At 42.5% G+C, this 57,671-nt stretch carries 40 protein-coding genes (1 of these 40 only partly in view); 26 read left to right on the top strand and 14 right to left on the bottom strand.

Annotated features, from left to right (window positions below; translation table 11 throughout):
* The 5 genes from F824_RS0109815 to F824_RS0109790 form a co-directional block, all read left to right on the top strand.
* Positions 1 to 1,143: the 3' portion of an efflux RND transporter periplasmic adaptor subunit gene (locus F824_RS0109815; protein WP_026333619.1), read on the top strand. 108 nt of this gene lie to the left of the window's left edge; 1,143 of the gene's 1,251 nt are visible here — the last part of the coding sequence; its start codon lies off the left edge, out of view; its stop codon occupies positions 1,141 to 1,143.
* A 253-nt stretch (positions 1,144 to 1,396) separates the two neighbouring features.
* Positions 1,397 to 1,750, top strand: coding sequence for a four helix bundle protein (locus tag F824_RS0109805; RefSeq protein WP_019597708.1), 354 nt, complete (start codon positions 1,397 to 1,399; stop codon positions 1,748 to 1,750).
* A gap of 150 nt (positions 1,751 to 1,900) precedes the next feature.
* Positions 1,901 to 2,599, top strand: a complete 699-nt coding sequence (locus F824_RS0109800) for an ABC transporter ATP-binding protein (RefSeq protein WP_019597707.1) — start codon at positions 1,901 to 1,903, stop codon at positions 2,597 to 2,599.
* A 169-nt stretch (positions 2,600 to 2,768) separates the two neighbouring features.
* Positions 2,769 to 5,066: an ABC transporter permease gene (locus tag F824_RS0109795; protein ID WP_236613165.1), complete on the top strand. Its 2,298-nt coding sequence runs from the start codon at positions 2,769 to 2,771 to the stop codon at positions 5,064 to 5,066.
* Between the two features lie 59 nt (positions 5,067 to 5,125).
* Positions 5,126 to 7,495, top strand: coding sequence for an ABC transporter permease (locus F824_RS0109790; protein WP_019597705.1), 2,370 nt, complete (start codon positions 5,126 to 5,128; stop codon positions 7,493 to 7,495).
* Positions 7,496 to 8,002: 507 nt separating this feature from the next.
* Here the strand turns inward: F824_RS0109790 and F824_RS25735 are convergent.
* Positions 8,003 to 8,254, bottom strand: a complete 252-nt coding sequence (locus F824_RS25735; protein WP_139189772.1) for a hypothetical protein — start codon at positions 8,252 to 8,254, stop codon at positions 8,003 to 8,005.
* A gap of 462 nt (positions 8,255 to 8,716) precedes the next feature.
* On the opposite strand from F824_RS25735, the gene F824_RS0109770 reads away from it, so the two are divergent.
* From F824_RS0109770 to F824_RS0109725, 7 genes are all read left to right on the top strand, one after another.
* Complete coding sequence (locus tag F824_RS0109770) at positions 8,717 to 9,259, top strand: hypothetical protein (protein ID WP_019597701.1); 543 nt, start codon at positions 8,717 to 8,719, stop codon at positions 9,257 to 9,259.
* A 66-nt stretch (positions 9,260 to 9,325) separates the two neighbouring features.
* Positions 9,326 to 10,456, top strand: coding sequence for an alpha/beta hydrolase family protein (locus tag F824_RS0109765; RefSeq protein ID WP_031327001.1), 1,131 nt, complete (start codon positions 9,326 to 9,328; stop codon positions 10,454 to 10,456).
* Between the two features lie 420 nt (positions 10,457 to 10,876).
* On the top strand, positions 10,877 to 12,541 hold the full coding sequence (locus tag F824_RS0109755; RefSeq protein ID WP_019597699.1) for a carboxylesterase/lipase family protein: 1,665 nt from the start codon (positions 10,877 to 10,879) through the stop codon (positions 12,539 to 12,541).
* 919 nt (positions 12,542 to 13,460) lie between these two features.
* Positions 13,461 to 15,860 (top strand): ABC transporter permease, encoded by a 2,400-nt coding sequence (locus F824_RS0109740; RefSeq protein ID WP_019597696.1) that lies wholly within the window; start codon positions 13,461 to 13,463, stop codon positions 15,858 to 15,860.
* A 310-nt stretch (positions 15,861 to 16,170) separates the two neighbouring features.
* On the top strand, positions 16,171 to 18,588 hold the full coding sequence (locus F824_RS0109735) for an ABC transporter permease (RefSeq protein ID WP_019597695.1): 2,418 nt from the start codon (positions 16,171 to 16,173) through the stop codon (positions 18,586 to 18,588).
* A gap of 61 nt (positions 18,589 to 18,649) precedes the next feature.
* Entirely contained in the window at positions 18,650 to 18,814 is a 165-nt protein-coding gene (locus F824_RS27480) for a hypothetical protein (RefSeq protein WP_019597694.1), read from the top strand.
* Positions 18,815 to 19,163: 349 nt separating this feature from the next.
* Positions 19,164 to 21,572, top strand: coding sequence for an ABC transporter permease (locus tag F824_RS0109725; RefSeq protein WP_019597693.1), 2,409 nt, complete (start codon positions 19,164 to 19,166; stop codon positions 21,570 to 21,572).
* Between the two features lie 45 nt (positions 21,573 to 21,617).
* Here F824_RS0109725 and F824_RS0109720 read toward each other — a convergent pair whose 3' ends face one another.
* Positions 21,618 to 22,613, bottom strand: coding sequence for a bestrophin family protein (locus F824_RS0109720; RefSeq protein WP_019597692.1), 996 nt, complete (start codon positions 22,611 to 22,613; stop codon positions 21,618 to 21,620).
* Between the two features lie 255 nt (positions 22,614 to 22,868).
* Complete coding sequence (locus F824_RS0109715) at positions 22,869 to 23,426, bottom strand: porin family protein (protein ID WP_019597691.1); 558 nt, start codon at positions 23,424 to 23,426, stop codon at positions 22,869 to 22,871.
* 411 nt (positions 23,427 to 23,837) lie between these two features.
* Here F824_RS0109715 and F824_RS27475 point away from each other — a divergent pair, with 411 nt between their 5' ends.
* The 7 genes from F824_RS27475 (at position 23,838) to F824_RS0109680 (ending at position 31,645) form a co-directional block, all read left to right on the top strand.
* Positions 23,838 to 23,993, top strand: coding sequence for a hypothetical protein (locus F824_RS27475; protein ID WP_019597690.1), 156 nt, complete (start codon positions 23,838 to 23,840; stop codon positions 23,991 to 23,993).
* A gap of 32 nt (positions 23,994 to 24,025) precedes the next feature.
* Positions 24,026 to 24,925 carry a VOC family protein gene (locus tag F824_RS0109705; RefSeq protein WP_019597689.1) on the top strand — a complete coding sequence of 300 codons (900 nt, stop codon included), beginning with the start codon at positions 24,026 to 24,028 and terminating at the stop codon, positions 24,923 to 24,925.
* Positions 24,926 to 25,024: 99 nt separating this feature from the next.
* Positions 25,025 to 25,804 (top strand): DNA-formamidopyrimidine glycosylase family protein, encoded by a 780-nt coding sequence (locus tag F824_RS0109700; protein ID WP_019597688.1) that lies wholly within the window; start codon positions 25,025 to 25,027, stop codon positions 25,802 to 25,804.
* A gap of 238 nt (positions 25,805 to 26,042) precedes the next feature.
* Positions 26,043 to 28,529 carry an ABC transporter permease gene (locus F824_RS0109695; RefSeq protein ID WP_236613166.1) on the top strand — a complete coding sequence of 829 codons (2,487 nt, stop codon included), beginning with the start codon at positions 26,043 to 26,045 and terminating at the stop codon, positions 28,527 to 28,529.
* A 207-nt stretch (positions 28,530 to 28,736) separates the two neighbouring features.
* Positions 28,737 to 29,450 (top strand): SDR family oxidoreductase, encoded by a 714-nt coding sequence (locus F824_RS0109690; protein ID WP_019597686.1) that lies wholly within the window; start codon positions 28,737 to 28,739, stop codon positions 29,448 to 29,450.
* A 187-nt stretch (positions 29,451 to 29,637) separates the two neighbouring features.
* Entirely contained in the window at positions 29,638 to 30,312 is a 675-nt protein-coding gene (locus F824_RS0109685; RefSeq protein ID WP_019597685.1) for an ABC transporter ATP-binding protein, read from the top strand.
* Position 30,313: 1 nt separating this feature from the next.
* The gene (locus F824_RS0109680; protein WP_033405285.1) at positions 30,314 to 31,645 is read left to right on the top strand and encodes a TolC family protein; all 1,332 of its coding nucleotides are present in this window, start codon (positions 30,314 to 30,316) and stop codon (positions 31,643 to 31,645) included.
* A 50-nt stretch (positions 31,646 to 31,695) separates the two neighbouring features.
* Here the strand turns inward: F824_RS0109680 and F824_RS0109675 are convergent, their stop codons facing one another.
* The 5 genes from F824_RS0109675 to F824_RS0109650 all read right to left on the bottom strand — a co-directional run bounded on the left by F824_RS0109675 (position 31,696) and on the right by F824_RS0109650 (position 39,047).
* Positions 31,696 to 32,466, bottom strand: coding sequence for a glycosyltransferase family A protein (locus F824_RS0109675; RefSeq protein WP_026333616.1), 771 nt, complete (start codon positions 32,464 to 32,466; stop codon positions 31,696 to 31,698).
* A gap of 674 nt (positions 32,467 to 33,140) precedes the next feature.
* On the bottom strand, positions 33,141 to 34,628 hold the full coding sequence (locus F824_RS0109665) for an oligosaccharide flippase family protein (protein ID WP_019597681.1): 1,488 nt from the start codon (positions 34,626 to 34,628) through the stop codon (positions 33,141 to 33,143).
* Positions 34,629 to 34,695: 67 nt separating this feature from the next.
* Positions 34,696 to 35,538 (bottom strand): FkbM family methyltransferase, encoded by an 843-nt coding sequence (locus F824_RS0109660; RefSeq protein ID WP_019597680.1) that lies wholly within the window; start codon positions 35,536 to 35,538, stop codon positions 34,696 to 34,698.
* A 20-nt stretch (positions 35,539 to 35,558) separates the two neighbouring features.
* Positions 35,559 to 36,605: a glycosyltransferase family 4 protein gene (locus tag F824_RS0109655; RefSeq protein ID WP_019597679.1), complete on the bottom strand. Its 1,047-nt coding sequence runs from the start codon at positions 36,603 to 36,605 to the stop codon at positions 35,559 to 35,561.
* A gap of 12 nt (positions 36,606 to 36,617) precedes the next feature.
* Positions 36,618 to 39,047, bottom strand: a complete 2,430-nt coding sequence (locus tag F824_RS0109650; protein WP_019597678.1) for a glycosyltransferase family protein — start codon at positions 39,045 to 39,047, stop codon at positions 36,618 to 36,620.
* Between the two features lie 276 nt (positions 39,048 to 39,323).
* On the opposite strand from F824_RS0109650, the gene ffh reads away from it, so the two are divergent.
* The gene (gene ffh, locus F824_RS0109640) at positions 39,324 to 40,661 is read left to right on the top strand and encodes a signal recognition particle protein (RefSeq protein ID WP_019597676.1); all 1,338 of its coding nucleotides are present in this window, start codon (positions 39,324 to 39,326) and stop codon (positions 40,659 to 40,661) included.
* A 41-nt stretch (positions 40,662 to 40,702) separates the two neighbouring features.
* Here ffh and dprA read toward each other — a convergent pair whose 3' ends face one another.
* The 3 genes from dprA to F824_RS0109625 all read right to left on the bottom strand — a co-directional run bounded on the left by dprA (position 40,703) and on the right by F824_RS0109625 (position 42,764).
* Complete coding sequence (gene dprA / locus F824_RS0109635) at positions 40,703 to 41,824, bottom strand: DNA-processing protein DprA (protein ID WP_019597675.1); 1,122 nt, start codon at positions 41,822 to 41,824, stop codon at positions 40,703 to 40,705.
* Positions 41,805 to 42,158 carry a MerR family transcriptional regulator gene (locus tag F824_RS0109630; RefSeq protein WP_026333615.1) on the bottom strand — a complete coding sequence of 118 codons (354 nt, stop codon included), beginning with the start codon at positions 42,156 to 42,158 and terminating at the stop codon, positions 41,805 to 41,807. Before F824_RS0109630 ends, dprA begins: the two co-directional genes overlap by 20 nt.
* Positions 42,159 to 42,419: 261 nt before the next feature.
* Positions 42,420 to 42,764, bottom strand: coding sequence for an L-rhamnose mutarotase (locus F824_RS0109625; protein ID WP_019597673.1), 345 nt, complete (start codon positions 42,762 to 42,764; stop codon positions 42,420 to 42,422).
* Positions 42,765 to 43,180: 416 nt separating this feature from the next.
* Between F824_RS0109625 and F824_RS0109620 the strand changes: the two genes are divergently transcribed.
* From F824_RS0109620 to F824_RS0109605, 4 genes are all read left to right on the top strand, one after another.
* The gene (locus F824_RS0109620; protein ID WP_019597672.1) at positions 43,181 to 46,303 is read left to right on the top strand and encodes a PKD domain-containing protein; all 3,123 of its coding nucleotides are present in this window, start codon (positions 43,181 to 43,183) and stop codon (positions 46,301 to 46,303) included.
* A 136-nt stretch (positions 46,304 to 46,439) separates the two neighbouring features.
* Positions 46,440 to 49,580 (top strand): PKD domain-containing protein, encoded by a 3,141-nt coding sequence (locus tag F824_RS0109615; RefSeq protein WP_031327002.1) that lies wholly within the window; start codon positions 46,440 to 46,442, stop codon positions 49,578 to 49,580.
* A gap of 101 nt (positions 49,581 to 49,681) precedes the next feature.
* Positions 49,682 to 50,710, top strand: coding sequence for a UDP-glucose 4-epimerase GalE (gene galE, locus F824_RS0109610; protein ID WP_033405281.1), 1,029 nt, complete (start codon positions 49,682 to 49,684; stop codon positions 50,708 to 50,710).
* Between the two features lie 337 nt (positions 50,711 to 51,047).
* Complete coding sequence (locus F824_RS0109605; RefSeq protein WP_019597669.1) at positions 51,048 to 52,097, top strand: NAD(P)-dependent alcohol dehydrogenase; 1,050 nt, start codon at positions 51,048 to 51,050, stop codon at positions 52,095 to 52,097.
* Positions 52,098 to 52,203: 106 nt separating this feature from the next.
* On the opposite strand, the gene F824_RS0109600 is transcribed toward F824_RS0109605, so the two are convergent.
* The 3 genes from F824_RS0109600 to F824_RS25730 all read right to left on the bottom strand — a co-directional run bounded on the left by F824_RS0109600 (position 52,204) and on the right by F824_RS25730 (position 56,536).
* The gene (locus F824_RS0109600; protein ID WP_019597668.1) at positions 52,204 to 53,622 is read right to left on the bottom strand and encodes a Gfo/Idh/MocA family protein; all 1,419 of its coding nucleotides are present in this window, start codon (positions 53,620 to 53,622) and stop codon (positions 52,204 to 52,206) included.
* A gap of 484 nt (positions 53,623 to 54,106) precedes the next feature.
* Positions 54,107 to 54,766 (bottom strand): hypothetical protein, encoded by a 660-nt coding sequence (locus tag F824_RS0109590; RefSeq protein ID WP_019597666.1) that lies wholly within the window; start codon positions 54,764 to 54,766, stop codon positions 54,107 to 54,109.
* 297 nt (positions 54,767 to 55,063) lie between these two features.
* Positions 55,064 to 56,536 carry a CHRD domain-containing protein gene (locus F824_RS25730; RefSeq protein WP_019597665.1) on the bottom strand — a complete coding sequence of 491 codons (1,473 nt, stop codon included), beginning with the start codon at positions 56,534 to 56,536 and terminating at the stop codon, positions 55,064 to 55,066.
* A 22-nt stretch (positions 56,537 to 56,558) separates the two neighbouring features.
* Between F824_RS25730 and F824_RS0109580 the strand changes: the two genes are divergently transcribed.
* Both F824_RS0109580 and F824_RS0109575 read left to right on the top strand, forming a co-directional pair.
* Entirely contained in the window at positions 56,559 to 56,864 is a 306-nt protein-coding gene (locus F824_RS0109580; RefSeq protein WP_019597664.1) for a hypothetical protein, read from the top strand.
* Positions 56,865 to 56,877: 13 nt separating this feature from the next.
* Positions 56,878 to 57,345 carry a hypothetical protein gene (locus tag F824_RS0109575; RefSeq protein WP_139189770.1) on the top strand — a complete coding sequence of 156 codons (468 nt, stop codon included), beginning with the start codon at positions 56,878 to 56,880 and terminating at the stop codon, positions 57,343 to 57,345.
* The last annotated feature ends 326 nt before the right edge of the window (positions 57,346 to 57,671 follow it).

Here is a 57,671-nt window from a genome sequence, read left to right as displayed (position 1 = left end):
GGCCGGTCATCCATGAACGTAAGCATGGAGAGGATCACGATTGCGACAGTAATTGAATCTGAGTTCACGGATTATATTCCGGTGAGCGGGAACATAGAACCTGGTGAGGTTTTTTTCCTGGATGCACTGGAAGGTGGGAATATCCAGAAAGTGGTAAGAGAGTCTGGAGCCATGGTCAACATTGGAGATACCATTTTGATCATGAACAATTCCAATCTTCAACTGGACGTGATGCAGCGCGAAACCGACCTTTATTTTCAGATCAACAACCTTAGGCAAACCAGATTGCTTTTGGACCAAAACAATCTCCAACAACAAGGGCAATTGGCGGAAATCGATTACCAAATCAACCTGCTGAAACCCCAATATGAACGTTTTAAAACCCTTCATTCGAAAAAATTGATTTCAGATCGGGAATTGGAAGAGGTAAAGGAGCAATATGAATACAATGTGAAAAGGCAAAAACTTACCTATGAATCCTTCAGAAATGATTCCATGGCTCGGTCCATCCAGAAGCGACAACTGCGGGATTCGGAGGCAAGAATGGAACAATCCCTTTCCGGAGTGGGGCATATTTTGGATAATTTGGTGGTCAGGGCGCCGATTAATGGACAACTTTCAACCGAGCAGATCGAAGTAGGACAATCCATCAGTGCAGGACAGCGGTATGGACAAATTGATATTTTGGATCGGTTTAAAGTCCGCGTTCCAATCGACGAGCTGTACTTGCCTCGGATCAATTTGGGTCTGAGGGGCACTTTCACCTTTTCCGGAAACAATTATGAACTTGAAATCAACAAAATCTATCCAACCGTAAGTGCCGGGAGATTCGAAGTCGACATGATATTTACAGGAGATGTCCCGACAGGGATCAGAAGGGGACAGACCGTTAGGATCCGCTTGGAACTTGGTGAAAGTGAGCAGGCATTGCTCTTGCCGACAGGAGGATTTTACAAAGACACAGGGGGGAATTGGGTTTTCGTAGTCAATCCCCAAACCGGAAAAGCGGAAAGAAGAAACATCAGACTCGGCCGCAAAAACCCCGAACACTATGAAGTCCTAGAAGGACTCAGCGCAGGAGAAAAAGTGATCGTCTCAGGCTATGAGAATTTCGGGAAGAATGAGGTGTTGAATTTGAAGTAGGGGGGGGAGACGGGAGTTGGAAGACGGAAGACTGGAGACGGAAGACTGGAAACGGGAGATAGGTGATGAATTTGGGATGACCGAGTTACTGAATAAGGGATTGTACATGGAAAAAGTGGTGTTTTCATTTTAGAATTCTGATTACAGTTTATATATAAATAAACGTTTAAGTTAATTGCTTCAGCATAAAGAGTTTGTAGTAAATGGTAGATTGATTATCTAAAACCATTTTCAAAACAACAAGCTGATACTTATGAAATTTAAATTTGAAAAATTAATCATTTGGCAGAAGGCCATGGATTTCGGGGAGCATATCCATCAATTGGTGCTGAAATTTCCGAATTATGAAATGTTCGGATTATCATCTCAATCACGGCGTGCCGCAGATTCCATTGCTTTGAATCTTGCGGAAGGTTCCATTGATCAGTCTAATCCCGAACAAAAAAGATTTGTGGCATATTCCATTAGGTCATTGGCTGAAGTAATCACATGTTTACACAAGTCCAAAAGGCGAAATTATATTACTGAGGATGAATTTGAATGCATTTATGAGGAAGCCTTTAATCTCATGAATATGATGGTAAGTTTTAAAAGAAGTATCAAATAAATAATCAATTCCTTGGAAGAATAAATGTTATCAAAACGCCAATTTAAACTGGAACGAGACAAAAAGTGTCAACTAAAATCAGGCAATGTTATTCCGTCTTCCGTCTCCTGTCTTCCGTCCTAAACAATTAAAATCCTAAATCAGCATTCCATGCAAAACATCATCAAAACCGTCAATCTCCGTAAGCTCTACACCACTGAGGAAGTAGAAACCACAGCTTTGGATGATATCCAAATCGAAATCAAAAAAGGGGAATTTGTGGCCATTATGGGACCCTCGGGTTGTGGCAAATCAACTTTGCTCAACATCATTGGTTTACTCGACAACCCGGATTCGGGGGAGTATTATTTCCTTGAAAAGGAAGTGGCCCGGTTTTCAGAAAGACAACGGTCTCAACTCCGAAAAGGCAATATCGGATTTGTGTTCCAGAGCTTTAACCTGATCGATGAACTGACCTGCTTCGAAAATGTGGAACTTCCGCTTCTCTACCTGAAAGTTCCGGCTGACGAAAGGAAGCAAAAGGTGGAAGCAGTCCTCACCCGCATGAACATCATGCATCGAAAGGACCATTTTCCCCAGCAACTATCCGGCGGACAGCAGCAAAGAGTTGCCATTGCCCGTGCCATTGTGGCCAAACCTTCCGTAATCCTGGCCGATGAACCTACGGGTAACCTGGATTCTGCAAACGGCGAAGAAGTGATGAGGCTTTTGGAGGAACTGAACAACGAAGGGACCACAATCGTGATGGTGACCCATTCTCCCCACGACGCCAACTATGCCCACCGCATCATCAACCTGTTTGATGGGAAAGTGGTGACGGAAAATATCAGGGAGCAATTTCATATTTGATTGAGATAGACAAATGGCAAATGAGGGGGAATAGGTTTTTTCCAAATTCCCCATCGGTCATCTGTCTTTTAATTTACATCTTTCATTTCTTCACCGTTTCCATACCACTATGCTGACCAACTATCTAAAAATCGCATTAAGGGGCTTTAAGAGGCAAAAGCATATCTTTTTGATCAATTTATTTGGTTTGGCTTTTGGAATGGCTTCTTTGATTCTTATTCTCCTTTGGGTAGCGGATGAATGGCAGGTCAACCGGGGTTTTCCAAATGGATCGGAAATCGTGCAGATCATGACCAACCACGACAATTCCGGTGGTATGGTAACTTGGGATTCAGGTCCTGGTTTGCTTCCCGAATCGTTGGAAAAGAATTTTTCGCAAGTGAAAATGGCGGCTGCTGCATCATCCTTTATACCGGACGTTTCATTCAAATTAGATGAAAAGGAAATAATCCAAAGCGGGAAATTTGTTGATCCCAGTTATTTTGAAATCTTCAGTTTGGAGGTTTTGGAAGGCAATGGACATCCTCTTACTGACATCAATTCCATTGCTCTTTCGGAATCAATGGCAGTCCAATTATTTGGGTCTGTTTCGGCAGCGTTGGGGAAATCACTAGATTGGAAAGTGTTTGACTTCACCAATTATGTGCAGGTGGATGCAGTTTACAAAGACTTTACAAATCAATCGATCCATAAACCTGGGTTTTTGCTTCCTTTTGACTACTTCAGAAAAATGCTTGGTCAGGGGATCCATTGGGACAACCACAATACAGAAACCTATCTATTGCTGACCGAAAACACGGATTTAACCGATTTCAATGGGCAGATTGGAGGCCATATCCAATCCAATCTGGCTACTTCCAATGTGACGATTTTTGCCCAACCCTATCAGGATAGATACTTGTTTGCAAAATACGAAGATGGAAAGATCGCCGGTGGCAGGATTGATTACATCAGGCTTTTTCTTGCGATTGCATTGTTCATTTTGATCATTGCCTGTATTAATTTTGTGAACCTGGCCACTGCCCGTGCGATGACCCGTCAAAAGGAAATCGGAGTCAAAAAAACATTGGGAGTGGGGAAATTTGCCCTTTGGTCACAGTTTATGACTGAGTCCCTTTTACTTTCATTTTTCGGATTGGCTTTGGCAATAGTTCTGGTTTTTTTGGCACAACCTTTCTTCAACAGTATCACGGCCAAAGAGATAAATTTGGTTTTCAATGGGTATTCAATCTCCTTTTTGGTAGGAGTATGGTTGATTACAGGTTTTTTGGCAGGAATTTATCCCTCTTTTTATCTTAGCAAGTTCAAGCCCATTGCCGTGCTGAAAGCTCAGGAAAAGGGAAGTATCAAAGAATTGATTGCGAGAAAGGGGCTAGTTGTGTTTCAGTTTACGCTTTCCCTGCTCTTGATTATCGGGGTTTTGGTTCTAGACAGGCAAATGGATTTTATCCAAAACCAAAGTTTGGGCTACCGACAAGACCATTTGTTGGAGATCAAACCGGGAGGCTTGGGCACGGATCAGTTACAATCTTTTTTGACGGAAACAAAAAGAATACCTGACATCGTGAATGCATCCAGTATTTCCCATCCTTTGGTTGGGCTTAGGAGTGCCACGATTGGGTTGTCATGGGAAGGGAAAAATCCCAATGAGGAAGTTAAGTTTGAGAACATCACCGTGGATATCGGATTGATCGAGACCATGGGTTTTGAAATGGCTGAAGGAAGACCCTTTTCGATTGATTTTGGGGAGGAAAAAAGCAAAATAATTTTGAATGAGGCTGCCGTCAAGGTTATTGGAATGCTAGATCCAGTAGGCAAAACAATAAACCTTTGGGGCAAGGACATGGAAGTGATCGGTATTGTAAAAGACTTTCATTTTGAGTCTTTGAAAGAAACTGTGAAACCGGCATTCCTAAAGTATGACAACAGCTTTGTGGAAAAAATCATGGTCCGCCTCAATGCCGAAAATCAGAACGAAACGATCAAAAAAATAGAAGAACTTTACCGTGGATTCAGCTCGTCTGCCATGGATTATGTATTCATGGATGAGGATTACCAATCCTTGTATCAAGCGGAACAAAGGACCGCCTTGCTTGTCAAATATTTTGGCAGTATTGCCATTTTCTTGTCATGCCTCGGACTTTTTGGATTGGTGACTTTTACCGCAGAGCGAAGGAAAAAAGAGATTGGAGTAAGGAAGGTCATGGGCGCCTCAGTCCTTAGTATTTTGGGATTGATTACAATGGATTTTATTCAGTTGGTGATGTGGGCTGTTTGTTTGGGAGTCCCGATTGGGTGGTATTTCTCTTCAAAATGGCTACAAACTTATGCCTTCCAGGCTCCCCTGAGTGGATGGCTATTTGCAGGATCTGCGGCAATTTTATTGGTTATGGCACTGATTACCGTCAGTTTCCAGGCTTTCAAAGCAGCTTCCACCAATCCGGTTAATTCCCTGAGTTCCGAGTGATCATCTTATGCCTGTTTTCAGCCTGCAGATGAACCAAATCTATATAAACGATACCCATTATGTTTAAAAACTATCTCAAAATCGCATTAAGAGGTTTTTTCAAGCAAAAATTGACCTTCTTTATCAACCTCTTCGGCTTGGCGCTGGGTCTTTGGGCTGCGATCCTGATTGGTCTTTGGGTCAAAAGTGAATTGAACATGAGCCGTCATTTTACCGAAATCGATCAGGTTTACCGGATTATGGAACATCAAAGATACGGGTCTGATATTTTCACCACCACGTCTACGCCGGGGATTTTGGCCAAGGAACTTAAGAATGTGTATCCTGAAGTAGAAAGGGCAGCTACTTTTTCATGGAATGAAGAGAATCTTTTCGTGAATGGCGAAACCAAAATCAAATTGGACGGACTATATGCGGGCGAAGATTACTTCCATATCCTCCAGTATGATCTGCTTCACGGGGAACGGGAAACGGCACTTTCTGAGAAAACCCATATTGTTTTGACCAAAGAAGCGGCTATCAAATTATTTGGAAAGACAGACATAGTTGGGGAATCGGTTTTGATGAAAGAGTCGGATGGGGAATCTTCATTTATAGTTCAGGGGGTTTTGGAATCTTTACCCACAACCAGCAACGACAATTTTGAATTTTTACTTCCCTTTGAATTTTTGTCAGACAAAGGCTATAATTCCTGGATGAAAGATTGGGGAAACAATGGTCCAAGCACCATTGTGAAATTGAATAAGGAATCTGATTGGAAAGCTTTTTCGGCTAAACTCGAAAATTTTATACTAGAGCGAAACGAGGGCAGCAATGTCAAGCTTTTTGCCTATCCACAAAAAGAATTGTACCTCCATGGCAAATTCAAAGATGGGATCCAGCAAGGTGGAAGAATTGAGTATGTGAAGTTATTCTCCTTAATCGGATTGTTTGTGTTGCTGATCGCCTGTATCAATTTCATGAATCTTTCTACAGCTAAATCCCAAAAAAGGGCGAAGGAAGTTGGGGTTAGAAAAGTGGTAGGTGCCGAAAAAGGTGCCTTGGTCAAACAGTTTTTGAGTGAGTCGCTCCTGATAACTTTATTTTCTTCCATCTTGGCGTTGTTGCTCGTGGAGCTGACTTTACCGGTATTCAATGAGCTGACCGGAAAAACCATGCAGATCCCTTATGCGGATGTGTATTTCTGGATGCAATATCTTGGTGTTATTCTGGTTACCGGGCTGGTTGCGGGGAGCTATCCTGCTTTTTACCTCTCTGCAACCAAGGTGGTTTCTGTTTTCAGAAGCCATAGCAAGTCAAGCAAAGGCGTTGTTATTGCGCGTAAAGGTTTGGTTTTGTTCCAGTTTATTTTGGCCACCATTCTGATAGTTTCCACAGTGGTGGTTTATCAACAGATCAGTTTCGCCCTGAACCAGAATTTGGGATATGACAAAGAACAGCTTTTGGTGGTGCCGCTGGAAGGGAGGCTGATGGATAATTATGAAGTATTTAAAAATCGGATTGATCAAAACCCTGGGGTTCAGTCGATCAGCAGGTCCACGCATTCTATGCTGGGTAGGAATTCCAATACGGGGGGCGTCAACTGGGAAGGAAAAGACCCTGACTTCTCAGCCCTTTTTGAAATTATGCGGGTAGATTATGGTTTTTTGGGTACGATGGGATTCCAGTTGATCAAAGGAGAGGATTTCTCCAAAGATAAAGGAGCAGATTCCATCCAAGGTGCGATTATCAATAAAAGAGCCTATGAATTGATTACTGAAAACAATCCCGAAGCGGTGTCATTCACTCTTTGGGGTTCGGACAGAACGATAACGGGCGTAGTTGAGGACTTTCACTTTCAAAGTTTTCATCAAGTGATGGAGCCCGCTATCCTTTTGCTGGATCCTACTTTTGCGAGTCGTGCGTTTATTAAAGTTGGGACGGCAGATATTCAAAACACGATTGCTTCTATCAGAGGTATCGCGGAGGAAATCAACCCGGATTTCCCTTTTCAATATACTTTTATGGATGAAAATTATGCGCGAATGTACCATGAGGATGTGAGAGTCAGGGATTTGGCAAAGTACTTCAGTATCCTGACGATTTTGATTTCCTGCCTGGGATTGTTCGGTTTATCCGCGCACATTGCCGAGCAAAAAACAAAAGAAATCGGAATCCGAAAAGTATTGGGAGCATCCACTTTATCTATCCTAAATGTCATCAATAGGGAATTTATCACCATTGTTGCTGTTTCTATTGTCATCGGCTCCGGGGTGGGATATTGGTTGATGCAGGATTGGTTGTCAGGATATGCTTACAAGATCGATTTTGAATGGTGGTTTATCCCATTGGCTGCAGGCGTGATTTTATCCATCGCCTACCTGACGGTCACCATGCAGGCACTCAAAGCAGCACAAATCAATCCGGTGGATTCACTGAAAGGGGAATGATAGAGGAAAAAGAATTTTACCCCTGTGATGCAGTGTCATTTCTGCTGAAGGCTGAAATCACTTAATAATCAGTCGGTTGTTCACTGGTTTTGTCTTCACGATAGCGATTTGCCGACTTATTCTCCCAATTGTCTGATTTTCTTGTCGTTTCAACACCATTTGGAAACAAAAGGTATATTTCGGGATTAATTGATGGGAAAGGTGTATTGGTTGTTTTCGCTTCAAAAAGGTGCATCTGTTTTCAAACTCTTCGCCATTTAGGGATTGAAAGCAAATGCCCTTTGGTTTTTATTGTACGATAATAAAAACAACCGATTCCATATTTGGTATACTTTATCAGGTAACCTGAAATCTTGTATGTTAAAAGTATCGACCTGGAGAAATAAAGAACAGCAAAAAAGACCGATGATTAAGGACTTTCAGCCTGTAACAGGATTGCCTAACAAGGATTTAATTCATGGGACAGTATAGGGTTATTGCAATAGGTGAATCAGGTAATTCTCTATATCATTCATTTTTCTTTTCCCTTTCTTTTTTCTCAATTCTTTTTTTTATTTCCTTCCTCCAAATCAGATAGAGTATAAAAATGATCAACGGAATGACAATGAATATCACCACATTACTGGTCTCTGAAAAATCCACCGGACCTCTGGGTTTTGGGATTTCACGCTGTGTTTGGGCGATGGATTGAAATACCGTGAGGATTGAAAAGAAGAACATCAGCAGTGCTATGGGGTAAATTTTTTCGAGTGCTTTCATTTTTATTTGATATGGGTATTCCTTGATAGGATCATCCGCTATTGTATCCGTAAAATATATTGTCTGCTCCTGAAAATAATTTGGGGACGAAACTGCCAATTAAGGTTCCTAGCAAGGATCTTCTGGGTTTTGGTAGCCACTATTGGCAATATTGCGCAAATACATCTTGCCTAATATACCGAAAAAATCATTTTCTATGAAATCGAATTGTCATTCCTTTAACCCGAAATATGCTTTAGGTTTCCAAATGAGATCGAAACTGAAAGAAAACCAGCCTATTGGGAGACTAATTTTTGAGATCAATAGGGTGAAGTCAAAAACAATCAGCAAATAATTGAACATCAGTTCATAATAATATTGAATTGAGTTCTTAATGCATAAAACGGGTTTAACAAACTAAAACACTGCAACCGCAACCGGTTTGAATTAAATCCGTAATTTGAACTTAAAACCTTCAAAGCTATGAAATCCATTCTGCCTTTAGTTTTCTTTTTGTTCGCGGTCGTCTTCAACACCAATGCCCAGATAAATGCTGTATGGTCAATTCCAAAGCAGGAACTTATTTTTGGAGACAAACAGGCAGAAATGGCTAAAATGTGGATAGATCCGGGATTTAGATTTGCGGACATCGAATTTCAAGATAAATCTTTTCGGGTTTTTTTTCACAGGAATAAACCAATATTAAAAAAGGCAAGAATAGTGGATAATGAAACCCAGATGGAGGTGGCAAGAGGTAGGGGTGATTTTTTTTGGGGATCGGCCCGTTTCATTTTTGAGACTGGTGAAAATATCAAGGTATTGCGAAAGAGAAATCCAAATGGGTATGAAATCATAGGGCCATACGGGACACTTTTTAAAGTTGAAAATCATGGAATCAGTCCGGTCAAGATTTTTAATGAAAAGGATTTTCTTGCACAGGCCTTTTTCATATTTGATAGGATCAAGGATACTCAGACCCCACCTGCTGAAGTTATTATGCAAATGAATCCAATACCGGCGTATTAGATAGGTGGATTTTTACCAATAAGGGGGATAAATAAATAAGCCAGTTAGCCAACAACTAAGCCCATTATGAAAACAAAAAGAATAGCAGTCAGCATGGGGATTTCTTTCGGAGTATTGGCAATTGGACTAATTGTATTTTTTTCCTTCAAAACTTCCATAAATAGACCGCAGGAACCATCAAAGCCATATCCATACTACACAGAAGAAGTTACTTTTGAAAACATCCAAGCCCAGGTCACCTTAGCTGGAACACTAACATTACCCTCGGCAGCAGGAAACTATCCGGCCGTTATTTTGATTTCCGGAAGCGGTGCCCAAAACAGAGATGAAGAAATTTCCGGGCATAAACCTTTCCTGATCATTGCAGACCATTTAACAAAACATGGAATAGCCGTTTTAAGGTATGACGACAGGGGTGTTGCAAAATCCACGGGTAACTTCAAAGAAGCAACAACTGCCGATTTTGCATCTGACGTTGCCAGTGCTGTAGATTTTCTAAAAACAAGGGTTGAGGTAGATAGAGACAAAATTGGGCTTATTGGACATAGTGAAGGAGGTTTAATTGCGCCTATGGTCGCATCTAATTCTAAAGATGTAAGTTTCATTGTTCTGCTTGCTGGTCCTGGAATTGAAATTAATAAAGTCCTTCTGACGCAGCAAGAATTAATTTCAAGGGCAGATGGTATTTCGGAATCTGACATAAAAGAATTTATACTACCAGTACACAAGAAGGCATTTAAAATGATATCAATGTCTACAGATGGTCGTACATTGAAAACTGACTTAGCTAGACTTATCGAAGAAACCTATGATATCACTCCTACTAACCTAATTTCGTTAAATATGACCAGGGAGCAGGTTGTATCAACTCAATCAGATAAGTGGTCATCGGAATGGTTTAGAAATTTCCTGAAGTACGATCCTGCAACAATACTAGAAAAGGTCACTTGTCCCATTCTAGCCTTAAATGGAGAAAAGGATTTGGTGGTGACACCTAAAGAGAATCTATCAGGAATTAGTAACGCACTAAAGAAGGGAGGAAATACAAACGTGACGGTCAGGGAGTTGCCAAATCTTAATCATCTTTTCCAGAACTGTGAAACGGGATCCCCTGCTGAGTATGCTAAGATTGAAGAAACATTTTCACCCATAGCATTAAAGGAAATGGCAGATTGGATTTTAAAGCAAGTAGAATAGTGCGTTGGCTAACATCACCTTGGATCCAGCGGGCGGATTGGTGTAAATATGAAAAGCAGTATATTTAAGAAGTTAGGAGTAATATTGAATCGAACGTTTCCGAATGCCTACCGTATCCAAGCTGAATCACGTTGGTATTGATTTCTGTCGCCTGCCTCGGGTTCCTCAAATTGGAAGAGCGATTTGAAATTCATTCCTCTTGACAAATTGAAGGGCATACCTTTTTGTTTTCTTTGTGCAGCATTTTTTTGGTTGTTTTTCCAAATAATTCCGGGGAAAGATATCCTAATGAACAGTGGACTTGTGACCTATAATGGCACAATATGTTATGCTTTTTTCTAAAATGTGATGATTGGTTAGGAATTGAATTTCTATTTACACAAATTGAGACAATAGATTCAACCCATAACCTTAAACCTAATGAAAAATAATCGTCGACAATTTTTGCAGAAAATCGGACTGGGTACTGCCGGTATCGCTGCGGTACCTTTTGTGACACAAGCCTCCGTCACTCATTCTAAAAACATTGCCCCAGATGAAGATCAATTCCTCCAAATCGGGGATGAAATAGCGATTGCGGAAACGGCATTTGGAAAGATACGGGGATACAAACTCAATGGTGTCTTTACTTTTTTGGGTGTGCCTTATGGAGACAATACTGCAGGGAAAAACCGTTTTATGGCGCCCCAAAAACCAGAGAAATGGGAAGGTGTCAAGGACACGATTTGGTGGGGAAATACTGCCCCACAGATCATGGAAAATAGGTACGCCAATGTCCATTATTCCTTTGCCGATCACTGGAATTACGATGATGTCAGTGAAGATTGCCTGAAACTCAATGTTTGGACAAATGCCCTTGCGGACGGGAAAAAGCGTCCGGTCCTGGTCTGGCTTCACGGTGGAGGATTTACGAATGGCAATGGGATCGAACAGGATGGATACCACGGGGAAAATTTTGCCAAAAACGGTGACATGGTTTTTGTTTCCATCAACCACCGTCTAGGACCGATCGGATTCACGGATTTATCCGGGGTGGGAGGAAGTAAATACGCCAATTCCGGAAATGTGAGCATGTTGGATATCATTGCTTCCCTGCAATGGGTGAGGGAAAATATCGCCAACTTCGGCGGTGATCCGGGAAATGTCACCATCATGGGGCAGTCCGGTGGAGGGGCCAAGGTTACCGCAACGATGTCCATGCCAGCTGCAAAAGGATTGGTTCACAAAGGGGTTGCACTGAGTGGCAGCATGCTGATTGCCAATGACCAGGAATACAGCCGGAAATTGGGGCAATTTGTGATGGAAGAGGCGGGACTGTCACCTGCTAATTTGGATAAACTGCAGGAAATTCCTTGGAGGGAATACCTCGATGTCGCCAACAAAGCGATGGAAAGGATGCGGAAAGAGTTCCCACAAGTTGGCTTTAGGGGTGGTTTTGCTCCTGTGGCCGATGGGGTCAATATTCCAAAAGGTGAATTTTTCTCCAATTCAAACGGGCCAGAAGCCGAAATGCCTTTGATGATCTGCACCACTTTTCATGAGTGGAGTGCAACCAGGGCCAATCCGCAATTGGAAGCCATAGATCTGAATGGTGCCATTGAGCAACTTAAACCAAGGTTTGGGGACAAAACCTCCGAAATCGTCCATGCTTATCAAGCCAATTTCCCCTCAAAGAAACCTGCCGAAATCATGGCTTTGGTCGCTTCCAACCGCCAAGGTGCAGTCGCCTGTGGCAATGCCAAAGCCAAACAAAAGGCCCCGGTGTATATGGCTTGGTTTGGATGGGAACCCAATCTGTACAATGGCCGAATGCGTGCTTTCCATTGTATTGACATCTGTTTTTGGTTTGAAAATACAGACAGGATGTATACCCATACCGGTGGTGGAAAACGTCCCAAACAGTTGGCTGATAGGATGTCTTCTTCTCTCTTGGCCTTTATGAAAACAGGGAATCCCAATGCAGGGACATTGCCAAATTGGCCAAAATTCACGGCTGAAAAAGGTGAAACCATGGTGCTGAACGACACCTGTGAAGTCAAAAATGACCCAGATAGGACAGCAAGAATGACTTTGCCGCAGGCATAGAAAGTTATGATTTTAGCGTGAAATGGAATTCAAAAGATTGTCAGGAGCATCCCTGACAATCTTTCTTGCTTTTAGATCCTGCACCACGGAGTGTAAAATCTTTTATTTTCACTTTATAAACTTTTCAAGCTTTCGCCTGTCCCCGAAAAAATATGTTCGGCTTATTCCAGCTTATTGTTTTCAAATAGGTTGAAAATTTGAAAATCAATGATTTGCATTGGGTTATCAAGTAGAAGAGGATATACAATTTCTTTCCCACTATTGGATTTTGCATCGTCCTTTTGGGAACACCAATTTTAATAAACTAATTTCTATAATCCATATCGCTATGCCCATTCCAACAGCGCCTGAAAAGCAGGATATCAATATGGAGGCGAACATCCATAACCGAAGGCAATTCCTCCAATACAAGGTGGAATTGTGTTACTTGGAGGATTGTAAAAACCGCAAGGTAACTGGGCGGACTTCATTTCAGAAATGCTTTCCAAAGAGAATCCCAATAGTCTGATTTTCTTTGGTTTCAACCCCAATGGTAAAGCCAATGGTTATTTCGTGTTTAAGGCAAAATGACGTGGGCAGCTCTGAATCAACTTTTGTTTCAAAGAATAAAAATTCACCAACCAACACTTTTTACTTTATCACGAATGAAAAAGTTTCGCCCGAATGCGGACAACTTTGTTCGCTATTTACAGCCTTATCCTTTACAAACCCTGAATCTAACGAATTTGAAGCCTTTTTGATTGGCACAGATCTGGTAAAAAGTCAATTAGGAATATAAAATTGATCTGGAAGATAGTCTGGGTACCAAACCAAAACAAAACTTTGGCAATCCTGGCTGATTTCCTCAAGGGTGATTCATTTGGTTGCCTTCGAAACCCATGCCTATAGCCAAAGTTTGAAAAGATAAAACGAATTGAACATGTGGGAAAATTATTTTAAAGTTTCATTTCGAAACCTGACAAAACGGAAGCTTTATACAGGGATCAATATTTTGGGGCTGACAATTGCCATTGTGAGTTTTTTGACGATTTCTCTGTACATCCAACATGAATTGAGTTATGACAAAATGTACACAGATGCGGACAGGATTTATAAATTCAACCAAGAGTTTGTGGCAGCTGGGGAAAGCCAATTTGCAGGAACAACACCCTCCCAATTGGTTCCCACATTGATGGAGGAAATACCTGAGGTGGAAGTAGCTACTTTGGTTTTTGACCTGAGTATTTTCACCTCAGTGATGATTGACAATGGAGAGGGGAATCAGGAAGAGTCGAAGGTTGCATTCGCAGATGAAAACTTCTTAAAGGTTTTTGATTTTGAAATGCTGGCAGGCAATCCAGACTTGGCATTGAAAGAACCCAATCAATTGGTTATAACAGAAAGCACTGCAAAGAGGTATTTCAAAAACACCAATGATGCGATAGGGAAAATCCTCAAAGTGGATGGCAAAGACTATTCGGTCACTGGTGTAATGGTGGACTTTCCTTCCAATAGTCATTTGGATTTTGATTTTCTTGCTTCTTTCAAATCCCACCGTCATGGCATCAATCCGGAATGGTCTCCTTCCAACTATTACAGTTATGCCAAATTGAGACCAAATACAGACCTTGATGCTTTTTCCGGGAAAATGGACCAAATGATCGAAAAACATATGGGGGAGACCATGAGGTCCAATGGATTCAGCAGTTCTTTTCATTTTCAACCTGTATCATCCATTCACCTAGGAGACAGCCAACTCAAATCCCTTAAACCCACCTCAGATATCAAATACCTATATATTTTTGGTATTGTGGCCGTGTTGCTGATTTTTATTGGGATCATCAATTATGTGAATTTGGCGACTGCTGAGGCCTCTGAAAGAAGGAAGGAAGTCGGGCTGAGAAAAGTGATGGGGGCTGACAGGTTGCAATTGTTTGGTCAGTTTATTTCCGAATCCTTTATTCTGACCTTTTCTGGGATTGTATTCAGTCTATTGGTGCTTTTTTTCAATTCAGGATCATTTGAGGGGATTTCAGGAGTACCAATCCGATTTGATTTGCTGATGACCCCTGTTGGCATTGGGGTAATCATAGGATTATTATTGGTAATTGGCTTTTTGTCAGGATTCTATCCTGCAATGATCCTTTCCGGCATGGAACCCCTGAAGGCTTTGGGGAAAAACATTCATTTTGGCCGCGGCGGTTGGCTGCGCAAAGGTTTGGTCGTTTTCCAGTTTTTTGTTTCCATTGGCTTATTGGTGGCGACTTTGATTGTTCAGCGTCAATTGGATTACATGCAGTCTGTCAATCTAGGATATGACCGAGAGGAAGTAGTTGCCCTGACCTACCACTACAACATGCGTAATGTGGTAGGAGGATTCAAAAATGAATTGCTCAGGACCGGGAATGCCCAATCTGTTGCCTTGGCTGCCGATATGCCGATTTTTATCAAAGCAGGATATAAAATTTTCCCCGGTGGAGACAATGATAAAGAAATGATGATTACCGGTTATTCTGTGGATCCGGATCTGATCAAAACCATCGGATTGAAAATAGAAGCCGGGGAGGACTTTGCGGAAAATGAATTGACCCGAACCGAAGCTTTCAAACAAAAAGCAGAACATTCAGTGATGTTGAATGAAGCAGCCGTCAAGGAACTTGGCTGGACCCCGGAAGAGGCAGTTGGAAAAAAATTGGATTTTGGGGATGAACCCACCTATGTCAAGGCTGTAGTCGGGGATTTTTATTTCAATTCTTTGCACCATCGCGTTGGCCCAATGGTGATCATGGTCGATCCGGACCAAGCCAATGTGATTTTGGTAAAACTACCCAAAGGCAATCCAACAAAATATTTGGCAGGAATGGAAAGTATTTGGAAAACCCTTGCCCCAGGAAGACCATTCAATTACAAATTTATCGATCAGGAATATGCGCAGATGTATAAGTCTGAGCAAAAAGTCGGTGCCATCTTCAGTGTCTTTTCCGCCATTGCCATCTTCATCGCCTGTATGGGACTGTTTGGATTGGTATCCTATGTGGCTTTGAGAAGAACAAGAGAGATAAGCATCAGAAAGGTCCTTGGTGCCACAGTTTCTGATGTGCTCAAAGTTCTTTCAGCAGATTTCTTTGTCCTGCTAGGGATTTCAGCTGTTATGGCCGTCATGTTCGGGATTTGGTTTTCAAACCAATGGCTCCAAGGTTTTGCTTATAAAACAGAAGTATCTCCATGGATTTATATCCTTGCTATCCTTTTGGTAAGTGTCATTTCTGTTTTGACAATCGGATACAGGACAGTGAAGGTGTTTGTTCAGAATCCAGCCAAGACGCTGAAAGATGAGTGAGGGGAGGAAGAAGTGAGTCCTTGAAGCTGAATGAGACACAAGAGGCAAGATTCATAAGCAAGAAATAAGATACGGGATGCAAGAGATAATACATAAAAATAAAGGGGTAGTTCTCCTTTCGGCTCGATCCTTTGACTTGGCTCGGGACCCATACTGAGAATCCTTACAACAGCGAATAGAAATTGAAACCTAACCGGACCTTCGGGAAAATCTATAGGAAAACAACAATTCCCATGCTCAAAAACTACTTCAAAATCACCTTCTAATATGACAAGTTCAATATCTTTTCACTTTTCCAGCGTTCATCCCCATGCTTAAAAACTACCTTAAAATCGCCTGGAGAAACCTTTTGAAAAAGAAGGCTTACTCCTTTATCAACATCTTTGGGCTGGGTCTGGGGATGGCCTGTTGTTTCATGATATTTATGTTTGTGCAGGACGAGTTGTCCTTCGATTCCTATCATGAAAAAGCTGACCGGATTTATAGATTGACCCATGGAAGGCTGGCATCTAAGGATCAGCCAGAAAGCGCAAGTATCAATCCCTTTTGGGTCTGGGGCAATGCACCGGTGGGACCTGCGGTTCAAAGTTATTTTCCCGAAATCGACAAGGTGGTGCAGTTTTCAGGAAGCTCAGATATATTGCTGACAGATGGCGAAAACTCCTATCAGGAAGAAGGGGTGTTTTTTATGGATTCAACCGCCTTTGACATATTTAGCTGGAAAATAATCAAAGGGGATCCAAAAACCGCATTGACTGCGCCGTACAGCATGGTGATGACAGAGAGTACTGCCAAAAGGTATTTCGGAGATGAAGATCCTATTGGTAAAACGATGAAAGGAAGTGACTCACCGGGTAGGTCAAATTCTGGTGATTATACAATTACGGCTGTTATTGCGGATGTGCCCGCCAATTCTCATTTCAATTTTAACATGCTGCTATCATTGAGCACGTTTAGGTTATCAAACCCTGATATTTTTGATTGGTGGGGCTATGTAGACATTTACACTTATTTTTTAGTGAACGACAACTTTGACCGTGGGTCATTTGAACAGAAAATACCTGCCTTTCTTGCCGCAAGACAAGATGATCCCCTCTACACCATCAAGGTAGAAAAGATGGAAGATTTTTACCTGGGATCCGATGCTGACAGACAACCTGGCGAGACAGGGAGTTTGTCCAACATCTATGTGTTTTCGGTGATCGGTATCTTCCTACTTGTCATTGCGATGATCAACTTTATGAATTTGTCTACCGCAAGATCCATGGAGCGTGCTAAGGAAGTCGGTATACGAAAATCCATTGGAGCAGACAGGAGTCACTTGATTTTCCAATTTTTGGGAGAATCCATTATTATCGTATTTCTTGCCATGCTGGCTTCCATGTTTTTTATATCGGTTGCGATGCCCTTGATGAACAGCATTACAGGCAAAGAAATGGAATTGACAGCATTGATGAGTTGGCAAATCGTTCCAGCATTCATCGGGATTTTGTTTTTTGTGGGGATCTTGGCAGGTTCCTATCCTGCTTTCGTATTGTCAGGATTTAGGCCAGTGCAGATTTTGAAGGGAATCTCAGTTGTGGAAAGTGGTGGAGTAAATCTCCGAAAAGGATTGGTAATATTCCAGTTCAGTCTGTCCATAATATTGATAGCAGGAACCCTGATTGTGTATTCCCAAATGAATCACTTGCTTGACAAAGACATGGGCTTTGACAAGGAACAGATGTTGGTCTTGGATTACAACTATGATGAAAGGGTCAATGTCAGATCCAGTGTTTTAAAGGCCGAAATGGAGGCAAATCCTGCTATCCTTTCTGCGGCTTTTTCCAGAAGCGTTCCAGGCGGCTATTTTCCAAATGCAGGGACAGATATTCAGAATATCGACGGTGAAATGACAAATATGGGACAGGCGATTTTCCAGGTGGGGATAGATTTCATAGACCATTTTGATATGGAGCTGGTGGCTGGGAGAAGCTATTCGAGGGATTTTCCATCGGATTCAACATCAGCTTTGGTGATCAACGAAGCGGCAGCACGGCAATATGGCTATGCCAACCCAGCTGACATTGTGGGGAAAAAATTTGATCAATGGGGAAGATCCGGGGAAGTGATCGGCGTGGTGAAGGATTTTAATTTCATTTCCCTACACCGCAAAATTGAGCCTTTGACCTTGCCATTTGAAGCCTATGCAAGTCGTTTCCTTTCGCTCAAAGTGAAGTCTGACAATATGGAAAAAACCCTCGCAGAAGTCGAGGAAGTTTGGAAAAAAATTGCACCCCATAGGCCTTTTCTATATAGCTTCTTGGATGAGGATTTTGCCAAACAGTACCAGGCAGATTTCAAGTTCAGACAGCTATTTACTGTCTTTTCGGTTTTGGCCATCTTGATAGCCAGTTTGGGTCTGTTTGGATTGGCTACTTATACGGCAGAAATCCGAACCAAGGAAATCGGGATCAGAAAAGTGTTGGGTGCAGAGGTTTCCAGTATTGTGGCCTTGCTGTCCAAGGATTTTATCCAATTGGTCTTGGTGGCTATCGTGATTGCAACCCCGGTCGCCTGGTATGTGATGAACAGGTGGTTGGAAGGTTTTGCCTACCAAGTAGAAATAGGTTGGTGGATCTATCCATTGGCCGGACTTGTGGCTGTAATTGTGGCGATGGTGACCATCAGTTCCCAAGCTGTCCGGGCAGCGATGCTCGATCCGGTGAAAAGTTTGAAGAGCGAGTGAGGTGAATAATATATATCCAATAACAAGAATTTTATAGATTGATTATTCAAAGACAAGAATCATGAACACTGGAGAAGAATCTACTTATCTGGTTGCCAAGCAACAGCAACAAGGAACAGAAGGAGGCCTGTCTGCTGTGGTGGAACCATTTGATCTACAGCATTTCAATAAATACATCATGTGCAATTTGCGAAGTCATTTTGACTATGGGGAAAGAATCATTTAAAGCAGCGATAAGAAATCCCACAAAAACCTATAAACCCGAAATATGCTTTAGGTTTCCAAATGAGACCGAAACTGTAAGAAAATCAGCCTATTGGGAGACAAATTCCTGATACCAATAGGGTGAAGTCAAAAACAATCAGCAAATAACTGAATATCAGTTCATTATAATATTGAATTGAGTTCTTAATGCATAAAACGGGTTAAAAGCGATTGATAAGCCACCGGAAATCTATTTGACGGTATACCGCTCCATCAAAGCTTGGTAAAGAGAATGAAGGATTCATTAAATAAGCGTATAAACAATGAGATTCACTTTTCATGGATTATTCCACCACTAAACATCCTGTAAAATGATTAAAAATTATTTTCTTGTCGCCTTCCGAAATCTCAGAAGGAATAAGCTCAGGACATTGGTCCATATCCTTGGACTTTCGATCGGTATTGCCGTCTGCCTTTTGGTTTTTCATATTGTCTCGTTTGAAACTGACTTCGATAAATTTCACAAGGATGGAGACCGGATTTATCAGGTAAACACAGAGACCTTTTACAACGAGGAATCCTGGAAAAATGGGGGAGTCCCTTTTCCCCTTGGGGATGTCATCATGGATGAAATTCCTGAAATAGAAGCAAAGACGCATTTTTATACGCTTTGGGATGTCAAAATAGCAGCACCCGGAGAAAACAAAATCCATAAAGGGGGAGCCAACATTGTCTTTGCGAACAATCAATTTTTTGACATTTTCCCAAGGGAATGGTTGGCAGGAAATCCTGCCACGGTGTTGACAGATCTCAACCAGGTAGTCCTGACTGAATCGAAAGCCAAAACCTACTTTCCAGAGATGTCTCTTGCAGAGGTTTTGGGCAAAGAAATGGTGTATTATTTTATGGACACGGTACACACCACTGTCGTCGGGATTGTCGCAGATTATAAGGAAAACTCAGATCTGAAATTCACGGATTTGATTTCGATGGGAAATATGCTTGTAGAGGAAAACAGGGACGATTATGCTGTAGATCAATGGAATTCAGTCAATTCTTCTTCGCAGGTATTTGTCAGGCTGAATCCAAATGCAAAAATGGCCGATGTGGATGCAAAGTTTAAAGCGATAGTGGATAAATACATGGAAAAAGAACGGGGAAATGCCACGGTCTTTTCCCTGATGCCTTTGTCTGAGATTCATTTTCACGAAAACTTTGACCAGTCCGGCGCCAACAAATCGGTGTTACAGGGTTTGGTGATTATCGGATTCTTTATTCTTTTGCTGGCAAGCATGAATTTCATCAACCTGGAAACCGCCCAATCCATCATCAGGTCCAAAGAAGTCGGTATCCGAAAAACCCTTGGCAGCAGCAGGTCTCAATTGGTTTTTCAATTCCTTTCCGAAACGGCCTTGATTGTCACCTTGTCGATTTTCGTCGCTGTATTTCTCAGCGAAATGCTTGTCAAGTATTTCAGGGATTTTATTCCTGAAGGATTGGCGATGGATTACCTATCACAAAGGAATATATTGTTTTTAACTGTTTTGGCTTTTGTTTTGACCTTGGTGTCAGGATTGTTTCCTGCTTTGATCTTATCCGGATACCAACCCCACAAAGTACTCAAGCGAGATCTAAAAACGCCAAACGGATTCTCCCTGGGTCATTTTATCCAAAAAAACCTGACGGTTTTTCAGTTTGCCTTGTCGATTGGATTCATCATTTCGGTATTGGTGGTTTCGAGTCAGATCAAGTATATGGTGAACAAAGATATGGGTTTTGACAAAGAACAGGTCCTGTATATCCGGACGCCCTATTTGGTGCCAGAATCCCAAAAAGAGGCATTCAAAACCGATATAGACAACCAATCCTTTGTTCTCAAATCCACTTTGGGCAATGATATTATGGCATCCTCAAGTATGTGGACTTCTTTGATTGAAATCGAAAGAGAGGGAGAAAAGAAAGAAATAGGCATTCAGGTCAAGAATATTGATGAAAATTACCTCGGGGTGTACAAAGTGGATTTGATTTTCGGAAGGAATATCAGGAATGTGGAAACTGAGATGTTGATCAACCAAACATTGGCAAAAACGATTGAATTTGCAAATCCATCAGATGCCATAGGCCAGCAGATTTCCTATTCAGATAGGGAATTTACGGTTGTTGGGATTGTTCCTGATTTTCATACCCGATCACTCAGGGAAAAAATCTTGCCTTTGATCATGGTTTATCGGCCTATAAATTCGCATACATTAAGTTTGAGGATGGAAGCATCCACTGATTTAATGGCCGCCAAAGGAAAATTGGATGCAATTTCAAAAAAGTTCTTTCCTGTTGAAGAGGAGGAATTCAAATTTTTTGATGAGACATTGGCCGGTTTTTATAAATCTGATTTAAAGCTTCGAAAAGTATTGGGCATGGCAACAATGATGGCTTTGATCATTAGTTTGCTGGGATTGTTTGCTTTGTCCTCGTTTACCATCTCACAGCGGACCAAAGAAATCAGCATTCGCAAAGTTCTCGGGGCCACTTTACGGCAGATACTTTATTTGATTTCCTTGAATTACATGGTTTTGATAGGAATAGCCTTTGTGCTAGCCGTCTTTCCCGCCTATTATTTTCTGAATGATTGGCTCAATGGATTTGCATATCGGGTGGATATGCCCTTTCTCATTTTCCTTTTGGCTGGATTGGGGGTGTTGACAATCTGCCTTGTCATCGTTGGGATTCATTCATGGATTGCTTCCCAAACCAATCCTGCCAAAATATTGAAAAGTGAGTAATGCGACTAAAAAGAGAGGGAATTCCTGAAACAAGCACACTTAAACTTACATCGAAAAACCATTTTCCACAGGATATTGGCCAGGAATATTGTCATCATCCAACATTTCACGCAAGTCGATTTCGATTGATCTGGAGAGAGTGGAAATGGGCAAGCTGTTGTAGGCTGGTTCGAATGGGTTTTCTGAATAATCTCCAATTCTGTCCATCAAAAAGAAGATCCAGATAATGAGTGCCGAAAAAGGAATGGTCAACCAGATATATAAGTCTTTTGATCCTTCAAAAATATTGAGCATTCCAAAAGGAATCAAAGCGCAAAAAACATAGTTCATCCAAAGTGCCACGGATGCATATTGTCTGGGCAAAGGGAAGTTCTTGATCCTCTCGCACATTCCTTGATCGTCATAGAGTTTACCGATGATTTCATGAAGCCACACATGTTTGTAGTCGGAAACAAGACCATCTTCTTTCAGCTTTTGAAGGGTTTCCGATTGTGTTTTGAGGATTTGGGCAGCAACATTGCTTTTGGATTTTAAATTGTCCCATTCCGAGGGAGAGATAAAGTGAGCCAAAATTTCTGAAAGTTCCCTGGAATAGTTGTCTCTGAATGTTGGGGTGAATATCATTTTGAGTGGATCTTCTGGATGTTCCCAAGTCCTCTTTTTTCGCAAGGTATGGTTGAGGGCATGGACCCAGGCAATATGTCTGTAAACGATCTTTTTTTTGAGTTCTTTAGCCGTTGCTGCATCTTTGGTCTCTACCATGGTGAGAATGGCTGTGGTAAAAGTTCTGCTATTGTTGACAATGGAACCCCATATTTTTCGGGCTTCCCATGTCCTGTCATAGGAACTGTTGTTTTTGAAGCCAAGGTAAAAAGCTACTGCGATACCGATCACACTTATGGGTTCCCATGGAAGTGTAAATTCCAAAAAGGTGATTTCAAAAACCAAGACAATAACAGCCGCATACAGAATACCGTAGAGCAATGGTTTTTTTGACCACTTGACCGTCATCCAAAAACTATAGTGTCTTTTTACATACATGCTGTTTTTTTCAAAAAAAAGTACCTTTAGAATTCAAAACAACCTAAGATAGACAACTTAGTGGAATAATTAAAAAAACCATTCGTAATCAATGAGAATGAATCTGCAGTGATGTCCTTGGCAGCTTTATATTCCAAAGGGTATCTGAATATTTTTGAAATCAAATAATTTGTAATGCGCAAATGAGGAAACTACCTTAAAAAACAAAAGTTCCTCCGAGGAGGAACTTTTGAAGCAAAAGAATGATGTAAAAGCTCAGAAACGAACCCCAGCGGACAGTTGTATGATTGAATTTTTAACATCCGCGTCTTTTTTCACATCCGTAAGTCCAAGATTATACCTTCCTTGAACAAATAGCGGCCCAATGATTTGATAAGTCAGTCCACCCACCAGCGCAAAATCGAAGGTTTCAGAGTTGGAGATGTTGACATTTTCCTTTTCATTCAATAAAAAGGAAACCTGCGGCCCAACATCGACGGACAAGCGATCAGGAATCAAATAAAAACGTGCCACGACCGGAATCGAGAGATATCCCAATTCGTTTTTTATGTTTTCACCAGTTCCTTTCAAATTTGAGCCTGCGGTGGAATACAAAAGCTCTGGCTGAATCGAAAATGCCTCGAATAAGCCAAATTCAACAAATATGCCAGCATGGTAATTGGTGATGCTTTCAAATTCATAACCAGCCAAATCACTTCCAGTGTAATTGGCGAAATTTACTCCTGCTTTGGCGCCAAAGTGCAATCCCTGGCCAAAAGTGTGGCCTATTGCAAAAATGGCCAAGGTAGTTGTAAGAATGATTGTTTTTTTCATGATCCAAAACGTTAAGTTAATTTTTGTTTAAAATTTAAATAATAGTTTGAGGTTAAATAATTAAGATTATCCGTTTTTGGGTTTTATTTTCTAAAAATGGGCTGGAAGACAAAAGACGATAGAAATCTAAAATCCTGAATTTTCGGTTTTATCAACTGGCCCATTGATTTATTGGCAAAGTAATGGTGTAAATTTTAGATAAATAGTAAATATTAGAATTTTTTATTTAATTATTATTAGATAAATTTATTTAAAATAAAAATATTAATTGATTAATAATACTTTAAACACTACCATTAATCATTGTTTTGAACGAGGGGAAAAAGCAGAATGTTGTTATTTGGATCGATTTATTTATCCAAGTCTGGAAATGAATAACAATCTGAAAATCAACACTTAATTTAAATTTCCATGATGATGAAGTTTTTTAGACATCAACCTCTCTTAGATCAGGTAAAATCCATGGATGTATGTGCCGAGACAGGATTCAAAAACAGGGGTTTGGTGGGGACATTCAGAAACCGAACCATTGGAAATTCCAATAATTCAGAAAAAGGTGTGAATTAAAATCGGAAAGAAACGAACATAAAAGCCAAGTCATGACAACTCAAAAGAGAATAACTCCTTGCCTTTGGTTTGACACTGAAGCAGAGGAAGCCGCAAAATTTTATACAGGACTTTTTGCGAAATCAGAGATCGGTACCATTTCCCGGTTTGGGAAAGAAGGTTTTGAATTCCATAGGAAGCCCGAAGGATCGGTCATGTCAGTTAATTTTAAGTTGAAGGGGCAGGATTTCATGGCGCTCAATGGGGGTACGGAGTACAAATTCAGTCCATCGATATCTTTTTTTGTGGTGTGTGAAAGCATTGCGGAAGTGGATTTGGTATGGGACACGCTCTTGGCAGGAGGATCGTCCATGATGGCCTTGGATAAATATGAATGGAGCGAAAAATACGGTTGGTTGAATGATAAATACGGGATCTCCTGGCAAATTTCATACGGAAAAATTGACGAGGTTGGCCAAAAATTCACGACCACTTTTATGTTTGTCGGCGACCAGTTTGGCAGGGCGGAGGAGGCGATACATTTTTATACCTCGATTTTCAAAAATTCAAAGATTCAAGGGATATTGAAGTACAATGAGGCCGATGGGGATATTCCCGGAAAAGTCAAACATGCACAGTTCAAGCTTTTGGGACAGACATTTATGGCTATGGAGAGTTCCCTTGTCCATGCTTTCAACTTTACACCCGCTATTTCCCAGATGGTCTATTGTGATACGCAGGAGGAAATCGATCATTATTGGGACAGCTTCACGAGCGAAGGTGAAGAAGTACAATGCGGCTGGCTCGTGGATAAATTTGGTGTTTCCTGGCAAATCTTGCCCAGGATGCTGGAAAGGGAAATGGCGGACCCTGAAAAATCCAGAAAACTTACCGCAGCCTTTTTACCCATGAAAAAGATGATCATCAAAACACTGGAAGAAGCGATCGCATAACTTCCTGAAAGCGAAATTTTCCCAGGTATCTGTTTTTTTCAGATTCTGATTCTCCAATAAAAAATTGAATTTTCGTCCTCAATTCTACTCAACAATGCCATGCCAGAACTACCGGATTTGGAGGTTTTAAGTCTTAATTTGAATCCTAAAATAAAAGGGAAAACCATAAAAGGCATCAAGGTTTATCGACCTAAAAACCTGAATGTTTCCACTGAAAAATTGAAAAAGAGAATTGAAAATCAAGCCATTAGGGAGTTCAGAAGAGACGGGAAGCAATTGTTGATGGAGTTTGAAAGTGGTGAAATCCTCGGTTTCCAATTGAGGTTGAATGGATGGATCCAATTTTTCAAGGAAAGCAATCCGCACAAATACGCCGTAATGGAGCTGTATTTTCAAGGTGGAACAGCATTGGTGTTGACTGACCCAAGAGGGTTGGCCAAGGCTTTATTGAATCCTGTAAAACCCAAGGGCATCGATGCCATGTCCAGCGCGCTTACACCGGAGTTTTTAAAAGAAAAGATGGCAGGGAAAAGTATCTTGATTAAAAAATTCCTGATGGATCAGGATATTATCCAAGGAATTGGAAATCGCTATTCGGATGAAATTTTATGGAAAGCGGGTATTTCTCCATTTTCGATTTGCAATAAAATTCCACAAGAAAAAATCCATGTGCTTTCAGATGCCATCAAAATTGTTTTGGGGCAGACCACAAAACAAATCCTTGACCATCATCCCGATAATGCCAGCGGAGAAATACTGGACTTCCTCCTTATTCACCATCCTAAAAAGAAAAAAAGTCCCACAGGAGCTTCTATCCAAACGAAGTTGATTGATTCCCGAAAAACCTATTTTACCTCCGAGCAGGAATTGTATGTTTAGCAAATGGAAAGGGGAAAAGAGAGGACGATGCATCTTTCAACTTTCACAATTTTAGGGATCCTTATTTCCTCTCCCCAGTAAATGATAATGTGAACCGATTGTCGATCGGCAAAGTGAAATTTAAATAGCATTGATACTGAATCGTCCGATTGCGACCAAAAGTGTACGGATTTTTTGAGGCTGAAATTTGAAAACGGCCTTGATGCCCCGCATCACTGTTTTTTTTATGGTATGGAAGATGAAAAGATCTACCGAACTACATTCAACATTTTATAAAATTCATCTTCAGGAGAAAGCCATGCTCAAAAATTACTTCAACATCTTTCTGAGAAACTTTAAAAAAAGTCCAGTCTACGTCCTGATCAATATTTTTGGTCTTGCATTGGGCATGACGGTGAGCATCCTGATATTTTTGTTTGTACAGCATGAACTGAGTTATGACCAATACCATGAAAAAGCGGACAAAATTTATCGTGTTTCAAGGTCATGGACAGATCAGAATGGTGAAATCAGTCTTCATCTCGGACATGCAGCGCCACCATTTGCACCTTTGTTGAAGTCCGATTTTGGTGCCGTGGTCCAAGAATCCGTCAGGTTGATGAGCAATAATCCTTTGGTGAAATACCAAGGGAATTCCTTCACAGAGGAGCGCTTTTATTTTGGCGATCCGGAGGTTTTCAAAGTTTTTTCCTGGACACGCATTGATGGAGATTTGGACAATGCCCTGACTTTTCCAGATGGCTTGGTGATCACTGCATCTACTGCAAAGCGCTATTTCGGAAATGAAGATCCGATGGGGAAATCCATGCAAGTGGTGATCGGGGACAATACAATTGAAATGCAGGTTCGGGGAATCGTTGAGGATGTTCCTGACAATTCCCATTTCAAATTCGACATTCTGGCATCCATGAAGCCGGTCGAGGAATTTTATGGAGGATTGGCTCAAATGATGCAGAATTTTGGCAGCAATAATTTCTCCACTTTTTTATTGTTGAACGATGGAGCTGATTTCCATGAGCTGGAAAATCAGCTTCCCGCGTTCATAGACCGCCACATGAGCCCAAACAGTGAAGGCATCCCCGCTTCAAAAGGTACCCAACTGAAACTTTGGCCGCTGAAGGACATTCACCTGCATTCCAATTTGGATTCAGAAATGGAACCAAACAGCAGCATTGAATATGTGTACATCTACTTAGCGATTGCACTTTTTATCCTGCTGATTGCCTGCATCAATTTTATGAACCTGTCCACGGCACGATCCTCAAAAAGAGCCATGGAAGTCGGGCTTCGAAAAGTAATGGGTGCTGACAAAGAACTCCTGATCCGTCAGTTTATGGGAGAGTCCATATTTATGGCATTTGTCGCCTTGGCGTTTGCCCTGATTTTGGTTTACCTGACGCTGCCGATTTTCTCGGATTTTACCGATAAGGATTTGCATCTTGATTTTTTGGAACATCCTGCTTATTTGTTCTGGATAGTGATTTTGGTGATTTTCGTGGGTTTGATTTCCGGAAGTTATCCAGCACTTTTTCTATCCGGTTTCGAACCGGTGAAGGTGATGAAAGGCACCTATAAAATCGGCTCTATCCATGAGAAACTAAGGTCCATTTTGGTGGTCGGGCAGTTTGCCATTTCCATTGTCCTGATCGTTTGTGTGATCGTCGTGATCAATCAGTTGGATTATATGAAAAGCAAGGATCTGGGCTTTGAAAAAGAGGGGATTTTGGTGCTTCCAGCTTACACACAATTGACGGATAACTTTGAAATGATGCGGGAAAGGTTGAAAAAACAGCCTGGAATTCTAGAAGTTAGCCTTGCCAGCAGGATTCCTTCGGGCCGCTTGCTGGATTCCCAGGGAACGAAGGCCGAGGTGGGAGGGGAGCTTTCTCCGATCAATATCCGGATTGCAGATGTGCATGTCAGCCATACATTCAAAGAAACCTTTGGGATGAAAATGGTCGCGGGGCGTAATTTTGATTTCAACTTGGCCAGTGATTCTACACAAGCATTTATTTTGAATGAAACCGCCATTCGAGCGATTGGCTGGTCAAATCCTGAGGAAGCCGTAGACAAGCAAATTGAATATGGAGGCAGAAGGGGATATGTGGTGGGCGTATTGAAAGATTTCCATTTTGAATCGCTGCATCAGCCCATTGTCCCCATCATTTTTATGATCCCGGAAAACCGATTTGGCAATGTAGCCATCAAAATTCAATCAGACCGGAAAGAAGAAATCATGGAATATCTCAGAGGGGAATGGATGGCCATGCGTCCGGATTCTCCGGTGGAATTCACTTCTGTGGAGGATCAGTTTCTCCGTCAATATGAAGCGGAAGAGCGGATCGGGACCATTTTCGGGTTTTTTGCCATGCTGGCCATTTTGATTTCGGTATTGGGACTGTTTGGCCTGACAGCCTACGCAACCGAACAGCGAACCAAGGAAATCGGTATCCGGAAAGTGATGGGGGCGAGTGTCTTCAATATAGTCACTTTGTTAGGCAAGGATTTCTTGAAATTGGTTTTGTTGGGATTCCTCATTTCGATACCCATCGCTTGGTATGGCATGGATCAATGGCTGGGTGGATTTGCCTATGGCATTTCGGTTTCCTGGGTGGTATTCCTGATTGCCGGTTTGAGCGCCTCACTGATCGCTTTGGTTACTGTCAGTTCGCAGTCAATAAAAGCAGCCATGATCAATCCTGTGGATTCCTTCAGGGTTGACTAGAAGTGGATACACCAAATATTGGATTTGGCTTTTTGCCATTGTACGCCCCATTGAATGAAGGTGAAATCGGGATTATACCCTTCACCTTAATTCAACTGGGTCTTTCAATCAAAATTTCATCCTGAATAAATTTGCAGTTTGATTGAACTTTACCTTGCCCAAATGGGTAACATAGAGGTATAAGTGTATTTTTAAACAATCGAGAACATGCAAAATATCGAAAACAAAACTGCCTTCATTACAGGAGGTACCAAAGGAATAGGTTATGGAATCGCTGCAGCCTTGGTGGCGCAGGGAATGAATGTGGCCATCACAAGCAGATCACAGGAAAGTGCTGACAAAGCAGCTGAAGAGCTCAATAAAATTGGAAAAGGAAAGGCCATAGGTTTGGAGGCGGATGTCAGGGATTATTCTTCCCAGGAAAACGCCATCAACAAGCTTTTGGATAAATGGGGAAAATTGGATTTGTTGGTCGCCAATGCCGGTATCGGTCATTTTGCCAACATTGAGGAATTGACCTTGGCGCAATGGCATGAAACCATCGACACCAACCTAACCGGTGTATTTTACAGCATCAAAGCCGGATTGAAAGCATTGAAAGATTCGAAGGGTTACTTCATTTCGATTTCCAGTTTGGCCGGTACCAATTTCTTCGCCGGAGGATCAGCCTACAATGCGAGCAAATTCGGAGTGACCGGATTTTCCCAGGCAGCCATGTTGGACTTGCGTCAGCATGGAATCAGGGTGACCACCATCATGCCGGGATCTGTAGCCACACATTTCAATGACCATGAGCCAAGTGAAAAAGATGCATGGAAAATCCAAAGCGAAGATTTGGGCCAAATGGTTGTGGACTTGATGCAGATGCACCCAAGAACGCTTCCAAGCAAAATCGAAGTGAGGCCAAGTATGCCAGGATAAGGCACATTCGTCCGCCAGCGAACAAAATTGTTCGAATAAAATAGTTGTGATTTCCCCAAAAATACCCTGAATCGAATAATTCAGGGTATTTTTTATGGCACAGGATTGGGAATAGGTTTTAGGACGGAAGAGGGATGCCGCACATGGGCACTGCTTCCATCGAACACCTTTCATCAAACCCTTTCTTATGATTTCATTGGGCAATATTGATAAATTCATCGACTCGCGTTTTCAGCGGGTGTTTATTTTAAAGGGAATCAACCTTAGTGTCGGGCAAGGTGAATTCCTGACTTTGATGGGCCCTTCGGGAGTAGGGAAATCAACGCTTCTGAATATTATCGGACTTTTGGATGATGATTTTGAGGGTCAATACAGCATTGATGGAAAATCCATACAAAACATGAAAGACAAGCAACGATCGGCCCTACACAAATCTGAATTTGGGTATATTTTTCAGGCCTATCATCTCATCGACGACTTGACGGTCTATGAGAATATCGAAACGCCATTGCTCTACAGAGGGGTTTCTGCCTCCGAAAGAAAAAGCATCATTGCGGATTTGTTGGACAGATTCAAAATGGTGGCAAAAAAGGATCTGTTTCCCGAACAACTTTCTGGAGGACAACAGCAACTGGTAGGCATTGCCCGAGCAATCGCAGGCAAGCCGCGCATCTTGTTGGCGGATGAACCTACGGGAAACCTGCACTCCGCTCAGGCAAAGGAAATCATGGAGGTTTTCAAGGAATTGAACAAGGAAGGGACCACAATTATCCAAGCCACACATTCAAGGGAAAACGCCGATTTTGGCACCCGATTGATAGAGATGCTCGATGGAAGAATCGACAAAGACATTGCCCTTTAATATGAAAAAGATACTCTTTACTTATTTGATTTTCGGTTTGTTTGTCGGGAAAATAAAGGCTCAGGATACCCTAAGGCTTACCTTCCAAGAAGCAGTTGAAATCGGTCTAAGACAAAATCTCAACTTCCGGACTTTGAACAACCAACAGGAAGTGCTCAAAATAGAGAATCAAGCTGCCCGTATGGGTCACCTTCCCCGTCTGAACGCAAGCAACAGCTTTTTTCGCCAAAGTGGCCAACAGTATCAGCAGGTTGAAGACCAGTTAATCGTCACCAACCTTACCAATAACAGTATTTCATCTTCCGTGAATATGACCATGCCGGTTTTTAATGGAGGAAGAAGGATCAACATGACAAGGGCCACAAGCTTTTTCAAGGAAGCTGGTGAAAATGAGATGGAAAGAGCTGCACAGGAAATGATGTTCACTGTTTCCCAGCAATATCTTCAAGTGCTGTTGGATGAGGAGTTGTATCGGATAGCGCAGGAGAATTTGGCGAACCAAAAGAAACTGTTGGAACAGATAGATGGGTTTGTGGAGGCTGGGTTGCGGACACTTTCCGACCAATACAACCAGCAATCCGAGGTGGCAAGACTGGAAACAGTTGCCTTGAATGCCAAAATCCAATGGGAAACAGATGCTTGGATCTTGGCTGAAACGCTTCAGCTGGATTCCAATACCATTCCAAAATTAGAGGGAATATCCTTGACTCCGAGTAGAAGTGAATACTTGTCCATGCCCTTGGAGGAATTGTACGATTTATCAATCGGTCAGCGAAAGGATTTCAAACAGCAGCAACTTTTGGAGGCTGGAAATAAAAAAATGCTGACGGTCGCAAGGTCTGTCTATTATCCTCAGATCAACGCATTTTTCAACTACAACACCTTCTATACCTCCTTTGACGATAGAAGGATAAACGAACAATTGTTCCAAATCTATCCGCAACGCACCCTTGGACTATCCTTGACCATTCCCATTTTCAATAATTTCGAAAACAGACTCTCAGTGACCAGAAGTAAAGTTGAGTACCAAAACCAGCAATTGGAAAAATCAGCTTTGGAAAGAAGGATTTCCCAAGAAGTGAAACTTGCCTATGAAAATTACAAAGCATCCATAAAAAGGGAAGAGGCGACCAAATTGCAATTGACTGCAGCTGAGGAAGCACAAGTGGCCATTTCGGAAAGATTCCGCTTGGGCGTCAGCAATTTTGTGGACCTGTCCCAAGCCAACCAACAATTGGTGACTGGCCAATCCGATTATGCCCAATCGCTTTTTACCCTCTATTTTCAGGAAATCATTTTGAAATACGCTTTGGGTGTTCTTGAAGTGAATTAGAAAAAATGGATTGCAGGCTTGAATCTTGATATCGTTTCAGCAGACAGATACTACTTGAATAAATTATAGACGCGATTGATTTCTTTGGACCAAGACCTTGGATTCCGCAAAGGCCCACCAAGATGCGCTTTCAGGAAGTCGGCGTGTTTGTCATTGATCAGGTCAATGGTTTTCTGTTTTGCTTCCTTGTTGGTGGTTTTTCTCCTCGAGCCTTTCCTGATTCTGTAATAAAACCCGGTGATGGGAAGTTTCACGACTTCACCCCCAGTTTTGAGCATGTTCATCCAGAATTCCCAGTCCTCCCAACCCCAAGTCATCCTCTTGTCATAACCGCCGCATTTTTCCCAATCGCTTTTGCGGTACATCGCGGACACAAAAACCATATTGTCCAATGCCAATGCACGCAAGGAAAATGGTTTTAATTTCCAGGGCCCTGTTTTTTCACCGAATTTCTCCGCTTCGCAATATACGACTTTGACATTGGGATCGGATTCTAAAATTTTGACGGCCTCAGTGATATAGTCTCGATTGATTTTGTCATCCCCATCCAAAGGAAGGATGTATTTGCCGCTGGCAACATGGATACCTGCATTTCGGGCTTGGGCAGGACCTTGGTTTTTTTGGGTAATGGCCTTGATTTTATCCGGGGATTTTTCGCCCAACTCCTGTGCGATTTTAAAAGAAGCATCCTTGGATCCATCATCGACGATGATGATTTCTAAGTGTTCATATTGGCTTTCCAAAACAGAATGAACGGCCTCTTCCAAATAGGCTGCCTGGTTGTAGCAGGGCATGATGATACTGACTTTGGCTGCGTTCATGGGGAAACCTTGGATGGATTGGAAATCAAAATTTTGTATTATTTCAAACTCCTGCAAAGGTATTGGTTTTCAATAAAATTTGGGATAAGGAATGTTTTATATGGAGTATTTCTCTTTTTTCAAATTGGAGTTGGAAAAGAGTCGCATTTTTGATGGCCGAACGACTGATTTCCTTTTTTTGATTTTTGCAAAAATGGGTTTTTCAATCACCGAATGGGTAATGGATTTAGCCACAACACTTTACCGCGTGCGATGAAAGTTGATCTCTAAAATTTCGAAATTACGGTGGGGTGGTTAGTCAATTTCCTTTTGCTTTTATATGATAAATCGTAAGTTTTTTAAAGGTTGGTAAGTTACTGAAAGTGCCTCAATTGAATGAGATAGCCTATTTTACCCCAAAATACCACGGAAAATTCAATGAGCAATCCCCGAAAGGATTTTAAAAATACTTTACTTTTCCTCGATGATTCCTTATCTTTGGCAAAAGGTCCGGGTCGCCGACTTGTTCAAACTTCACAAATTATTATTACACCGAGTGAAGCCCTTTTCAAAAACAGGCCTCATCCATTTCTACTTCGGTAAATGTGGACCTAGCCCTCAAAAGTTAGGATAACAGTGGAAGTTTGCGATTTTCAGGCAGCTCAAATCTTGTCAGTACGGAGGTTTGCAACACTCTAAGACTCGGATCTTTTTATTTTTTTCAGGAAGGTGAGAAAGGATGCTCTCGTCTCCTCAGCAATATTGAACACAAAGGTTCCTCCCAAATACAGCAAAACAATCAATACCGACCGCAAGGCCAAATCCCCTACACCGGGCTCCATTTCCTTTAGCAACCAATCCTGAACAAAGAAAATGAGAATGCCTAAAATCACAATCTTTAGGATATCCAATGAAAAAGGCTGAAAGCCCAATCTCCATTTGATATAAAAAAATTTGATCAAGTTGTAGAAAAACATGGCCAGAAATGAGGCCACGGCTGCGCCTTCAATCCCGAAAATCGGAATCAAAAACAGGTTCAAAACAATCACGGCAATACTCATCAGAAGCGTCGCGGTGATGTTGAAGAGGTAATATCTTGAAAAAACGATGATTTCTCCATTGATGGAAAAAAGGACATCAGAGAGTTTTCCGAGGCCTATCCACAAGACCACCCATTTACCGGTTCGGTACAATTCATTGTTCGGGATAAAATGGTAAAGGTTGTCAATGTTTGCCCAGACGCCCAGGAAGATCAGCGTACAGAGCAAAAGTTGGTGCACCGCGACATCTTTGTAGAGTTTCCCGACTTTGTCCAATTCCATTTTTTCGAAGTACTCCGAAACAAGCGGCATGACCACTTGGGAAATAGCCCTTCTGGGCATCTCGATGACTACAGCAACCGAAAACGCGATGGTATAAATGGCATTGGCATCCAATCCAATCATGGAAGAAACCATCAGACTATCGATTTTCATGATCAGGATGGCGCCTGTGGTACCCAATAAGGTGATCAAGCTGTATTTGATAAATTCCGTTTTGAAGCCTGCGGGAAAGGATTTGAATTTGAATTTCAATTTGAAAACCTTGATTCTTACCATATAAAGGATCATCCCCATCAAGGAGATAAAATAGACCAAAGCCAATCCCCACATCATGTGATCAAATGTGATAAATCGAAGAAAATAAGTGCCTACCAGTATTGAAACCAACAAGCGCAGGATCACCTCCCTAAAAAATGCAGGCACTGCCACTTTGATAAATGAGCGGCAAAAGGAATCCAAAATCGTGTTCAGGACAGAAAAAAGGGTGATGAAAAGCACCACGCCGAAGAAATCGACCACCTCAGGCGAATTGACGGCAAAGGCTGAAATGATGGTTTCCTTAAATACAAAAAACAAAATGGCCACCAGGATAAATCCAAAAAGCGTCAGCAGGAGGCTTAGGGTGAAAAAGGAAAATTGTTCGGATTTGACTTTGGGATAAAAACGTGTGATGCCATTTCCCAATCCCAGTTGGGCAAAGGGGACAAAAAGCAAAGCCATGTCCTGGATGGTCCGGAATATCCCAATCTGCTCCGGATCCATGGCATAGGGCATCAGCCAGAGCACATTGAAATACCCGATCAAAACCCCCAGATAGGAGGAGATGGTGGTCAGGAGACTTTGCTTGGCTAATTTTTTCATGGAAATCAAAAACGGTTTCTTGGGGAATAACAATTTCCCAACGGGTATCGGTACTTTATCTTTTCCCTTAGGCTTTTGCGATGATGTTGCAAAACTCAGGAAGCTTGGTTTTGTCCAAAGGACTCGTTTTCCCTCTCAATCCTATCAATTCGAATCGATAACCTAACTTTTCCAAAAGTGCAAAGATATCGGAACTGCTGTACCCAGCGGCTTGGCAGGCAGTTTCGTTCAATTCCAAAAACAGGATGGGCCTGAAGCGTTTGAGGGTTTCTACGGCACCTTTCAAGACCATCAGTTCAGCTCCTTCCACATCAATTTTGATGAAATCCACCTGCTGAATGTTCAACTTCTCCACCTCCGCATCTAAGGTGCTCAAGCTGATTTCTTCCAGGAAAGCTGTTTTCCCAGGCCCCGGGAAAAGCGTGTTTACGCCTTCGTTGTATGGGTCATTGGAATAGAGTTTCAACCGGCCCGGCTGATCGGAAAGTCCCATCCGAATTGGGAATACGAAGTCTCCGAAACCTTCATTGATGCGAACATTTTCTTCCAGCTGGCCAAATAAAGTGGATAGTGGCTCAAAGGCAAATACCTTTCCGGATGCCCCAGTTTTCCTCGCAGCCCAAAGGGTGTATTCCCCTTGATTTGCCCCGATGTCCACAAGGGTTTGCCCTTTGTTTACCAAATTTTCCATTGCAAAAACAGGCGCCCAATCGTGTGCCCCTCTCCAATAGATGGCCGAACCCATTTGTTTGGAGAGATCCAGCTTCATTTTAATCCCCCTAAATTGGATGGTTCTCCATTTGGGTGTCAATTGTTTGTCTTTAAAAAGGCCCCGAATGAACATCACCAAAAAGTATCCGCCTGGAATGACGTAAAGACTTCGGGTGAATTGAGATACTAAACTTTTCATAGCGTGGATTTGAGGCAAAGTTAATGAGGTAAATAGGATAATAGTTGTTTTTTCCTGTTTTCCAATGGGTAATCCGAAACAATCCTTTCCCGAGCGATCCTTTCAAGCCTGTTATTTTCTTTGGAAATCAGGGCCTTATTCATCAATGTTTGGAGCAATTCCGGATCACGGTGCTCAATCAGATATCCGGATTGACCGATGATGTCGGGGAGAATATTGACCTTGCTTCCGATGGGAATGCAGCCACAAAGCATGGCTTCACACAGGGCGCAACCAAAACCTTCAAACACCGACAGCTGGAAATAGAATCGGATTTTGCTGTACAGTGACTTGAGTTGAGCAGGCTTCAATTTTCCCAGGAAAAAAATGTTTTCCGGTAAATCGTATTGGTTTTTGGGAGCATCCAAACCGGCAAAATAAAACCTGCAGTCGGGGAATTTCCCTGCCATATCGCAGATCAAATCTCCACCTTTCAAGACAAACTGATCCGCAGACATTACCGTCAAAAATGATTTTTCTTCCCTTTGAACCTTCTCTTCAGCCTGCCAAAATTCTATGTCCAGACCATTTGGGATAATGTGGTATTCCGTTTTGATTTCCGGAAAGTGGTGCTGAAACCCGTTTTTAATCCTATTGCCCTTGACAAAATAATCGTTTTCAGTCTTTACGAGTGATGCACTTACCGGGAAGAGACATGTTGCCCACTCATAGGATTTTTTGCAAACCCATTTGAGGATTGGGATTCTCAGACTCCCGTAATTCAATTCTGGTATGGAGGCACAATCCGTCCCGTGTAGGACAATGAAAGCAGGTTTCCCAAAAATCTTACCCAGAAGTGTTGGGAAAAAGGACCAATATCCCCCAAAAGAGATAAATATGAACTTTATCGAAAGTATATTCCGTAGGACAAAGAAAAACTGCTGTACCAAAAAGAGCGGCGCCAGCCGTTTGTTTCGCCAGGAATAACTGTTCACGACCACCTCATGATTCTCTGAGAGGATCTGAATGTCATTGGTGATGAAGGACTGAAAAGAGGGCGTGACAAAAAGGATTTTGGGCTTCTTCATGCCTTGGTGTCTTTAGTGGGCATTTTTTCTGGAATAGAAATGCAAACCCACACCGGCTATCAACAGCAGGACGATCAGATATTGAAATGCGACCACGATGGTTTTGTATGAATAGTAAGACGAAGGCTCAAAACGCATCTCCACCACAGATTCTCCCACAGGTACCACCAATCCTCTGAGCAAATAATTGGTCCTGATGATTTCCGTTTCCGCTCCATTGACAAAGGCCTTCCAGCCTTTTGGGTAATAGATCTCTGAGAAAACAACCAATCCAGCTTCCTGGGCATTGACAGTATAATTTAACTTGTTGGCTGCCCGATCGGTGAGTTGAACGGTACCGGATCCGGCGACGATGTTTTCGAATTCAAGGGAATTGACCGTTGCCTCGGCTTTGGTGTTCATGGTGTTGAGCAAGCCGATTTCCTCATCGTTGGTTTGAATACTTCGGATAGTGGCGGGAAACCAAGCCGGTCCGTTGGCTTCCGGATTTTGGAACACGGAATTCTCGGCTTTTCCGGCCATGATGTATTTCGTGTTCAGCATGTTGAGCGCATTCAGGCCACCATAATCAAAATTCCCTTCTTGGGCTTTTGTGATGAATGCATTGATTTCGGGACTCAAAACATTTTCGATCAATTCTTGGTAGCGTCGCATCTTTGCTCCGTGGTAGCCACCGACACTGTTGAAATAATAACTGGTTCTTGCTTCATTGAAGGGGTTTTCCAGATTCAAAACCCTAAAATAATCCTTATCCTGAAGTATTTTTTCGTCGGCGGGACTTTTGGCGAAGAATTGCTCGGCCGGACTGTATTGTAAGGATCCTTCGTTTAAATAGCGCTTGTTGATGCTCCAAAGGTCCACCACCAGCAATAGCGCAATGCCCCAGCCTGCGATGGTATAGGAGATTTTGTCCTTCAGCACTGCGAAAATCAGTCCTGCTGAGAGCAAGATGAAAATGAAACTCTTGATCGCGCTGGTTTTGAACATTGATTTTCGGTCCTCCTGAATGGAAGAAATCAACCAATCCGGAAGGTTTGCATCCACCGGGGCTCTGAATCCAAACATGCCGGCCACCAAGAACAGCAAAAGACACAATCCTCCGGTGCTGCCAAAAGCGATCAGCAGATTTTTCTGGGTTGAATTGGTTCTCGAGGCATTGAAAAAATGCTCCAATCCCATCGCTCCCAAAACAGGAATGGCAAAAAGCGCCATACACAAAGCCATGGAAACTGCCCGGAATTTATTGTACCCGGGCAAGAAATCGAAAATGGCATAATTGAACCATTCCAGGTTTTTTCCCCATGCCAAAAAGAAAGATAGCAACACAATGCCAAGGAAGACAAACCGGTAGGTCTTTGGCGCATAGATGAGGCCCAACACAAACAGGAAAACCATGACGGCACTTCCATAAATCGGGCCGCCTGTCCCGGGTTGATCGCCCCAGTAGGTTGGCGATCCTTGAATAAATCCTTGGATTTGGGCATTCTCAACACCATTGGCCCGCAATGCTTTTTCTGTCTCGGAATCCTTTGGCAGCGCCTCGCTGCTTCCCCCTCCATAAAAGAAAGGCACCAAAAGCGTCATGGTTTCCAATTTTCCCTGGGACCAATTGAATGCATATTCTTTCCCTAAACCGTCTTGGGAACTTCCCGCCGCAGTCAGGTTGGCTTTGCCCCTTGTGGAATAGGCTCCATATTCAAATACAGCTACAAATCGGCTCAAATTTGCCCCCACAGCCAACACTGCCCCGAGCATTAAAATGGGGATTACCTTAGCAAAAGAAGGGAGTTTTTTGTTCACGTAAGCCAATCTGAGTTGCCCAATTCCATAAAACACGACGATCAAAATGGTGTAATAGGTGATCTGAAGGTGGTTGAATTTGAGTTGGAGCATCAAGCCCAACGTAAACAGCGCAAGGCCCAGCAATTTTTTTCCACTAAAAGCCAAATGAATTCCTGCCAATATCAAGGGAATCAAACAGATGGCCCAAATCTTGGCATTGTGCCCCGCATCCAAACTGATCAGGTGGAAGGTGTTGAAGGCAAAAGCAATGGCACCGCCGATGGCAAACTCCGGTCGGATCTTGAAACTGAGTAGCAGGATATACATCGCCACCATGCCAAAAAACAAGGAATTGATCGGATGGGGGAGACCCAAGGTGAGGACTTTGGTCAGGAAATTGGTGATGTCTCCCTGGATTTCAAAGCTCACCAAGTAAGCGGGCATGCCGCCAAACAAACGGTTGGTCCAAAGGGCTTCTTCACCCGTCTGCGCCCTGGTATCCAAGATTTCTTTCGCGGCGCCTTCCCATTGAAGGATATCGTTTTGAAAAATGATCTTGCCATCAAAAACGACAGGGGAAAAATAAAATAAAACAATGGCGTAAAAAACAGTAATCCCAATGAAATGGGGAAGGATATCTTTTTTAAAGTTGGCTTGCATCAGCGAAGGATTGACTTTTGTTTTTTTTAATAGCTTGCAAATTAAAAAAATATAAAGAATGTCTATAAGGTATTGTTCAATTCAAATGAAATAAATGAATGGATCTAAATCTCAATATTTTGAATTTCGTTTCGAATTCCATCATTTCCTTGCATTTTTACAAAAAAGGATTTCTTGGATTGATGCCAAAGTGCCGTCAACTTCATACTTCTTTCAACACAATTCCCCATCATAAAATTAAAATTCCTATTTTTGTTCCAAATAGAATAGCAAGGCATGTTTGATAACCTCAGTTTAAAATTAGATAGAGCTTTTAAGACCCTCAAGGGTACGGGAAAAATCACCGAGATCAACGTCGCATCAACCGTCAAGGAAATCCGAAGGGCCTTGATAGATGCCGATGTGAATTATAAAGTCGCCAAAGAGGTGACCGATACGATCAGGGAGCAAGCTCTTGGAAGAGATGTCCTGATTGCGGTTTCCCCAGGCCAATTGTTGATCAAGATCACCCAAGAAGAGCTTACCAAGCTCATGGGAGGCAGTAAAGCGGATATCAACCTAAAAGGCGATCCAGCCGTGGTTCTTATTTCCGGTTTACAGGGTTCTGGTAAAACTACCTTTTCAGGCAAGTTTGCCAGCATGTTGAAGAAGCAAGGCAAACAGGTACTCCTGGTGGCTTGTGATATCTACCGACCTGCTGCGATTGACCAATTGAAAGTATTGGGAGAGCAAATCGGAGTGGAAGTGTATGCCGAGCCCGAAAATAAAAACGCCATTGAGATCGCCAACAATGCGATCGCCTACGCCAAGAAAACCGGTAAGAAGACGGTGATCGTCGATACAGCCGGTCGTTTGGCAGTGGATGACGTGATGATGAAAGAAATTGAGGCTTTGAAAAAAGCCTTGAATCCTTCCGAGACATTGTTTGTGGTCGATTCCATGACAGGTCAGGATGCTGTGAATACTGCCAAGACATTTGACGAAAGGTTAAATTTTGATGGCGTCGTGTTGACCAAATTGGATGGTGATTCCAGGGGTGGTGCAGCGATTTCGATCCGCCACGTCGTGAATAAACCAATCAAGTTTATTTCCACGGGAGAGAAAATGGAAAACATCGATGTTTTCCATCCGGATAGAATGGCGCAAAGAATTCTCGGAATGGGGGATGTCATTTCTTTGGTGGAACGTGCCCAGCAGTCCTTTGACGAGGAAGAAGCGGTAAGGATCAATTCCAAAATCAGAAAAAACCAATTCAATTTTGATGATTTTCTTTCTCAGTTGGAGCAGATCAAGAAAATGGGTAACTTGAAGGACATCATGGGCATGATCCCTGGAATGGGAAAAGCCATGAAAGGAATGGATATCGATGACGATTCGTTCAAACCGATCGAAGCGATCATCAGGAGCATGACTCCTGTAGAACGTGAAAACCCAGACATGATCGATGGCAGCAGACGAAAAAGACTTGCCAACGGAAGTGGAAGGACGATCGTGGAGGTGAACAACCTGATGAAACAGTTCAACGACATGAGGAAACTCATGAAACAGATGAATAAAATGGGCGGTGCCCAAAAAGCCCTCGGTGCAATGATGCCTAAAGGAGGGAAAAGATAAAGACATAAAAAAAGGAGCAGAAACGCTCCTTTTTTTATGTCTTATAAAATCAGCCTGTATTTTTTTCCAGGTAAGGATTTGATGATTCCTTCAAACTCCAGTCCCAAAAGTTTGGATGCCAAAATGGAAATGGACATCTCGAGTTGAAGGGAAAGTTGATCGATTTCCATTTCTTTTTTCTGCTGCAAGAGTCCAAGGATTTGCTGCTCCTCGATAGGGAAGCTCTCCCAACTTTGGATTTTTGTTTCTCGGCTTTCCAAAGGATTCTCTTTGGACCAAGAAAGTGCCTCTTCCAAATCCTTCACCCCTGTAAAAATGGATGCTTTCATGGATCTGATAAGGTTGTTGCATCCTTCGGAATAAATGGATTGAAGATTGCCTGGAACGGCGAAAACTTCCTTGTTGTAGCTGTAGGCGATTTCAGCGGTGATCAATGCGCCACCTTTTTTCGCTGCTTCCACTACAATCAGTGCATCCGAAAGCCCGGATATGATCCTATTCCTTTTGGGGAAGTTGCCGGGGTGCATTTCACTTCCTGGCTGGAATTCGCTCAAAAGTCCACCGTTTTCCAACATGGACATTGCGGTGTTTTTATGGATGGAAGGATAAATATTGTCTACCGAAGAACCCAATATCCCAATGGTTGGGAGATCATATTGGAGGGCGGCTTTGTGCGCCTCGATGTCAATGCCATAAGCCAAGCCACTGATGATGGTGGGTTGGTAGGGAATGAGGTCTTCAATTATTTTTCTAGTGATGTTTTTTCCGTATTCGGATGCTTGTCTTGTGCCCACGATCCCAATGGCTCTGGCGGGATTCAATGCCGCATTTCCCTTGATGAAAAGAACCAAAGGAGAATCTTCCAAGGCTTTTAATCTGGAGGGGAAGTCAGGATCCTGAAGGGTGAGTACTCTGATGTTTTTTTTATGGCAATTGTTCAGTATTTCCTCGGCCTCTCTGAGGTATTGATTTTTGTTTTTGACGATTTCGGCAAGTTTTGCGCCGATCCTTGGGATTTTGGAAGCCTTGCCGGCAGGAAGGTTGAAAAATGAGGATGCAGAGCCACTGTAGGCGATGATATTTCTATAGGTCGCTGGACCAATTTTTGGAATTAGACTTAATGCTATTTGGTAAAGCTGTGTTTCATTCTGGGGATTTGGCATGTAGTGAGTCCCTGATATCAATTAAAAAACCTTTGATTTGATTGAGTCTGTCCACCATGGCGGACTTGTCATATACCTGATGCGCTTCTTTTTTGATGACTTCTTGAGCCCCCTGAAGCGTAAAACCTTTGACTTTTACCAAATGATAAATGTATCGGATTTTTTCGATGTCATCTTTGGTAAACCTTCGGTTGCCTTTTTTGTCTTTTTTAGGACGGATACTTTCAAACTCTCCCTCCCAATAGCGGATGAGGGAAGGAGCTACTTTAAACATGGTAGCAACTTCTCCTATGGAGTAATACTTTTTCTCTATTTCCCGTTCTTTGTAAGGCACCTTCTTATTCAGCAATTTGTAAAAATCAAAAATAGCAAATAAATCTTTAAGTGGACAGGTGAAATACCCACATTTGCCCGGATTTTTTGACCTAAAATTGGAAAGATAAAATATTTTCTTCCCTGCCGGGTTTTTGATGCGTCTAATTAAATTACAAGACCATGGTAATCAGACTGCATACACCCTTTCCGATTGGTTTTGGAGAAAATCCAGTAGATAAGCCCATAGCTCTTCCGAACAGATGGAAATCAAAACATTTCTTCATTCCGATGACCAGTTAAAAATCCTATCCATGAGCTGCCATTTCGCTCCTTTTTTGGTGCCGGGTAAGCCCTGTTGGTATTTCCACAAATGTGTCTCCCATTCCTGAACTTTAGGGTTGGCTGCATCCATCTTGGATTTGGTTTCAAATGAAAAATCCATTTGCGTTTCCATGATCATGAATAACCGGTTTTCCCACCGGAATATTTCCATGGAAACGACACCAGAATCCCGGATGCTTTCCAGAATTCCGGGCCAAACCGCACGATGATGTTTTTCGTATTCGGATATGAGGTTGGGATCATTTTTCAGATCCAGCGCTAAGCAGAATTTTTTGGTATCCATGTCAAGGGTATTGGAACAGGAATGAGAATATTTTTTGGAAGATAAAAGTTAATCGTTTTTTTGAAACCAAAATGCATTTTGAAATCAATATTGCTTTCTTCCTGATGATGAAAACGGACTGGATTTATAAGAGAAGGGTTTATCCTTAATTACTGATGGGAAAAAAACCAAGGGAGCAGGCTGATCGGTACCTTTCTATTAAAAAATTTGAATCAGAACAACCTTAAGCAATCTTTACTTATAAAAATCAAAATTCACCTTTCATGAAATTGTTAGGTGGTTTCTATTGAGAAGATTAGAACAAACGTCGACCCTAAAAAGTACCAGCTTTAAATTCAATAGATTTTTGCACTCCTCACAACGATGTTTTTAAAATAGATAATTATATTGAACGATATTTTCGAAAAGAACAAATTATGATTGAGCTCCTCAAAAAAGTTAGGACAATTTTTCTTTTTTCCCTGATCTTTTTTTTGGGAGCCCATCAGACGCACGCACAGCTGACGACCGTTGGCAAAGAATTTTGGTTCGGTTTCATGGAAAACAATGCCGTTTTGCCAGATGCACGGGATAGGGGTGTGGTCATCGTTACTGCAAGTGAAACCACCACGGGTTCGATTGTGTATGCCGGCAATTCAGTCAATTTTTCATTGAACCAAGGTCAGCAATTTGTGCTGAATATGGATGATACCGACATGTTGCACCGCAGCTCAGGCGTGGTAGAGAACAAAAGTATTTATATTTCTTCGACGGGAAATGTTTCGGTTTATGCATTCAATGAGCGATACAGAAGTGCAGACGGTACAGTCATCCTCCCATTGGGCACCCTGGGAAAAGACTATTATGTTACTTCTCACTTTGAGACCATGAATGTTCCAGTTCAGTTCAATCCCAACATCAATAATGAAAGTACGCTCTTGGTGGTAGCAGTGGAAAACAATACGCGCATTGAGATCACCCCTTCGGTCTTTACCCTGAATGGCAATGCACCCAATAATCCATTCTTCATAAATCTGAACATGGGTCAAACCTACCAGTTGAAAGCTCGGGCGGACTTGACGGGAACAAGGGTGAGGGTTGTCGGGGACGATGCTGCTGACTGTAAAAACATTGCGGTTTTTGGCGGAAACAAATGGACAAGTGTTGGAGATTGTGGGGGGGCAAATGATCATCTTTTTCAGCAGGCCTATCCAACGAATACCTGGGGGACAGATTTTTTCCATATTCCTCTATTGGGACGAACCTCTGGGGAATTGGTCAAAGTGTTGGCTTCTGAACCTGGTACAACCATCACCTTGGATGGAAACCTGGTGGGGACGATCGATGCAGGAGAATTCCAGACTTTTGATTTTGATCAGGATCAATTGGCCAGCATCCAAACCAACAAGCCCTCCTCTGTTACTGTTTTTGCAAAAAGCCAAGAATGCAATGACATTAATTTGGCGGATTGGGTCAATGGAGATCCCTTTATGATTACCTATAGCCCCAACCAGCAATTGCTGAAGGACATTACCTTCAATGCACTTCAACTCCCTTCCATCACCAACCATTATGTCAATGTGGTCACCAGTACGGCGACTGTTGGCGGTACCCGATTAGATGGAGCAGATATTGGCAATCAATTTTTGCCTTTGCCCCAATCCCCTGATTTCTCCTATGCAAGAATCAATATTCAGCAAGGTGTCCATAAGCTTTCTAATCCAGAAGGTTTTATTGCTTACGTCTATGGTTTTGGATTTTTGGAATCTTATGGTTTTGCAGTCGGAGCCACTTTGGACAACTTGAATTTTCAAGTGGAACCAGAATACGAGTTTGATGTGCAAGGGGAAAAAGTGGCTTGCTTAAATGCCAATGCCCTTTGGGAAATCAATCCGGAAAACCCGATTTTCACCTATTTCATCTGGGATTTTGGGGATGGCACAGCATCCAAAATCGGCAAGGAAGTGAACCATACTTTTACAAAACCGGGAACGTATGAGGTGAAAATTAAGGCTGCCATCAGCCAAGTTTCCTGTGATTTGCAGGAAGAAGTGGTATTTGAGGTAGAAGTGCTAGAAATCACGGGTGTGATTGAGGGAATGCTGGCAGTTTGTCCCAATGTGGAGGAAACTACTTATGATTTTGTGTCGGAGGTTGAATTTACCACTATCGATTGGAGCGTAGTGGGCGGTGTAATTGTCAAGGAAGATGGTTTGTCTGTAACGGTACTCTGGGGAGATACCAATCCCGATGCATCGCTGATGGCGACACCGTTTACTGCCCAAGGTTGTCCAGGCACTTCAGTCACCTTGGGGATCAATATCAATCCCCTCCTCGAACCGAAAGCGCCAGAAGGAAAAGTTAAGGTTTGTTTCGATCCAACCGTTACTTCCCAATATTCCGTGCCGAATCCTTTTGCAGGGAGAAGATTTGAATGGTTGGTTGAAGGCGGGGAAATCGTTTCTGGTGGCGAGTCCCCCACCGTGGAAATAAGGTGGAATATCCCTGGTACAATTGGTCAGGTAGCCTATATCGAGAGAAGTGTTTCCGATGATTTCTGCGCAGGTGAATCACCCAAATTGGCAGTGCAAATCAGCGCGGAATTAACCGCAACATTTAATCAAACAGATGTGCGCTGCTTTGCCGGAAACAATGGCCGCATCGCTGTGGAAGTGCTTGGGGGTGTTGGCCCATATACCTACTCATGGAGCCATGCGGCTTCCTTGAATATTTCTGAAGTGGATAATTTGCTTGTAGGAACCTATTCCGTAACCGTTACGGATGATTTTGGTTGTCAATTCATATTGGACAATATTCTGATCACACAGCCGGATGTTTTGGAAGTGATCAGCATTTCTACACAGGGCGTTTCATGTTTTGGACGCTCCGATGGAGAAGCGGTGATCCAAATCCAGGGAGGATTGCCACCATATGCGCTCGATATCCCTGGCGCCAACATCAATGGACCGGAGATTTCTTTTTTGAATTTGGAAGGAAGGGAATTTTCAGGAATAGTCACAGATGTCAATGGCTGTCAATTGCCGATTTCTTTTACCATTGACTCCCCGGTACCGCTCACTGCAGACGTCAGGATACAGAAATTCAGTTGTCCCGGCGAAGCCAATGGGGAACTGATCGTGGAGCCAACCGGTGATTTTGGTCCCTTTGCTTATCTCTGGGACCATGATGGTTCTCAAAACATGGTGTTGACCGGCGTTCAGAAAGGCGCGTATGTGGTAAACGTTCAAGACAGTCGAGGCTGTATCAGCATCGGTACCGGAGAAATGTTGGAGGAAGAACCAAAAATGAGAATGCCCACCGGTTTCCGACCAGAGGAAGGGTTGTATGAAGGGGTTTCCAATTGTTTATTGTCCTATCAATTATCGATTTACAATCGTTGGGGCGAACTTATTTACCTGGGATCCAAGGGCTGGGACGGGACCGTCCAAGACCAAGAAGCTCCTTTGGGAACTTATATTTATATCATTCAATATGAATACAACCTCAATGGCGAACAGACCAAGAAAGAAACCAAAGGCCTTTTCAGTCTCCTCCGATAAAAAAATCATTTTATAAGCCTATTCTCATTGGTCAATAATCTGAATTTTAGTTTTTTATGTGTCTTAAGTCAAAATTGGAAAGGTTTGAAAATAAATCGATAAATTAGAGGGTCTGCTAGAAAAGCCAAATTTTTGTATGCGTCGATTGGGGAAAGTTGTTTTGTTGGTCTGTTGGATGCTGCTGGGGCTTTCTTATTTCAATGTCGCCCATGCGCAGATTTCCACCGTTGGCAGGGAGTTCTATTTGGGTTTTATGGAAAATAACCGGATCGAACCCAATAGACCTGACCTAGCCTCCATTGTCATTTCCGCAAATGAGGATGCCGCCGGAGTCATTCAATATACCAATGCTACCATAGAATTTTCACTGGCCGCAGGAGAGCAGTTTGTGTATAAATTCCCTGTGGATGGTTTGGACATCATTCACCGCACATCAGGTCTGGTCGAAAATAAAGGTGTTTATATTGGGTCCTCCGGGAATATCGCTGTCCACGCCTTCAATTTTCGGGATCGATCAGCAGACGGCACCATTATTTTACCCTTGGCTTCCTTGGGAAAGGATTATTGGGTGACCGCGCACCAGGAAGATTTTGCGCCTGGTGTTTTGGGAGGCGGAAATGTCAATTTTGAAAGCACGCTTTTGGTCATTGCCATCGAGGACAATACGGATATCGTGATCGTCCCAGCTTCTCCCACAGTGAATACGATCCCCGCGGGAGCACCCATCAATGTAACCCTGAACAAAGGGCAAAGTTATCAGATCAAAGGAACAAGGGACCTCACCGGTTCAAGGGTTAGCGTGGTAGGGTCTGATGCTGAGAATTGCAAAAACATAGTGGTTTTTGGGGGGAATAAAATGACCAGTATCGGGACGGATTGCGAAGGGACGACAGGGGATCATTTGTTTCAACAGATTTACCCAACTTTTGCTTGGGGAAAAGAATACATCCATATTCCTTTCAAGGGAAGGACTTCCGGCGAAATGATCAAGGTATTGGCTTCTGAAAACAACACCCAGGTTTTTGTCAATGGGGATTTGAAAAGTACCTTGAATGCTGGGAAATTCGTCTCCTTCGTTTTTGGCCAGGATGAATTCGCAAATATTACCACTTCCAAACCTACAGCTGTTACAGCCTTTGCCAAAAGTCAGGGCTGCAATATCCAGAATGGACCTTTGGCCAGTCTTGGAGATCCTTCCATGGTCACTTACAGTCCCAATCCCCAATTGATCAAGAGGGTTGTTTTTTCAGCCGTTTCCGTAGTCGGAATTGTCAACCACTATGTCAATGTCATCACCAAAACCTCCGGTGCTGCCAATACGCTCTTGGATGGATCCCCTATAGGAGGACAATTCTTACCTGTTCCCGGAAATCCAGAATACGCCTTTGCACAGGTGGAAATCTCTTCTGGTAGCCACACCTTATCCAATCCGGAAGGTCTCATCGGATATGTCTACGGCTCGGGCTTTATCGAATCCTATGCCTATGCTGCCGGAGCAAGTTTGAACAATCTCAATTTTGAAACCGAAGTCGAATACGATTTTGAGGTGGAAGGTGATAAAGTGGCCTGTTTGGGCGAAACAGGGAGCTGGACCGCAATTCCCCAAAACCCATTGTTTGAAATATTCGAATGGACCTTTGGGGATGGAACGCCGATGCAGGAAGGAAAAACAGTCAACCACAAATTCGAGAATGCAGGAACCTATCAAGTCAAAATAGTTGCCTTGTCTGGAGACAGATCCTGCAATCAAATCGAAGAAGCTTTTTTTGAGGTCAATGTGGTCGAAACAAGCGGAGAAATAGAAGGGCCCGAAAACGTTTGTCCCTTGATCGATGAATCACTTTATGTTTTCGAGAACCCTGAAAATACAGCTCGGGTGGATTGGGAGGTCGAAGGCGGAGAAATCACCGAGGCAACGGATTTTTCGGTGCGCATCCTATGGGGAAATGCCAATCCAGATGCAAAAGTCAGGGCCATTCCCATTACCCAGGAGGGTTGCAGGGGAGTACCTGTTTTGTTTGAGGTTTTTGTCAACGAAAGCATCGTGCCCGGATTGGCAAAAGGGCCCGATCAGATTTGTTTTTTGAAGAATGAAAAATATTCCTACCAAGTCAAAGATTTGGTCAACGACAGGAAATACAAATGGTTTGTGGAGGGAGGAATCCTCCTGTCCGGTGGGACTGAACCGGAAGTAGAAATCCAGTGGTCGGGCGTCGGGACAGAGGGCCTGATTTGGTATGAGGAATTTAGCGAACTGAATCCTTCCTGTGGAGGGGTATCCAAAAAACTGGTGGTCAAAGTCAATCCGCCCATGGAAGCCACGGTCAAAGAAATCACCGATTTTATTTGCTTTGGTTCCGGCACGGGAAAAATTGAGGTGGAGGCAAAGGGAGGTTCAGGGATTTATACGTACGAATGGTCACATGATTCGACCTTGAATGCACCCCTTGCCGATCAGTTGCCTGCAGGGATTTATCAGCTCAAAGTATCGGATGCGGGAGGATGCGAGGTGATCTTTGAATCACTCTCCATACAGGAATCCTCTGAAATGGAACTGTTCGGGGAAATCCAAACCACGCCCGCAACTTGCTTCATCTCTGCGGATGGTACGGCAACGATTAAGATTATAGGTGGGCTGCCTCCCTATACAATCAATACTACAGATGCAATATCATTAAGTAATGAAATTCAAGTATTTAATCTTATCGTAGGAGAATATAGTTTAAGTGTTTTTGACCAACTCAATTGCGAATTCCCCATCAGTTTCAGTATTGCCTCACCACCTCCCTTGTCCGCCGAATTTGAGGTGGCGAGGTTTCCCTGCCCGGGATTTTCCAATGGAAATCTATTGGCCACCCCTCAGGGAGGTGTGGGGCCCTACACGCTTTCTTGGCTCCATGACGGGACTTCCGGGATTTCTCTTACGGGTATTTCCAGTGGGAATTATGGACTGAACATCACTGACGCAAGAGGATGCAGCCAGATAGTTTATGGGGAAATGCGGGAGACTGCCCCACAGGTGAGAATGCCGACTGGCTTCAATCCACTGGACGGATTGTTCCAAGGCGTGAGCAATTGTGATATCAGTTTCCAATTGATGGTCTTCAATAAATGGGGAGAATTGATCTATGTGGGAACGCAGGGTTGGGATGGAAAAGTCAAAGGGAATGTGGTGCCAACCGGAACCTATACTTACCTGACTGAGTATTCCTTCACCCTGGAAAACGAAATCCAAAACCGACAAATCAGGGGAGTCTTTACCTTGATCAATAATTAAGGAAATTCTTTGGCTGATATGCAATTACCCAAAGAATTGAATGGATTGTTTAAGAATTGGTTTACTTTTGAAATACTTAATGTTTAACCCCTTTGATGGCGATGAAAAAAATACTCATTACCGGTGGTGCCGGATACATTGGATCCCATACAGCAATTGCAATGGTCAATTCAGGTTTTGAACCTGTCATATTGGATGATTTTTCAAACTCCGAAAAATCAATGCTTGTTGGGTTGAGGGATATTCTAGGTCGGGATATCCAATGTTACGAAGGAAATTGCAATGACAAGACCTTTCTCGAGCAGGTTTTTGCAGAAAATGATTTTTTGGGCGTCATTCACTTTGCAGCCTTCAAGGCCGTTGGAGAAAGCACCCAAAAACCACTGAAGTATTATGCCAACAACATTGGTTCTTTGCTCGTCCTTTTGGAAACCATGGAAAAATTTGAGGTCAAGAATCTCGTTTTTTCCTCTTCCTGCACCGTTTATGGCCAGCCGGATGTGCTTCCAGTTTTGGAAAGCACCCCAAGAAAAGATGCCGAAAGCCCTTACGGGAACACAAAAAAAATAGGGGAGGACATTCTCCGTGATTATATCAAGAGCAAGCCTGGCGCAAGAGCGATTGCTTTGCGTTATTTCAATCCGATTGGTGCACATCCCAGTGCAGCCATTGGAGAATTGCCGCTCGGTGTACCGGCGAACTTGGTTCCCTTTATCACCCAGACGGCTGTTGGGATCAGGGAGAAACTGACGCTTTATGGAAATGATTACGACACCGTAGACGGTACCTGTGTGCGAGATTACATCCATGTCATGGATCTGGCAGATGCCCATGTGAAAGCACTTGAGTATCTTGCCCAACAGGAACTCGATTTTTTTGACCTCTTCAATGTAGGCACTGGAAACGGCAATACCGTTTTGGAAGTAATTCATGCTTTTGAAAAAGTTTCAGGCATGCCGCTGAATTACCAAGTGGGCCCAAGAAGGCCAGGAGATGTTGAAAAAACCTGGGCAAATACAGATAAAATTAACAGCAAGCTTGGATGGAAAGCCCAATACAGCCTAGAGGATTCTCTGAGGGATTCCTGGAAATGGCAGCAGAAGCTGGAAGAATCCCGCGTGTTGAAATAATCGAACAAGTTTATAACCACCAATAGCGATAGCCCTGAGAAATCAGGGCTATTTTTTTGCACTGGGAAATAGATTTGGGTTCAAAATGATTTTTTTTTCCAATCCTGAATCATAAAAATCATTCCTGATTTTGGCACTTTAAAACTGGTTCTGTGGTTATTCCTTTCGACAAGAGGAAAAGAAATTTTATTTTCATTTCCATTCGAATGATTTTCATTTGAAACTAAATTTTTATAGGATCAGCCGATTTTCCTGGATTGTACATTACGGTAGAGCGGTATTTTCGTTTGATTCAAAAATTTTGGCTTAGTCCATCCATACATAAAAAAAAACATAAATGACACAAGTAAAAGCATACGCTGCCCAGAAAGCAGACCAACCTTTGGCACCTTTTCAACTGGAAAGAAGAGAGCCAGGACTAAAGGACGTTGAAATTGAGATTTTGTATTGCGGTGTTTGTCACTCTGACATTCACGTTGCCCGAAACGAATGGGGAGGAACCATGTACCCAATCGTCCCCGGCCACGAAATCGTCGGGAAAGTCACCAGAATTGGTGCTGAGGTTACGAACCACAAAATCGGTGATACTGTTGGCGTGGGCTGTTTTGTGGATTCTTGCGGGCATTGCAACAATTGTGAGGAGGATTTGGAACAATACTGTGAAAACGGACATTCCCAAACTTACAATTCCCTTTTGCAGGACAAAAAAACCATCACCTACGGTGGATATTCCACACATATCGTGGTAACCGAGAAGTTTGTCTTGAAGGTTTCTGACAAGCTGCCTTTGGAAGCCGTTGCGCCCCTGCTTTGTGCAGGGATCACGACCTACTCTCCTTTGAGACATTGGAATGTTCAAAAAGGAGATAAGATAGCTGTAGTAGGTTTGGGTGGATTGGGCCATATGGCTGTCAAAATCGCCGCTGCCATGGGAGCAGAAGTGACGATGCTGAGCAGATCAGCAGGAAAAGCCAAGGATGCCGAAAGATTGGGTGCCCATCATTTTGAACTGACCACCGACCCAGCAAACCTTAAGAAAATGGCGAATAGTTTCAGCCATATCATCGATACCGTTTCGGGACAACACAATTACATGGAATATCTTTCCCTATTGAAAACCGATGGGGTGATGGTGCTTTTGGGTGTTCCCCCAATGCCGGAAACCATCCATGCAGGCGCTTTGATCGGAGGAAGAAAAAGTCTTGTCGGTTCTTTGGTGGGCGGTATCAAGGAAACCCAGGAAATGCTGGACTTCTGTGCCGAACACAACATTGTTTCAGATGTGGAAGTCATCAACATCGACCAAATCAATGAGGCCTATGAGCGGACCATTGCAGGTGACGTGCATTACCGATTTGTCATCGATATGGCTTCGCTGAGCAAGTAAAAAAACAACCAGAAAAAAGCTAGTCCGTGCAGACCCAAATCTTTCCATCAAGCCAATACTGGCACTGGGGAATCTTGATCTGCACGGATTTTTTTGTTTCAATGTCCTACATTTCCCAACCAGGACGAACGCTTTCCCGGATATATTGATCCGCTTCGGGCATTTCTTTTGCCTTCATGTTTTCATAATCCCATTCAATCTTTTTTCCTCCCAACCTTAGGGAAAGTACACCCAACAAGGTCAACTCCGTCAATCTTGCCCCATATTCAAAATTAGAGCTGGCAGGTTTTCCGGTTTTGATGGCTTCAATCCAATCGCTGTAATGACCTTTTGACCTTTCAAGAGTTTGTTTGGGTGCTTTGATATTGTTCCTGACATTTTCGGGGAATACCTGAGGGGTCCGGTTGCCACCATCGTTGATAATCACGCCCTTTTCTCCCACAAACATGGAGCCTCTTCTCGGATAGGTGTAGCCTCTGGGTAACATAGGGTGGAGGTCTGGAGTCAATCCACCGGAATACCAAGTCAGCTTCAGCGCTTTCTGGTCACCCTTCTCCGCAAAATGATAATAACCGATCTCGCCATAAGGTGCAATTTCGGAGTTGCTAAATCCCGCAGGAAAGATCTGGACAGATTCAGGCGCTTTCAAGTTGAATGCCCAGGTGGCAGCATCCAAATCATGGCAGCCAAAATCACCCAAAGCGCCACAGCCGTAGGCCCAAAAATCCCTCCAGGTGACAGGAACATAATCTTTGTGGAAGTCCACTTTTTCCCTTGGCCCGATCCATTGGTCCCAATCAAAACCCACCGGCAAAGTGGTTTTGCCTTGTGGAAGTCCTTGCAATCCCGATAGCCATCTGCCGGCAGGAACCCAGGCATAGGCTTCGGTGACTTTTCCGATCACGCCTGCCCGGAGATACTCCACCGTTTCCCGAATCCCATCGGTGCTGTGGCCAGGATTGCCCATTTGGGTGGCAAGACCACTTTCTTTTGCGACTTTGGCCACTTCTCGGGCTTCCCAGATGTTGTGGGTCAGGGGTTTTTCGCAGTACACATGTTTGCCAGCTTTCAGCGCCATCAAGGAAATGTAAGCGTGGGTATGGTCAGGAGTGGAGCAAATGATGCCATCTAGACCTTTTTCCTTCTCCATCATTTCCCTGAAATCAGTGTATTCACCTATTTTGGTAGTGATATTTTGCTGCGCATAATGGTCTTCCAATAGCTCGATTACCGGACCTCGCCCGGCTTCTGATTTATAATAAAAATCCGCCAGATTCCAATAATTGGAAGGATCTGAAAGGGCTGTGATGCGGACATTGGGCAAGACCATGAAATCTTCAACATTTTGCCGCCCTTTGCCACCTGCCCCGATGATGCCCAAACTCACTTGGTCACTGGGAGCAGTAAAATCTTTACCTCCCAAAACATGCCTCGGGACGATCATAAATCCTGCCGCGGAGAGTGCGGCCCCTTTTACAAAATCCCTTCTTGAAATATCCTTCCCTGGAGCAGCTACTTTTTTCATGGTTGTTTTGGGTTAATTGCTGATATCTACCAGCTTTGGAGCCTTAATCTAAAAATAAATAAAATGGATCTTGAAAAAAATGTTATCAAAGGTTTATCGCTGATGCAAAGACCAATGTTGTCAAAAATGAATCAAAGTTCATTTCCAAGTTGGCTTTGAATGTTTACCAGGGAAAAGAGTTTCGTTTAACCCGAAATATGGATTAGGCTAACGAATGGCATTGTAACGGAAAGAAAATCAGACTGTTTGGTGAATAATGTGTCATCTAATCAGATGAAGTAAAAAACAATAAACAACTGACTGATTTTTAGGTGATTCTAGGCCGGAATAGAATTGATGATGCATAAAACGGGTTTAATCTTTTCATTCGGAAAAGTGAAGCGGTGCCCAAATTTGGGGAGATTGAAAATCAAAGGGAATTTGGAAAGGGAAGAGTGGGGGAGAAACCTTTTTATGGAATACAACGGAAAGTGAGGTGTCCGGATCAGTCGTACCAAACCAGTTTTGCATCGATGATTTCACCATCAACCCATCGCAATTGTAACTTTTTATCCATTTTGGAAATTTTCAGGATGGCGAAATCATAGACTTCCGGAACACTGTCGGAAAAATTAATCCTATACTCATCTCCGTGGTAGTTCCGCATCGCGTATGATTTCGGATAAGCTTTCTTAAAAGCCAATATATCCAGGTTCGATAAGAATACTCCGTCAATGGTGACTTTTTCAGGTTGCTTAAACACCATGCCCATGACCCGATTTTCTCTTGTGATTAACCTCAGATTTTCGCTTTCCAGGAATTGATACCTGTTATTCGAAGCTTCGGGTTTCAGCTCAAAAAAGGCTAAAAGCTCTTCCGTGGTTTTATCCAATATCGGTTCCCCAAAGTAGCCAATGCGGGTATGGGAAACACTGTCGAGATCCTTCAACAATAATTCCAACCGTCTGATATCATCCATTGCCCCCAACCAAACAGGAGTATCCCCACGGGTAAATTTGTCGATGATTATTTCCCCTCCATCTTCCCCTGCAAAGAGACTGTAGGATTGATTGTCTTCTAGTGGTGTCTTTTCCTGACAACTTATGAGCACCAAAAATAGGGCAAGGAACAAAATTGAGAAGGGACTGAAGAATTCATTTTTCAAAGGAATCGTATTTTGGAATGCGTATTTAAGAAAATCCTAACTTATTGATTTTGGATTTTATTGTCAATATTTAAACTATAAAAATATTTGAAGTAGGAAGTTAAAACAAAGGTTTAAAATCTTAATCCAAATACTGCTTATCAAATAACCAATTATTCAATGATCCTATACAAGGTGATCAAAAAAAAAACTCTCAGACTGTTTTGGAAGGCAGTCTGAGAGTGTATTATGCTTTCAAAGATTTCCCTAAGAATAGCAGTATTTATTTTAGCTCTATTTGGAAATAGAGCTTTCTAATTATTGAAAATTCGATCCGATATTTCCTTGGGCCACGATTGTGGCTAGGTTTGCCGCACTCAAATGAACATTGACATAGCCATCAACTGTTAAGATTTGTGCATAGGTATAGCTTGCTTCATTGTCCATCATTCCTGATCTGGTATCACTTACGCTCATGCCAGTAGTTCCATTGACAGGCTTGAAGGTAAAGAGAATTCCACCACCTACAGCAGCACTATTCTGATGGATATGGGCTGGATGCATCCCTCCATCAGGAGTTCCTGAAAGGGTAATGGTTGCCAGAGCAAAACCATTGATTCGCTTTTGGAAAGTAATTTCTCCTGAGATTCCAGCAACTGCACTTTCATTCAAGGGATAGGTTTTTGACTCACCTGTCAATTCATTGGACCCGATATCACCTTGGGCGACGATTGTTCCTAAATTATCAGCGCTTAAGTGCACGTTCACGTAACCATCTACGTCCAAGATTTCAGCATAAGAATAACCTGTTTCGCCATCCATCATTCCCGCTTTTGTATCTGTTCTGCTTATTCCTGTTGTTCCATTCACTGGATTGAAGGTAAATTCAATTCCTCCACCGATGGCGGCAGCGTTTGCATGAATATGTGCAGGATGCATCCCTCCATCAGGAGTACCAGTCAAAGTGATCGTTGCCAGGGCAAAACCATTTACCCTTTGCTCAAATTTAATTTCGCCAGAGATACCATCTATAGCCACTTTGTTCAAGGCATAAGTTTTAGAAACACCTGTCAATTCATTGGATCCAATGTCGCCTTGGGCTACTATAGTACCAAGATTATCTGCACTTAAGTGTACATTGACATAGCCATCTATTTCCAATATTTCAGCATAAGTAAATCCATCTTCTCCATTCATCATTCCTGCACGTGAATCTGTTTTGCTCATGCCTGTTGTTCCATTCACGGGATTGAAAGTGAATTCAATACCTCCACCTGTAGCAGCAGAATTTGCATGAATGTGTGCAGGATGTATTCCTCCATCAGGAGTGCCGGCCAGTGTAATGGTTGCCAAGGCAAAGCCATTTATCCTTTCCTGAAAAGTTATTTCACCCGAGATTCCTGCAACAGCAGCTTCGTTCAAGTCATAGGTTTTGGAAACACCAGTCAATTCATTGGATCCGATATCGCCTTGGGCAACCACAGTGGCAAGGTCATTGGCGCTGAGGTGCACATTGATATATCCATCGTAAGCAAGCAAATCACTGAATCTAATGGCCGTACCATCATCTTCTTGAGTAATGTTGGTTTCACTTACACCTGTGGTTCCGTTGACTGGCGTAAGGGAAACGGCGATTCCGCCACCAACAGCCGCAGAATTAAAATGAATGTGTGCAGGATGTTGACCGCCATCAGGCGTTCCTTCCAACGTAATGGTCAACTTGGTATTTCCTGTGGAGGTTTCTTCCAATAAAGCTGTTCCGCTGATGCCCGAATTTCCAACAGGGTCCAAATCATAACTTTTCGTTTGTCCAGTGAAAATTGCCTCAGGATCAATTGTTGGAGTGTCATCTAATTATGCCGAATTCAACCAGTTTTATAAGAAAAATTACAATTCAAATATCGATTTACTTATAAACCCAGAATTATTAAGTACAAATACTGAAATTGCAACACTCAGTGCATTGTGGTTTTTTCAAAATAAGGTTTTAAATTCAGTTAAAATAGATAATAAGACTAATGTGGAAGATGTAACCTTGAAAATTAATGGCGGAGTAAACGGTCTTGAACACCGCACAAGTCTATTCTATAAAACATTAGAATTCATTAAATGCTTATAAAAAAAAATATAATATGAAAAAGTCTTTAAAATTTAGAACAGCAATGTTGATATTAATATCATTAATATCTTTAGTTGGATTTCGATTAATTGTAACTCAGATGGCAAATCAAGATTTGAATGGAATCTGGATTTCCACTGATGATTTAAAATGGATTTGGGAATTTAAGAACGATGATAAAATTTATAGTTTTTATAATGGAAAATTGATCAACACTTATTCTTTTTCCTTTGAAAAAACAAGTCCTCAATGTGGCCAGATTGTAGATGAAGGCCCACTTTTTGAATATTTAAAAATAATAAATATTAATGATTCTCAAGACATCCAATGTTACGAAATCCTAAGCAAGGATGAAGATATCTTACAAATTAGACCTTTTGGAAGAGGAGGTTCAATTACTTTTAAAAAATCTAATTCTGCATTGGATGATCCGGATGATGACTTTGACTATGGTGACGGAGACCAACAATTTCTCCCTTAGTAAGTATAAAGGCTTCCATTACGGGGAGCCTTTATTCTTTTTATCTTTTGTATGTCTTAGGAAATGGAATGTTCAATCTTGATAAATACAATGTAATTACCTGAATCAAAACAACTCTACAATACTTTGAGACACTTTCAGGATCGAGGCCCTATTCTTTGGATTTTATTTTATAAACTTTCGACATCTTCCGTGTCTTAGTCCCCTATGTATGATTGACTGATAGTTTTTCGACAATTTGAAAATGTGTACAAAAGCAGAAAGTCCTTGATTTCTCAAGGACTTTTGCGGAATGGACAGCCTGTCCCGTAAGAACGGGAGGAGGC

This window comes from Rhodonellum psychrophilum GCM71 = DSM 17998 (assembly GCF_000381545.1).
Taxonomy (GTDB): domain Bacteria; phylum Bacteroidota; class Bacteroidia; order Cytophagales; family Cyclobacteriaceae; genus Rhodonellum; species Rhodonellum psychrophilum.
This window is presented reverse-complemented; position numbering and strand designations above follow the sequence as displayed.

Coding starts and splice junctions, on each gene's coding strand:
- F824_RS0109620 (WP_019597672.1), top strand. CDS start 43,181: ATGATTGAGCTCCTCAAAAAAGTTAGGACAATTTTTCTTTTTTCCCTG.
- dprA (WP_019597675.1), bottom strand. CDS start 41,824: ATGCCAAATCCCCAGAATGAAACACAGCTTTACCAAATAGCATTAAGT.
- F824_RS0109700 (WP_019597688.1), top strand. CDS start 25,025: ATGCCAGAACTACCGGATTTGGAGGTTTTAAGTCTTAATTTGAATCCT.
- F824_RS0109740 (WP_019597696.1), top strand. CDS start 13,461: ATGTGGGAAAATTATTTTAAAGTTTCATTTCGAAACCTGACAAAACGG.
- F824_RS0109695 (WP_236613166.1), top strand. CDS start 26,043: ATGAAAAGATCTACCGAACTACATTCAACATTTTATAAAATTCATCTT.
- F824_RS0109720 (WP_019597692.1), bottom strand. CDS start 22,613: ATGTATGTAAAAAGACACTATAGTTTTTGGATGACGGTCAAGTGGTCA.
- F824_RS0109615 (WP_031327002.1), top strand. CDS start 46,440: ATGCGTCGATTGGGGAAAGTTGTTTTGTTGGTCTGTTGGATGCTGCTG.
- F824_RS25735 (WP_139189772.1), bottom strand. CDS start 8,254: ATGAAAGCACTCGAAAAAATTTACCCCATAGCACTGCTGATGTTCTTC.
- F824_RS0109665 (WP_019597681.1), bottom strand. CDS start 34,628: ATGAAAAAATTAGCCAAGCAAAGTCTCCTGACCACCATCTCCTCCTAT.
- F824_RS27475 (WP_019597690.1), top strand. CDS start 23,838: ATGATGATGAAGTTTTTTAGACATCAACCTCTCTTAGATCAGGTAAAA.
- F824_RS0109690 (WP_019597686.1), top strand. CDS start 28,737: ATGCAAAATATCGAAAACAAAACTGCCTTCATTACAGGAGGTACCAAA.
- F824_RS0109600 (WP_019597668.1), bottom strand. CDS start 53,622: ATGAAAAAAGTAGCTGCTCCAGGGAAGGATATTTCAAGAAGGGATTTT.
- F824_RS0109680 (WP_033405285.1), top strand. CDS start 30,314: ATGAAAAAGATACTCTTTACTTATTTGATTTTCGGTTTGTTTGTCGGG.
- F824_RS0109705 (WP_019597689.1), top strand. CDS start 24,026: ATGACAACTCAAAAGAGAATAACTCCTTGCCTTTGGTTTGACACTGAA.
- F824_RS0109605 (WP_019597669.1), top strand. CDS start 51,048: ATGACACAAGTAAAAGCATACGCTGCCCAGAAAGCAGACCAACCTTTG.
- F824_RS0109800 (WP_019597707.1), top strand. CDS start 1,901: ATGCAAAACATCATCAAAACCGTCAATCTCCGTAAGCTCTACACCACT.
- F824_RS0109685 (WP_019597685.1), top strand. CDS start 29,638: ATGATTTCATTGGGCAATATTGATAAATTCATCGACTCGCGTTTTCAG.
- F824_RS0109655 (WP_019597679.1), bottom strand. CDS start 36,605: ATGAAGAAGCCCAAAATCCTTTTTGTCACGCCCTCTTTTCAGTCCTTC.
- galE (WP_033405281.1), top strand. CDS start 49,682: ATGAAAAAAATACTCATTACCGGTGGTGCCGGATACATTGGATCCCAT.
- ffh (WP_019597676.1), top strand. CDS start 39,324: ATGTTTGATAACCTCAGTTTAAAATTAGATAGAGCTTTTAAGACCCTC.
- F824_RS0109660 (WP_019597680.1), bottom strand. CDS start 35,538: ATGAAAAGTTTAGTATCTCAATTCACCCGAAGTCTTTACGTCATTCCA.
- F824_RS0109765 (WP_031327001.1), top strand. CDS start 9,326: ATGAAAACAAAAAGAATAGCAGTCAGCATGGGGATTTCTTTCGGAGTA.
- F824_RS0109725 (WP_019597693.1), top strand. CDS start 19,164: ATGATTAAAAATTATTTTCTTGTCGCCTTCCGAAATCTCAGAAGGAAT.
- F824_RS0109575 (WP_139189770.1), top strand. CDS start 56,878: ATGAAAAAGTCTTTAAAATTTAGAACAGCAATGTTGATATTAATATCA.
- F824_RS0109675 (WP_026333616.1), bottom strand. CDS start 32,466: ATGAACGCAGCCAAAGTCAGTATCATCATGCCCTGCTACAACCAGGCA.
- F824_RS0109735 (WP_019597695.1), top strand. CDS start 16,171: ATGCTTAAAAACTACCTTAAAATCGCCTGGAGAAACCTTTTGAAAAAG.
- F824_RS0109715 (WP_019597691.1), bottom strand. CDS start 23,426: ATGAAAAAAACAATCATTCTTACAACTACCTTGGCCATTTTTGCAATA.
- F824_RS0109650 (WP_019597678.1), bottom strand. CDS start 39,047: ATGCAAGCCAACTTTAAAAAAGATATCCTTCCCCATTTCATTGGGATT.
- F824_RS0109770 (WP_019597701.1), top strand. CDS start 8,717: ATGAAATCCATTCTGCCTTTAGTTTTCTTTTTGTTCGCGGTCGTCTTC.
- F824_RS0109625 (WP_019597673.1), bottom strand. CDS start 42,764: ATGGATACCAAAAAATTCTGCTTAGCGCTGGATCTGAAAAATGATCCC.
- F824_RS0109755 (WP_019597699.1), top strand. CDS start 10,877: ATGAAAAATAATCGTCGACAATTTTTGCAGAAAATCGGACTGGGTACT.
- F824_RS0109805 (WP_019597708.1), top strand. CDS start 1,397: ATGAAATTTAAATTTGAAAAATTAATCATTTGGCAGAAGGCCATGGAT.
- F824_RS0109790 (WP_019597705.1), top strand. CDS start 5,126: ATGTTTAAAAACTATCTCAAAATCGCATTAAGAGGTTTTTTCAAGCAA.
- F824_RS27480 (WP_019597694.1), top strand. CDS start 18,650: ATGAACACTGGAGAAGAATCTACTTATCTGGTTGCCAAGCAACAGCAA.